Genomic DNA, 46,396 nt, shown 5'->3' with positions numbered 1-46,396 from the left:
AAGAGGGAGTGTTCTTCGCTCGCCCCGACAACGACTAACGGTCTATGAATCGCCCCGGGATGTCCGGAGATTCTGAGCTTTCGGAAGGTTGGAGTCATGGCAGGCAATACGAACGAGCGCTATCCCGCTGAGCTGAGGGCCCGGGCGGTGCGGATTATATTACGAGACCTGCCCGAACTATGACAGAGATTGGCCGCCCGTGTGTCTCGGTGGCGCCGGACCGGTTGTGGGTTGGCTGGCCGGGACCGAGTTGATCAAAACCCGGGGCAGTCCAATGCGTGTGGAGGTGGTTCATTCGTCCCGCCGTTCGATCCCACCCAGGAACGGACTCAATAATGACTGTTGGGGAGTTTTGTACTCCTGCCCGTGGCGCGATCGGATTGAGACTTAGACTGAGCATCAACACAATGTCAGCGTCTGGACGAAGTACCGCTCAGACAAATGTGGGAAAGGATGGATTGTCGTGGCATTCAATTTGAAGAATCGTCATCTGTTGTCGCTGGCGCACCACAGCACCGAAGAGATCGAATTCCTCGTTCGACTCGCTGCCCAGCTCAAGCAGGCCAAATACTCCGGGACTGAGCAGCCCATGCTCAAGGGAAAGAACATCGCCCTCATTTTTGAGAAGGCATCGACGCGTACCCGGTGTGCCTTCGAGGTGGCAGCCCATGATCAGGGTGCCGACGTCACGTACTTGGGTCCGAGCGGATCCCACATCGGTCACAAGGAGTCCATGAAGGACACCGCCCGGGTGCTGGGGCGCATGTACGACGCCATCGAATATCGCGGGTTCCATCAATCCGTCGTCGAGGAGTTGGCCGAGTATGCCGGTGTGCCGGTTTTTAATGGCCTGACCGACGAGTTCCACCCCACTCAGATGCTCGCCGATGCCCTGACCATGCAGGAGGACGCTCACAAGCCCTTCCACCAAATCTCGTTCGCCTACGTCGGCGATGGTCGAAACAACATGGGTCGTTCCCTGCTGTTGCTGGGTGCCAAGCTCGGTATGGATGTCAGGATTGGGGCCCCGGAGGGCCTGCAACCCGAGCCAGAGCTCGTCGAGCAGTGCCACAAGTGGGCCGAGGAGTCCGGTGGCAAGGTGCTTGTCACGGCGTCGGCTGAGGAAGCCGTTCGTGACGTCGACTTCATTCACACGGATGTGTGGGTGTCGATGGGTGAGCCCGTGGAGAGCTGGGGTGAGCGGATCGACACCCTTATGCCGTTCCAGATCAACGATGATCTGGTCAAGGCTGCCAACAATCCGCGTGTCAAGGTCATGCACTGCCTGCCGGCGTTCCACAACAGTGAGACGACTGTGGGCGCCGAAATCGCCGAGGCCTACCCGCAGCTGGCCAATGGCATCGAGGTCACCGAGTCGGTGTTCGAGTCCCCGGCGTGCATTGCTTTCGACCAGGCCGAGAACCGCATGCACACCATCAAAGCGGTCATGGTCGCCTCCCTGGCTTGACGGTGGGACGGGAGGAAGAACCCATGAGAATCTTGGTTGCGTTGGGCGGCAATGCTCTGCTGCGACGTGGTCAACCCATGACGGCAGAGAATCAGCGCGCCAATGTGAGGATTGCGGCTGAGCGGATCAAGGAGGTCGCCGTCGACCATGAGGTCGTCGTGGCTCACGGTAATGGTCCGCAGGTGGGTCTGCTGGCCTTGCAGTCGACGGCGTACGAGGAAGTCGGCATCTATCCGCTGGATGTGTTGGGGGCTGAGTCCCAGGCCATGATCGGCTACATGATCGAGCAGGAGCTGGGTAATGTCATGCCCAAGGAGCAGCAGATCGTCACCATGATCACGATGACGGTCGTTGACGCTGATGATCCTGCCTTCGATAATCCTACCAAGCCGATCGGCCCGGTCTATGACCGGGAGACCGCGGAGAGGTTGGCTGTCGAGAAGGGGTGGTCCATCGCCGCTGATGGTGAGTATTTCCGTCGGGTGGTGGCCTCCCCGCAGCCGCGTAACATTGTTGAGCAGAAGGCGATTCGTCAGCTGGTCGATTCTGGTGTCCTCGTCGTGTGTGCTGGTGGCGGTGGCGTCCCGTGCGTGTTCGACAAGGAGGGCAGCCTTCATGGTGTTGAGGCTGTTATCGACAAGGACTTGGCGTCGGCTGAGTTGGCGGTGCGGGCTGGGGCTGATCTTCTGGTCATCGCCACGGACGTTGATGGTGTCTACCAGGGCTGGGGCACTCCTGGCCAGGCGTTCATTAAGGAGATGCGCGCCGAGGATGCCCTTAACGCGGAGTTCGCGGCAGGGTCCATGGGTCCGAAGGTTCGGGCAGCATGCAACTTCGCCCTGGCGACCGGGAAACGTGCCGTCATTGGTTCCCTTGAGGACATTCGCGGTCTCGTTGACGGCACCTGCGGCACGGCGATCGTTTCCGATTCACCCGGAGGCGTCGAGCTTGACTGAGTAGTTCACGCACGAGTGCCGCAGCCTTGGCTGGCTGCGGCACTCGTGGCAGCTATGGGCGTTCCTCGATGGTTCGGGCATCGACGAGGTTGAGCCCCATGATCTTTCCGACCAGGCCACGCGCAGTGAACAACACCGAGATGAGTTCGACGAGCAGGACGATGGTTCCGATGCTTGCCAAGATGCTGAATCTGGTGTCGGCGAGGTGAGAGCACATGAGGGCCATACCGATGACGAGGCTATGACGTCGGCCTGCGGGTAGTCCACGGGGTGTGGTCCAGGCCAGGTGGGCCGTCCCCATCCCGGGAGAGACGCCGAGGCGTCCAGCCATGGCAATGATGACGTAGACGAGGTTGAGAGCCACGAGAAGCGGTGTCCCGCAGGTTTCCATGGCGTCTACGGCGGCAATCTTGTTCTCGGGGTTGTTGTAGAGCAAGACCATGCCGATCGCGGCTGTGATGCCCATGGCTGCGATGTCGATGAGGACGACCCACCAGACGTCAATGAGGAGTGCGAGGAACCGCCGTCCTTTGGTGACTGCGCGCGACTCGTCGGCTTGCTTCTCCATCTTCTCGGGGGTTTGCGAGAAGTGTGGGGCAAAAGTCGTGGTGAGGACGCCGAAGATACCGCCAAGGGTGTTGGTGATGAGGTCGTTGATGTCAGCGACGCGGTATTGGCAGTTGGATATGAACCAGTTTCCGGTGTACTGGGTGAGCTCGATGACTAGGGAGGTTCCGAAGCCGAACAGCACCGCGATCCAGGGGCGCATCCGGAGCAGTCGGACTGCGTAGAAGCCCAGTGGAACGAAGAGGGCGACGTTGAGCACCATTTGCATCATCGAGGAGCTGGTGAGCACCTCCATGATGGGTGCACCGGCGAAGTGGTGGGCCATGTCACGGAAGTACTCGGTGGGATCGAGGATGAAGTGACGCGGATGGGCTGCGCAGTATTCATCGGACAGTGGCGGCACTGGGAAGATTGTGTAGGCGATGAGCGCGCTGACATACACGAAGTTGGTGAAGATCAGCACCATCCGTCCGAAAGAGGGTGCGCCGAAGCGCCTGAACTGGTGGATGAGCACGGGGACGAACGTGACGACGCTGATGCCTGCGCCAATGAGCACCGAGATGAGTGATTTTTCGAGCATGGGGCCTTCCGATGATGAGCGATGGTCAACATTGCAGGTCGAGGTGTCGTCGCGCATCCTCCTGCGGGACGAAAACCGAGTTCGACATGGGTTATGGCCTAGGGTCCGAGTTGACGAGGCTGATATGGTAATGAGAACCAGTCGCAGAAAGACTCGAGTACAACGAACAGGAAGATTATGAAGGTCAGGAACTCCTTGCGAGCCCTCAAGAACCAGCCCGGCTCCCAGGTGGTGCGCCGCCGTGGCCGCGTTTATGTCATCAACAAGAAGAACCCGCGGTTGAAGGCTCGTCAGGGCTGAAACGGTGCCAGCTGCCTCCGGCGACGGCCGGAAATGAGTGATCGCCCGTCTCAATCTGAGGCGGGCGATCACTGTGTCACGACATCATTGCGCGCGTGTCGTGGTGGCCTTCGTGTCGACGAGATGAAGATGCATGACCTTGGCGATGATGCCCCGCTCGTCCCACAGCACCGAGACGGCCTCAATGAACAGGATGATGATGCCGATCGACGCGAACGTGCCAACCCATGTCTTGCCGAGAACCGAGAGGATGAAGGCCGCACCGATGACGGAGGTGTGAACTCGTCCAGACGGGTGCCCATCCGCGTCAACCCACGCGAGACGCATGGCGTTGGTTCCTGGGGAGGAGCCGAGGCGTCCTGCCACTGAGATGATGACGTAACCGATACTGATGGCCAGGAGGAGTGCGGTGCCGATCGGTTTGGTGGCCGACTCGATGGCTGACTTGTGAGCGATATCGCTGATCTCGTACAGCGCGGTGCCGCCCACGAAGAGGCCCCACCCGATCCCGGTGAGGGCGCTTACGCAAATCACATCGATGAGCAGGGCGCAGAATCGCCGCCCTCTTGTTGTCGGCTTGGGCTCACCCGGAAGCTTGCGCTCCTTGCGAGTTTTGATGACGAGGGTGGGGATGAGGAGGATTACGAGAATGGCGATGGCAATGAGGCCAAGGATGAGCTGTTGGCTGGCCATGAGATGTCCTTCCTCGTCATGGGGCGATGATCGGGATGGAATCCACCGTGCCAGTGGAGCGGGTCATCAGGCATCGTGCTGTGGTACCAAAAGCGAGTGGTACACGGGTTTGACCGTAACGGTAGCAGGAGACAGTACGATCGCCCGTCCTTTCCGGAGGGGCGATCGTGGCTGTGTTTCAGGATTACTGAGACGTCAGTCGTCGTCTCCAGCCTTCTTGGTGGCCTCGACGACAGCCTCTTCGGTGACGTCGAGGTGCTCCAAGCGCCACTGAGCCTGCCAGGCCGCGCCGATGATACCGGCTCGGTTGAACAGCTGGGCCGGGACGATCGGGGTCTCTAGGTTGAGGTACTTGAAGAACTTTTCGTGGTCCTTGGAGACACCGCCGCCGACGACGAAGAGGTCGGGAGAAAACAACATCTCGACGACCTCGTAGTAACGCTGCAGGCGCTTGGTCGCCCAATCCTTGTAGGATATCTTCTTGCGGTCCTTGACCGAGGAGGCGGCGCGCTTCTCGGCGTCATGGCCGTCGATCTCAAGATGGCCGAGCTCGGTGTTCGGCAGCAGGATGCCATTGTTGATGACAGCAGACCCGATGCCAGTGCCCAGGGTGGTGAGGATGACGACGTCCGGGACACCCTTGGCTGCACCGTAGTGGACCTCACCCAGGCCAGCGGCGTCTGCGTCGTTGAGGACGGTCACGGGGCGGCCGAGGGCATCACTGATGTAGTCCTCGGCGTGCAGGCCGGCCCACCCCTGGTCGAGGTTGGCGATGAAGGGGATGACGCCGTGGCGTGCCGGGGCGGGGAAGGAGATGCCAACCGGTCCGTCGCCAATGGTGGGGGCGAAGTTGTCGACGATCTCGCGCAGCACGGCGACGACGTTCTTCGGGGACGACTTCCCAGGGGTGGGGATGCGAAGTCGCGGTTCGGCAAAGTCTCCGATGTCGAGGTCAACCGGGGCTCCCTTGATCCCGGAGCCGCCGACGTCAATTCCCAGCACGTTGCTCATGGTTGACAAGCGTAGTGGTTGCCAGTGGGAGGAGTGGTGGCGCAGAGGGCAGATGGCTATTGACCGTGAGCGGTATTGGCGGTGGAGTCCGTTCTGACGCCGTGGGGTCGAGCCGGGATGTCGGGCGACCTTGCACCGATGGGTTCGTCGGAGGAGACAGCGGGTGCGGTCGCCGGGTGCTCCGTCGGGGACAGCTCTCGAGCGCGTGCGGCACGGGTGCGGTCCATCTGCCCCATGACGAAGGTCCGGGCATCAGAGGCGTCGAGGTGGGAACACGACACCGTCACCGGACCCGACGAGGTGTGCACGTAGACGTCAGCGAGGCCCAGTCGACGCTGCAGCGGCCCCTGTGCCAGCCGTACTGACTGCGATCGGGCATGCGGGACGATGCTCAGGGTGCGGTTGAACAGCCCCTTTCGGGTCACGACGACCTCGTCGTCAAACCCCCATGCGATGACCGTCTGGTCGAACCAGCGGAACCACCGGGCACGTTTCGGGATTCCGTTGAGATGCACCGAGTCCAGTCGGAATCCGGGCCATAACGCGTCGAGGGCGGCGCGGACCTGCTCGTCGTCACCAATGGGCAGCAGAACTGTTGACTGTTCGACATCCGACAGCCCGGCACCGCCGAGCACCGTCATTGTGATACGAGAGACTCCGAGTGGACGCCACAGCAGCGGAGTAGACACCTCCACCGCCTGCACCCTACGGACGGGGACGGTGCGCGTCGTCAGGCTGGTCAGACCGTGGACAGCTTTGAGCGCACCTGCCGACCTCAGCAGACGGAACTTCCACGCGGCGTCGAGCTGCTTCCACACCACACCGACCATGGACAGCAGCAACGCAAGGATGGCGGCAATGCCGAGAGGCTGATGATCGACGACGCTGAAAACGATCGACGCGATGAGAGCCAGTACTTGGAACACGAAGGTCATTGACAAGAACCCGGCGATGAGGGCTCGCTTGGCGGTGACGTTGACGATTTCGTGCTCGTCGCGGCGCTGGTCCCACCATTGAGATCCGACGCCGTCACCTACCGCATCAGTATGAGACTGAGCGATCTCGTGGCGTGCCCGCGAGATGAGCAGGTCGCGCAACTCATAGGCCTCGCCGCGTTTCAGGAACTCGATCTTCTTGGAGTTGGATGCGCCGACGTCGATGTTGAGGCTTGCCAGACCGACGATCCGGGCGGCAAAGGGCTGGACGACGTCGATTCCCTGAATCTTGGACAAGGCCAGCCGGTCGGATTCGTGGGTGATGAAGCGGTGCTCGATGCGCACCTCGTCCTCGTCGATGTGGAACCTCGTGGTCGCCCACACGAAGGCTCCCACAATGACCTGCAGGATCGCCACGACGACGATGATGCTTCCGCCGATTCCCAGTTCGCGGACGGACAATGACCGCAGGTCCTTGCCGTCCTCGAGCAACTGCTTGAACAGGATGAAGGCTGCGGCTGCGATGACCATCCAGCCACGCACCAGCGGGGTTGCCCAATGGGGGGCGTCTCTCCAGCGTTCTCTCGGGTTCGGGCTGGGGTTGCTCGATTACCGGGGCGGGCGGAATGGTGATGTCGCGTCGATCCCCGTCGAGGGGTCGTTCCTGCGGGGTCACAGGGCCGCGTCCTTCTCCTCGGCCATCTCCGTGATTCGGTCGCGCAGGGCCTGGGCTTCCCCGGCTGGCAAACCGTCAAGCGAGGCGTTGGTCGCCATGGCAGCGGTGACCAGTTCCACCGAGGCCACGCCCCAGTGGCGGTCGACGGGGCCAGCCTTGATTTCAACGGCCTGCATTCTGCCGTAGGGAACGATGACCATGTGACGGAACCACGGCCCGGAACGGATGCACAGGTCGCTTCCGCGTTCGCACCAGCCCATGGCTGCGACGACGGCTGGCATCCGCGAGAATCGCCATCCGGTGAAGGCCAGGCCGACGACCGCCGCGATGACACCGGCCCACCAGGTGACGAAGATCCCCAGCACGACGGCGAGGGCGACCGTCAGGATGCCCCAGGTTAGGCAGACCATGAGCCTCTTGACGGTCACGAATTTCGGGGAGACCGGATGCCATTCGCCTCCGGGAGGGCTGAAGAGTTCGTCCACGTCATAGGACCCTAACAAGGGATGATGTCAGCCCCAAAGCATATTTTGGGGCTGACATCGTCCGCGTGCATGCCATGGCGACTTCATGCACGCTCACCATCGGGGTGACGAATACCCCACGAACGAGGACTCGTCGAAGATCGGGGTCCGCTCCCGATCTCACCGACCACCGTTGGCGTGGGCATTGACCTCGTAGGAGGTGTTGGTGGCCTCGAAGAAATTGACCAGCTGGAGGGTGTCATTGGCCGTGGCCATCCATTTCGCCGGGTTGGCGACGCGGTACTCCGGCTCGAACCCGAGCTCCTCCAGACGACGATCTGCCAGGTACTTGACGTAGTCATTGACGTAATCAGCATTCATTCCGAGGATGCCGCGGGGGAGCATGTCGCGGTTGTACTGCTCCTCCATGGACACCCCCTCGACGATCATGTCGTGGATCTCGGTCGCGAACTCCTCGGTGGCGACCTCCGGGTTCTCCTCCAACACCGTCAGGATGAGATTCATGCCGAATTTCAGGTGGAGGGACTCGTCGCGGACCACCCAGTCGATGAGGGAGCCGAAATTGCGCAGCAGGTTTCGCTGCCGGAAGGACAGCGCGACCATGAATCCCGAGTAGAACCAGATGCCCTCAAGGATGATGTTGTAAGCCACCAGGTTGCGCACGAAGTCCTGCTTTCCCTCGATGGTGGTGATGTCGAGGGTCTGCTCGGTCATCCGCTTGATGAAGGCCACCTCGAAGGACTCCTTGCGGGCCATCGACGGGACGTGGACGTGGGAGCGGTAGGCCTCCTCACGGTCGATCGGGAAGGTCTCAAGGACATACTCGAATGCCATGCAGTGGTTGGCCTCCTCCCACATCTGCTTGGCCAGGTACAAGTGGCACTCGGCCGCATTGACGTAGGGGTAGACCCCGAAGGCCAACGCCTTGTTGACCAGCAGCTCGTTGGGGTTGAAGTAGCTCATGAGGTGGGTCAGGGCATGGTGCTCGTCGGGAGTCATCCGGCCGAAGTCGGCGAGGTCCTCGTCGAGCTGGATCTCGTTGGGGAACCACGTGTTCGCCACGGCCTGGTTGTAGAGGTCGTAGGCCCACGGGTAGATGACGGGCTTGAGCAGCAACCCCTCGTGGATTCCGGATCCAAGGATCATGGTGTTCTCGCTTTCAGTGGGTGGAACGGTCGTCGGTCACTGGCAGGACTCGCACTGCAGGCGCTCCTGTGGGTCCACCGGGCAGGAGGTGCCGTCGCCGAGATCGAGGGCCATGACGGGTTCGGCGTCGAGTACCTCGGTCAGGGGCTTTTCGATGGTCGCGGTGCTGGTGTCACGCCGTGCTGCGGTGGCGAACCCACGACGAGGACCGTTGCGATGTCCGGCAGCCTTGTTGACCGCCACCGTTGACTGCTCGGCGGTGTGACGGGGCAGCATGTGGAGGTAGTAGGTCGTCTTGACGCCCATTCGCCATGCCGCGGTGTAGAGGTCCTCCATGTCGCCGACCGACCGGGAGGCCAGGTAGATGTTGCGGCTGATGGCCTGGTCCACCCACTTCTGCGCCCGGGCGGCCACGTTGAGGTAGGCCATCGGATCCAGGGTGAAGGAGGTGCGGTACAGACGCCGTAGGGAGGCCGGGATGGCCTCGATCTCGCTGGGATCCCCCTGGCGGCGCAGCAATTCCTCGCGTACCTTCTCCCACAGCCCGAGGTCCTTGAGGTCGGCCACCAGATTGCGGTTGACCTCGAGGAACTTCCCGGCCGAGGTGGCTCGGGAGAACATCTGGGAGAACTGCGGGTCCAGACCCGGCGTCGTGCCAGCGACCAGGCCGATCGACGCCGTCGGGGCGATGGCCATCAGAGTGGCATTGCGCATCCCGCGACTCACCTTGGTACGCAGCCCGTCCCAGTCCATCCTCGTCGTCCGGTCGACGTCAACGGGAATGCCACGGTCGCGCTCCAGGACGGCCAGAGTGTCGACCGGGACCATCCCCTCCGACCAGCCGGATCCCGCGAACATCGGGTACGAGCCACGCTCGGTGGCCAGATCAGCGGAGGTGTCGATGGCGTGCCAGCTGATGAATTCAATGATCCGGTCGACGATCTCGCAGGCCTCGGAGGAGTCGTAGGGAATCCGCACTTGCTCGAGCATGTCCGTCAGCCCCATGACGCCCAGGCCGATGGCCCGGTTCTCCACGTTGGATCGCTCGGCCTGAGGCACCGCCGAAGCGGTGATGTCGACGAGGTTGTCGAGGTGGCGCACCGCCAGCCGAGTGGTGGCGGCCAGTTGGTTCCAGTCGATGCGACGCTTCCCGCGCGGCCCGACGAGGTGCCCGGCGAGGTTGACCGAAGCCAGGTTGCACACCGAGGTGTGGTCGCGGTCCTGGGGCAGGCAGATCTCGGTGCACAGATTCGAGGAGTGGATCGTCCCGGTGTTGCTGTTCAACGCGCGGGTATTGACGCTGTCCTTCCACGTCAACCACGGGTGGGATGTCGTCTGCAGGCTCACCAGTATGGCTCGGAATTGTTCGCGGGCCGTGGTGCGGTGGAAACGCCTGATGTGGCCGGCCTCGGCCTCGGCGATGTAGTGGGCGTAACGCTTCGAGAAGGCCGACCCGGTGAGCTCGGTGAGATCGGGGGTCTCGGCGGGGTCGAAGAGGTACCAGTCCTCGTCCTTGGCGACGCGCTTCATGAACTCGTCGGAGATCCACACCGCGGTGTCGGCGGTACGGGTGCGTCGGTACGGGTCACCGGAGTTCTGCCGCAGGTCGAGGAACTGGGGGAAGTCCATATGCCAGTTCTCCATGTAGAAGCACAGAGCGCCGAGCTTCTTGCCTCCTCGGGAGACGGCTCGCAGCGTCGAGTCGATGGTGTGCATGAAGGGGATCGGACCGGTCGACGCAGTGTTGTCGGAGCGAATAGGTGACCCCTCGCAGCGCAGGTCAGACATCGACAGCCCGATGCCGCCGGTGCCCTTTGTGATCCACATGACGTCACGGATCGTCCGGGCGATGTGCTCCAAGTCGTCCTCGGTGCGCATGACGAAGCAGTTGGACAGCTGGCCAGCCGGGGTGCCCGCGTTGACAAGGGTGGATCCAGCCGCGAGATGACGCAGGTTGCTCATCGAGTCGTAGAGGGCGAGGGCAGAGGAGGTCGGATCGTCCTCGGTGAGGCTGAGCCCCATAGCCACGCGCATCCAGAAGTACTGCGGTACTTCCAACGCTCGCTGGTCGGGGGTACGCAGCAGATAACGGTTGACCATGGTGCGCACGCCGGTGAAGCCGATGAGGTCGTCACGGGCGGGATCAAGGGCCGTGGCGAGGGCGTCGAGGTCGAAGAGCCGCCCCAGTCGCTCGTCAAGGTGGCCGTCGGCGACGAGCTTGTCGATCGTGCGCGGGAAGTAGGCATGGTGGAGGTCTCGCACCCGCTCGGGGCTGGCGTCACCGAGACCGTCGTGGGTGTCGCCGAACACCTCCTTGTACAGCTTCTTGACGGCGATTCGGCTGGCAATGGTGTCGAAGGCAGGGTCGTCCTTGGCATTGCCCAGAGCCACCTGGATGACGGCCTCGTCCAAGGCGTCGGTGGTGATCCCGTCGAATAGGGTGATCTCCACCTCGGCCTGCAGCAGGGTTGCCCGGGCAACGGCGTCGTCGAGCCCACGGGCTGAGTCAATGATGGATGCGGCGACTTCGTTGCCGTCGTAAGGGGCCAGGGATCCGTCGCGCTTGCGGACGCGGATGGTCGAGATGGGGTCGGCGCTCATTGCAATTCCTCCGTGCGATGCCGTAGGCACGCGACCGGGCGGAATGCGGCGGGGACACTGGTCCCCATGAACGCTGCGACACTTCCCGCGAGATCGCGAACCGGGCCCCGCGGTTGCGGGACCACACCTGGCAGGTCTTCGGACTCACGAGCACTTGTTGCCTACTGGCCGTCGCTTCCCATGCCGAAGCACAGTGCGTGATGACGGCGGTCGTTCTCGTACACCGCTGCGGGGCAGTTCCGGATTCTCACCGGATTCCCTCTTGGCCCGTGCGAACACGGGAACCATGTGCAGTCGCCACTATATGAACGCTGATCAATAAGAGTCAACACAAGATGTAGGGGCATTGAGTGTTTTGGGCGTCTCATGGACGCATACCGCGACGGCCCCCTGACGGCCGGCGGATTCGTGGCACCGAACACGCCGCCGTCACCGGGCTTCGTCGAGCGTCAGAAACGCTGAAACTCCACGTCCTCAGCGCCACGCTCCCCGGAATCTCGCCGGATGCCACGGCGCGTCCTCGTTGGGAACTCCCAACTCGTGGGCGGCGCGCAAGGGCCAGTTGGTGTCCCGCAGAGCTGCCCGTCCGATCATGATGGCGTCGGCACTGCCCTTCTGGAGCAGGTCCTCGGCCAACTCTGCGGTCCAGATCATGCCGACGGCGGCGGTGGGAATCCCGGCCTCGGCGCGCACTCGAGCCGCCAAGTCAGCCTGGTAGGCCGGGGCGACGGGGATGGGCGCCGACGAGTTTCCTCCTGAGGAGGCGTCGAGGAGGTCAACTCCGACTTCCGCAAAACGACGCGACAGTTCGACGGAGTCCTCCACCTGCCAGCCGTCGTCCCGCCAGTCGGTGACCGACAGACGTGCCAACAAGGGCATGGTGTCAGGGATGGCGTCACGCACAGCCTTCGCAACTTCCAGTGGCAGGCGGACACGTCCGTCGAAGTCACCGCCCCAGCCGTCGGCGCGGGTGTTGGACAGCGGCGAGTAGAACTGATGCAGCAGGTAACCGTGGGCGCTGTGAATCTCGACGGCGTCGAACCCAGCTTCCACGGCACGTGCAGCAGCGGAGCGGAAGTTGTCAATGACCTTCGCGATGCCGTCCTCGTCGAGGGCGGTGACGGGCAGGCCGACGTACTGCTTGCCGTCAGCAGGGGCGGTGGTCGGACCGACGGGAGTCCAGCCGCCCTGCTCAGGGGGTACCACGCTGCCATGGAATCCCGGCCACCACTTCTCGGTGGACGCCTTCCGGCCGGCGTGACCGAGCTGCACGGCAATCTTGCCACCAAGCTCGTGGACGGCATCAGTGACGGTGCGCCAGGCAGCAACTTGGTCGTCATTCCACAACCCGGTGTCAGCAGGGCTGATGCGGCCTTCGGGGCTGACCGCAGTGGCCTCGGCGACGATGAGGCCGAAGCCACCAGCGGCACAGGACCCGTAATGGACGAGATGCCAGGTGCCCGGGATCCCGTCGTGAGAATCCACCGCGTACTGGCACATCGGTGGTAGCCAGGCGCGGTTGCGAACTGTCAGGCCACGGAGAGTGAGGGGCTGGAACAGCAGAGGTGACGTCATGATTCCATGACACCACGCGTTTCAACCTTCATCCCGTCAATCTCGACCGTCAGCCAGGTTGGCAGCCTTGTCAGACGTGGTGGTGGTAATTCGGCTTCCACTCGCGCACTGAGGTCACCTGGACAGCCGTCTTGGGGTAGGGGTCAGCCTCCAGCAAATGATCGAGAGCATCGCGGTCGGGCACGGTGTAGATGAGCACCGCTCCGTTGCCGTCAGCCAGCGGGCCGGCATTGACGAGCTGGCCACGCTCGCGCATGACATCAAGGTTCTCCAGATGGGCCGGGCGCGCGGCCATGCGCTCCTCGGAATGGGCGGGATCATAATGGGTTTCGACGATGAAAACTGCCATGACCCAATGCTATTGGGACATGGACCGGAACTGAAGCGTTGAGAAGGTGTCGGACGTTGACGCGTCATCGAGCGGCACAGGATGCCCTGGGATACCGCACGGTGTCGGTGCTTGTCAGATGATGTTTCGGGAGATCAGGGCCGCAAACGTGCTCGGAACCGTCCCGCGACGGGAACATTGGGCGCTCAAGATTTTGACACCAATTCACCCAACGGTGCACCAGCCGGTCGCAGCCGCGGTGGTGTCGTTGGCCCCAGCGCGGATGAACCTGCGAGTCTGGTCGTTCGACAGCGCGTACCCGGTCTGCGGCTGTGCGGTGGACCGGGCGAAGATTGTGCCGGCGACCTTGCCGTCCGTCGTCAGTAGTGGTCCACCCGAGTTGCCCGGACGTACCGTGCCGCGCAGCGAGAGGATCTCGCGGACGACGGTGTCGGTGCCGTAGATGTTCTCACCGCGAGCCATGATCGACCCACGCACGGTGGCGGCCTCGAGGGTGTATGGACCATCAAGCGGGAATCCGGCGACGACCGTTGGATCACCGTCCTTGACAGTCGACGCCATCGTCAAGGCTGGGGAACGAAGGTCGGGAACCGCCAACACCGCCAGGTCCATGTCCGGGTCGTAGGAGACGACGCGGGCTCGCAGTCGAGCCCCAGTTCCGCCCACCTGCACGGTGACCTGGTTGGACCCGGCGACGACGTGGGCGTTCGTCACCACCCGGTGGCGAGAACTCACCCATCCGGTGCCCTCGGAGGCCCGATCGCACCGTGGTGCCCGAGACCGCACCTTGACGATGGATTGAGCTGCGCTCCGCACTCCAGGAGTGGTGACGGCCTCGTCGTCGGGAGCCGGTGCGGGCAGACGGGGAGCTTCGCCGGCGAAGACCTTCGGGAAGGTGTCAGCAGCTCGACCGACCAGTCGGGCAGCGGCCTCGTTGACCTCGTCCGGGATGACGCGATTGGTCTGGGTGATGACGGATGACTCGTCGATGGCCTCGGTCCATGACGGCGGCAGGATGGGGGAGAGGGCTGTTGCCGCCACCGTGACGACAAGGGCGGTTGCGATGACGCTGAGCACCGAGCCGCCGAAACGGTCCACGTTGCCCAACCCCACCGAGTTGAATGCGCGATGGATGCGTTGGGCGATGTGGACGCAGATGCCCTGAATGATCTCGGCAATGACGAGGGTGATGCACACCCGCACCGCGCCTGCGGCCAGCCAGGTCCAATTCTTGTCGAAGAACTGGTCAGCGACGATGCCGGAGGTCCACAGACCGGCCCACACCCCGAGGACCAACCCGATGAGGCTGGCCACTCCGACGACGGCCCCGCGCATCCACCCGGCCATGGCACGCATGGCGAGGCACAGCACGAGGATGACGTCGAGGATGTGCGGCATGGCTCTCCCGTCGGAGGTGGGTGGACGAAGTGACGGATACAGCATCTCAATGGTGCCTTTTGAGGTGGCGATGAGCCAACGTAGGGGACCCGAACGCATTCGACTTCGCGGAATTCGCGGTTATTGGTAGCTTGACGTCATGAGTCATCACGATGGCGAGGACGGGGGCACGCCTGCCCATGACGCGGATTCTGTCCACGACGATCTCGTCATCCTGCTCGACGACGACGGCAACCAGATTGGGACCGCTCCCCGAGCGACCGTTCACAGCCAGCACACCCCACGACATCTGGCCTTTTCCTGCCATGTCCTTGACGTCGGCGGGCGAGTTCTGCTGACCCGACGAGCCCTGACGAAGGTGGCCTGGCCGGGGGTGTGGACGAACACCTGTTGTGGGCATCCGCGGATCGGCGAAACGATCATCGACGCGGCGGTGCGTCGCACTCACCAGGAGCTCGGTCTCGACCTCGATCCGCGTCGGATGGGCGTCGTCCTTCCTGGTTTTTCCTATCGTGCCACCGACGCTGGCGGCATCGTCGAGGACGAGCTGTGCCCGGTCGTCGTTGCTCGGTTGTCCCTTCCCGAGGAACTCGTCGAGCTGAATCCTGACCCGGAGGAGGTCGAAGAGGTCACCTGGGTGGGCTGGCAGGACATGTACGGCCTGGCGCGATCGATGCCGACCCTGCTGAGCCCCTGGGCGGTCGAGCAGATGCTCGAGTTCGGTCCGGAACTGCCCGTCGTGCGCTGAGCCTCACACCGAGGTCAGCACCTCGCCGTGATCAGGCCAGGCGGCCAGCATGGACGCCGACACATGGCAGACGACGAGACGTCCGGACGCGTCGACGGCGATGAGGCCTCCCGTGGCTGGTGCGCCGTCGGTGACTCGTGACGAGACCTCGTCGGTGAGGGCTCCCATGGCTGCGTGGTTGACGGGTTCGCCTGCCAGTCTCATGCGGGCATCCACCTCGTGGGCCACCAGCCCCTGCAAGAAGGCCTCGCCGTCACCGGTGCAGGAGACGGCCACGACCCCATCGCGGGCGAAGGTGCCGGCCCCGACGACCGGGGAATCACCGATGCGACCCACTGCCGACGCGACGATCCCGCCCGTAGACGTCGCGGCAGCAAGATGACCGTGGTAGTCCCGGGCGACCGCTCCGACTGTGCCATGCCTCGGGGCCTGGTGGCGTCCGGCAAGTACCCGTTCCAGCTGTTCCCGTCGAGCGTCAGTCACGAAGTATTCCGGGGGCTCGACCTCCAGACCCCAGTCTCGGCAGACCTGCTCAGGAGGGTCGCACAGCAGGACATGGGGTGACATGGCGAGGATGGCCCGGGCCAGACGAATCGGGTTGCGGGCATGACGTGAACAGCACACCGCCCCGGCACGTCCGTGGCCGGTCATGACGGCGGCGTCAGTCTCAACCGTCCCCTTCGCGGTGAGGACCCCACCTCGTCCGGCATTGAAGAGCGGATCGTCCTCCATCGCCACGACCGAGGCTGTGACGGCGTCAAGGGCTGGCCCACCAGCGTCAAGAACTGCCTGGCCGGCGTCGAAAGCGCGCCGTAAGGACAGCCGGAACCTCTCGGCATCCTCGCCGGTTCGGGGCGGAACGTTGCCTGCGCCACCGTGGATGACGAGAGTGGGGCCGAGCTGATCGACGACGTGACTGGTCATGCACAGAGCGTAGACGTCGAGGTGGCATTCACGGGATGGTTGAGGGTCTGTCCACCGGTCTCGGAACCTGCTGTGGAACGACATCGATGTGTTTTCCCCAGCCATGGGGGTTATCCACAGGATTCCTGTGGATAACCCTCTCGTCGTGGCAGGTGACGTGTGGGTGAACATGCCGCGACCAAGGCTCCAGCCGGATGGAAAAAGGGAGCCAACGAGGGTGACAATAATGTTCACGGCGTGGAGGAGGGCTGTCCATGGTGTCGCGGAGCAAGGCCATCAAGACCGTCATCGCCGGCGGTGTCGGAGTGGCCGTAGTCGGGTTGTCAGTAGATGCCGCATGGCCGTCAGACCCGGGATTGCGAGCCGTCCCTGATCACCAACAGCTCGTCTCCAGGCCGATGTCCACCGCATGGCCGGCTTCCTGGCTTGACACGACCCCACCGACCCCGAACATCACTCAGTCCTCAGCTCCTGTCAGCCCTGGGGTCCTCGCTCCGGTAAAGGCGGCAACCCCGACCCCGAGTCCGGCAGTGTCCAAGGTCGCCATGCCGACCGGGGTTCTGCTGTCGAAACCTCTCAACGGCCCGGTCACGTCGCCATTCGGCATGAGGTTCCACCCCATCCTCCACGTTTGGAAGCTGCACACCGGCGTCGATTTCGGAGCTTCGTGTGGCACCCCGGTAGGTTCGTCAGCACCAGGAAAGGTCCTCTTCGCGGGCCCTGCGGGCGGGTACGGGAATCGGGTCGAGGTCGATCACGGCATGATCGCCGGCAAGCACGTCTCGACGACCTACAACCACCTGTCGGTGATCGGCGTAAGGGTGGGACAAAGGGTTGACGTCCACCAGGCAGTCGCCTTGTCCGGGACGACCGGGTACTCAACGGGATGCCACCTGCACTATGAGGTCGTCGTCAACGGACAGTTCACCGACCCGCTGCCGTGGCTCAATGGCAAGCCTGCTGTCGTGAATCTCGACAAACTCAAGCCCGTCAGGGGAGCGACCATTCCTGCCGGTGAGTTGCACCATCCTGATCCGGTGCCGCCCACCCCGCACCCGTCGGGTACCCCGAGCCGTCCGACCACGTCGAACAGTCCTTCCAAGCCCGGCTCCACGTCGGTCAGGCCCAGTGGAAAGCCGAGTGCTCCCACACCGTCCTCTGTCTCGACGACGACCCCTGGGAAGGCGCTGTCAACCAGCCCTTCACGACCCGGACCGACGACGGAGCCGGCACCAGGGCAGCCGACCTCGTCACAGAAGTCCTTGTCCGTCACCTCGACGAGCAACGATCCAGGTCACTAGCTTCCTGGCTGCTGGCCTGGGCAGTGCGGGATCTGCTGGCCGGTGAAACGAGCCAGGTCGTCAGGATGCCGTTGACTCCTCAGCGGGGGGTTCCTCCCGCGGCAGGTACATGGTGAACATGGCGCCACCGCCGGGAGCTCGCGACGCCTTGATCCAGCCTTGGTGACTGGTGACGGTGTGCGCCACGATTGACAGGCCCAGGCCGGTGCCGGGAGTGTTGCGGGCCTGGTCGGAGCGGTAGAACCGGTCGAAGATGTGTGGCAGATCCGCCTCGTCGATGCCCGGCCCCTCATCGCTGACGACGACGGTGTCACCGTCCATCGTGACCGTCACGGTACCCCCGGTAGGGGAGAACTTCACGGCGTTGTCGAGCAGGTTCGTCACGGCTCTCTCGAGAGTTGCCTCGTCACCAAGCACCGGATGGGACTCCAGGTGAACGTCGAACTCCAGGTTCGGGCCGCGCCGCCGTCCTCTCTCGACGGCCTTCGAAACAGCATCTGACAAGTCGAAATACTGAGGTCGAGGGGGAGGGGCGTCCTCGCGCGACAGCTGGACGAGGTCGCCGATGAGGCTGGAGAACTCGCCGAGTTGAGCGGCGACATCGTCGAGGATCTCGCTGCGCGCCTGGTCGGGGAGCACGTGGCTGTTCTGGTCGGCGATGAGCAGCTCGACGTTGGTACGCATGGACGTCAGCGGGGTACGCAATTCGTGGGAGGCGTCGGCGATGAGCTGCTTCTGGCGTTCCCGTGAGTTCGACAGGGAGGACAGCATGGCATTGAAGGAGACAGTGAGGTCTCCCAGTTCGTCGTGGGAGCGGACCGGGATGGGGCTGAGCTCGTCGGTCGCCGTCACTCGGTGGACGGCCCGGGAGAGGTCACGCAGCGGTCGTGTGGCAGAGTTGCCGGCCACGTATCCGGCAATGGCCGTCAGCACGATGCCGACCAGGCCGGTGCCGACCAGGACGATCCACAGTGATCCCAGGGTGGCCTTGGTGCCGGTGAGGTTCTGCCCTGCGACGAGGGCGTAGTGCACCCCGTCCGAGGTGAACGGGATCGCGACGATGCGTACCGGAACTCCACGGGAGTCCATGACGGTGCGAGCCTTGACACCGGTTCCGGTACGGGCGACGGCAAGCTCCTGGACCCCGGTGGTGACGGTGACCTCGGCTCCCGGAGCGGTGGCAACCTGGCCATCGGCGCGCACCAGGATGAGTGTGGTGTTCGTAGCCGCCAGGGAGCTGGCTTCCAGCCCGCCGAGGTTCTGAGGGTCAGCGGCGACGCTCGGGGAGATGGTGGTGGCCATCCGTGTCAGCTGTTCGTCCAGCTCGTCGTACAGCGAGATGCGCGTCATGAGCCAGGCGGACAGGGAGGTCAATGCCACCGCGACGACGACTGAGATCGACACCAGGAGGCTGACCCGGCGCCCCATCGTCATGCGAAGCGGACGTGGACGCCAATCAAGCAGCCTCCGCCACCACCGACGGATCACGAATTCGCTTCCCGCAGCACGTACCCGACGCCGCGGACGGTGTGGATGAGACGCGGCTCACCATCATGCTCGGTCTTGCGGCGCAGATAGCCGATGTACACCTCGAGGGAGTTGGCGGTCGTCGGGAAGTCGAATCCCCACACCTCGTGCAGCAGCCACGAGCGTTCCAACACCTTCTCCGGGTTCTGGAGGAAGACGGTGAGCAGGGCGAACTCGGTGCGCGTCAGGCTGATGCGACGGCTGCCGCGGGCGACCTCGCGGGTGCCTGGGTCCAGGGTGAGATCGGCGAAGGACAGCTGCTCGGGGGTCTCAGCGGGTTCCGGCTCGGGACGGGAACGACGGGTCAGGGCGCGCAGGCGGGCCAGCAGCTCGTCCAGGGCGAAGGGCTTGACCATGTAGTCGTCGGCTCCGGCATCCAGGCCATCCACGCGGTCGTCGACAGCGTCGCGGGCGGTGAGGACGAGGATCGGGACGTCGTTGCCGTTGCTGCGCAGCATCCGGGTGGCCTCGAGACCGTCGAGGCGAGGCATCATGACGTCCATGATGACGGCGTCAGGATGGCTGCCGGACAGGTGTGCGAGGGCCTCGACACCGTCAGCAGCACTGTCGACCTCGTAGCCGCTGTACTGCAGGGATCGGGCGAGGGATTCTCGCACCGCGCGGTCGTCGTCAACGACGAGAATGTGCATGCTCATGGCTTGACGTCCTCCGTCGGGGGCTGTGCAGTGGGATCGGCATCCGAGCAGGGATCGGGTTCCGGGCCTGCCGTCGGGGTCGGGTCCGCGGCGGCCTGGGGGCCGGCTGCGGAGGCAGGTGCGTCCTCGGAGGACTTGGTCTCGGCATCAGCAGACTTAGACCCCCGCGCGCGACGTCTCTCCTCGGCACGCTCCCGGGCTGCCTTCTCGCGTTCCTCCTTGTCGTGGGCGGCACGGGTCGCCGCTGCCACCTTTGCCAGACCGTCGAAGCGGGGCTTGTGCGGGGCTGGAGCCGGTTCCGGGGTGACGGAGCGCTGGGAGCGGACGAGAACTCCGTTGACCTCGCGGGTGAACCAGCGAACCAGGCCACGCCCCATCACCTCGGTGTGGCCGGTCGAGGCGTCGATGCGCAGACAGGTGGCCTCGTCGACGGCAACGGCGCTGGAAAGCAGGCCGGACTCGACGGCCGAGATGATGAGGCCGTCGCCGGAAAGGGTGTCGTTGTGGGTGGAGATGGTTAGGCTGACCAGGCCAAGGCCTTCGACGAAGGTGACCTCGTCGAAGCCCTCAGCACCTGTCTGCTGGCCGACTTGGCGTCCCTGCAGCTTCCAGCCCCCTGCCAGAGCGGTGACGCACGGGGCCATCGCACCGGCCGAGAAGCCGAGCCACGGAGCACCGCCGCGCACCAGCATCGAGAGCTGCTCGGCGGCCGGTGCAAGACCGTTGATGTAACTGGGGACGGCACCGCCGCCGACGATGATGCCGGCAAGGGCGTCGAGATTGTCGGGGAGCTGGAAGGACTCGTCCTCTGCCCACAGCGGGGTGGCCGGGGCGCCCATCGTCGGAGCGGTACCCGGGCCGTCGAGGTGGATGGTGAGGATGTTCGCGTCAGCCCACCGGGAGGTGACGATGCGCGTCAGTTCGGCGGCGTGGTCGGCGGACTCGGAGGGCGGACCGGCCACGACCACCGCAATCGGAGCGTCAGCATTGTGATGGCGGGCCTGGGAGACGAACTCGTCATAGACCTCCACCAGTGAGTCGTCGTACCCTCCGCCGACCAAGAACAAACTCATGGGGACAGCCTATAGTGCCGCAACGATTGGTCTCGGGGGACCAGCGCCATGGCAGGGAACTGATCAGGCCAGGGAGCGCACCTCGTCAACGATTCCGGGCATTGCGGCCTCGATGGCGTCGAGGGTGTCCTCGAACCCGTCAGCCGGGCCATACCAGGGGTCCGGCAGGGAGGTGCCAGGGGTGCAGTTGGGGTCGTAGTCGCGGATGAGACGGAGGTTGTCGGCGTCGGGGGCCATCCGCTTCATCATCTGGATGTGGCGTGGCTCGGCAGCTATGACGAGGTCGGCGGACATGATCTCGGACCCGTCGATCTGGTGAGCGTTGTGGCCCGAGCAGGGGTATCCATGGGACTTCAGGATGGACCTGGCTCGCGAATCCATCGGGCCGCCGTGTTCCTCATCGCTGACACCGGCGCTGGTGATGCGAGCCTCCAGGCCTTCGTCGGCGAAGACCTTCCTGGCGACGAATTCAGCCATCGGGGAACGACAGATGTTTCCCCAGCACACGAAGATGACGGAGGATGTGTTCTGGTTGCTCACAGGGGTTCCTTCCATGGTCGGTGGGTCCAGTCTGCCTAGTGTGGGGAGGGTCTTTCCGGGGTTCATACTCGCGGCGAACTACACAGAGCTGCCAGGAAATGCCCCGATTCGGCGATGTGAACGTCAACAGCGAGATTTCTGGGCAGCTTTGGATGACGGAGACTTGAATCCCAGACTGAATACTCCCACCTGCAATATCCTCAAACCACGAGATCCTGAGTCATGACCGACCGCGAACGAGGGGCTCAGCTGGCCATGCCCGTTGGGGTCATTTCCCAGGACTGGGCCACGCAACTTGGCTTCGACGCTGCGGCACCCTGGCGCACCGGAGCACTCGACGTCACCCGCCAAGCCACTGCCAGTGGCCACTTCATCAACGCCCGCTGCTACACCTCGGAAACCGAACGACACAGCGTGCTGGACTCTGGCTCCATCGCTACAACCAATACCGCCCGAACCCTTCTGGGCGACGACGCCGAACACCTCTTGACGCTGCACCGACTGGACGCGTTCACAGCCGTGACCGTTCCTGAACGATCACGGCTGTGAACTCTCGTGTGCCACAAATGATCCACCAAGTGGACGGTCCGTGGGGCGAATCCGTCGCTGACCAAGCCCTGAACGACACGCCGACAGGAGAAGGAGACCGGACTCACGGGCAAGGCGAGCCGGTCTCCTTCCACGGAAGTCCCGGGAGGGTGGGGTCAGTTGGTACGCAGCTTCCCGTCAGCCGGCCCCCGGTCCAGAGCGGCCTGGAAAGCGAGGTCCAGAGCCTTCACCTCGTCGTCGACCTGCTGGACGGTGGCAGCGGGATTGAACCACACACCGGTCGCGTGGGTGAGCGCCTTGTTGATCGCCTTGTACCCCTCCGCGTTCTTGCCGAGGAGGTACTTGTCACGGTTGATCCGTGTCTGCCAGATCTTCTTGTTGAGGCGGTCCTTGACGTACACGGTCGCCGTGTCGGTGGGCTTGAGGTCGGGGTAGGCTGCGACCTTCGCGTACGTGGCCAGCACGTCGGCCTTGCTCTCGGCCAACTGCGCCGCGGTGCTGGTTGGGTTGATCGTGCGGATCAGGGCACGGGTGATCGAGAAGCCCAGCTCGACGTGGGCGGCCTCCACCTTGTTGACCAGGTCATGGTTGGCCTGCTGGATGGTCTTCACGCTGGTGGTCAGCAGGTCGACACGAGCCGGGATGGTGGAGAGGTCCACTGGCGGCACCTTGCCGGCAATGATCGACTCGATCGTGGTGCGCAGCTCGAAGGCCGTGTCGAGGAGTTTGCGGATCTCCTCACCGTAGTTGGTCTTCGGGGCGTCGCTCGCGGGAACTTGAGCCTGATGCATCTTCTGCAGCTCGGCGATGCGGGCATTGACCTGCGCGAGCGCCTGCTCGGCGTCGACCTGGGTATGCTGGCGCGCAGCAGACTGGCTCACCGGAGCCGGCGCTGCCACGGCGGCCACGGGCGCCACCGGCGCAAGCACTGCCCCGGCCAAAATTGGGATGATAAGAGCCGAACGCTTCATGGGGGAATCCTCCTCGAGGGATGTGCAATAGTTATTGCGGCTGGCCCGAAGCTATCAAAGCTCCTCTCTCATCAGAACTCGTTATTGGCCTCCCCGCCACGATTGTGAACGAAAGTTATTAAAACTGACCGAAAGTCAGCCCTCGGATTTGTTGTTCGCCAGAGGAATGGGCATTGCCGCAGCAACACCGGCAACTGCCTCGCCGGCGGATACGGCAGCGCCGGTTCACGTCGACGCTTCACGGTGGACCACCCAGGGGCGTTGGGTGACCGACGCCCAGCACCGCGTGGTCATCACGCAGGGGATCAACGTCGAAGGCGTCAAGCTGGCGCTGATCGCCGTTCCCCACCCGGACCGTGTCGCGGGCACCCCGTCCGCGAAACCTCCCACGGCCGCGAACCTGCCGACTACGGGAGTTCTGCTGATTGTGTATCTGCCATGGGGCTATAGCTGCTCACTGCCTCAAACGTGCTGACTCTCGTCGGCGGGGTAGCGGCATCGTGCCTATTCCTCTTTCTGGCAATTTCCCTCGCTGTGGTGGTCGTGCGTTTCAACTCCCTGCCCCCCGTGCCCACGCGCTGCAGGTGACGTTGGGGTGGCTGACCGTACTCGTGGCGCTGATACTGAGTATCACACGCCAGTGGACTCGGATATATCGCATATATGCCAATGGGAAGACCGAGAGATTCCACCACGCCTTGACCGATTAGCTGAGCTTACGTCCGCTTGCCACACCTCTGAGACTGGATGGCGGGGTGAGTTCGGGGGCAGAGCACACCACTACGACTACCATCGGCCTCACATGGGCTACGGCAACCAGTTACCCTGATTGGTCACCGTCTCAGCCGCGTGGCGGCAGTATGGCCCTAAGACGGCAGCGGCAAGCGTGGAACGTCAAATATGCTTTGGCCGTAATACCCTGCGAGGACACCAACTGTTCTCCATGGGGGCCGGAGGTGGTGTTGCCAGGCGCATCCCGCGACACGAAAAGGACCGGCCCACCTCAAGGAGGAGGGCCGGTCGTAAAAGTGTCTGGGAGACTTGTAGGTCGGTGCTGAAGACACTTGAAGGGTTAGCGCAGGGTGATCGTGACCTTCGCCGTGGCACTGCCTTGGTTGAGGTGCAATCGCACCACCCGGTCGCCCGGGTGTGAGGTGACGTGGGCGCCGGACGCCTGCACGTCGTACCCGTGGGGGGCTGAGACGGCGGGGACCACCACGGTCGTCTCGTCCGATTCTCCCGCGCGCGACCCGTTGGGCCGCTGGGCGGTCCAGGTCATGGTGAACACGCGTCGGGACCGGTCGTGGTGGTACGCGGATGGGGTGCCCGCGACACGGTCCGGGTGGGGAACGGCGATCAGCGCCAGCTTGGCGCTTTCGACGTTGGTCCCCTGGGGTGGCCGAGCTGGGTCGTCGACGATGGCTTGCTCGGTGCCAGGGCCGGCTGTGGTGGGATCACCGGCAGTGTAGGCCCACCACTGGACGCCGACCCGGTTGCGAGCTGCCAGGTCCATCTGGGACGTGATCACCGCAGGGGTCGTGATGGCGCCGAACTCGGTGAGCATCAGCCCCGACCCGGTCTGACGTGAATGCTTCTCTGCGTTGTTGAAGACCCGGTTGTCCGGCGCAGTGCACCCGACATAGGAGTGGAGGGTGGCCTGGCTGGTGCAGTAGTCGTGGAAGCTCAACCCCAGGTTGGATCCCGTGAGCCGAACGTTGGTCCCGACACCGATGTTGAAGAACTGCATCGGCTCGTACCAGATGGTGGTGGCCTCGTCTACCGAGCGGATCGCGTCGACAGCCTTCTGCTGGACGGCCGACAGTCGCGCGTCGGCAGTGCGGCAACCGAGTTGCGTGAGGCACCGCGTGTAGTGGTGGCCCGGGAACGGCTCGTTGATCAGGTCATAGCCCTGCACGCCGGGTACGGCTCGGAAATGCTCGGCCACATGTCGCCAGGCGCTGGCGTAGTGGTCGGCGACGCCGACGCCGTCGGAGGCCTTGGCATTGTCGTAGAAGGAGTCGAAGGAGTATTTGACGGCCTCGTTGAGGAAGTAGTTGCCGGGGAAGCCCGCCTTGACGATGTTGGGCATGTTGTGGTCGAGCGCGGCCCAGGCAGGCCACCCCTCCCCCTGGTATTTCTCGTTGACCATGTCTTGGTGGAAGTCGAGGACACTGGCGATGCCGTGGGCGTTGAGGATCCGCACAGTGCGTTCGACCCGGGCTAGGTAGGCGTCGTCGTAGACGCCCGGGCGAGGCTCGACCCCGGCCCACAGCACCCCCAGTCGGACGCTGGTGAACCCCTGCGCCTCGAGGAAGGCGGCGTCGTCCTCACTGAAACCGACGGCATCGGGGGCATAGGGGGCGCTCTTGGCGACCTCGTTGATCCCCTGCGTGATGACCACGCGGTGCTGGGCGTCGGTCACCCAACGCCCCTGGGTGGTCCACCGTGAAGCGTCGACGTGAACCGGCGCTGCCGTATCCGCCGGCGAGGCAGTTGCCGGTGTTGCTGCGGCAATGCCCATCCCTGTGGCGAACAAGGACAAAGCTACAAATCCGAGGGCTGATTTTCGGCGCATGGAAATTCCTTCTTCTAATGTCAACTACCAACAGCCGTCAGGATGAATCGGGCTGGAGATGACTGGCAAGGCGCCAGCATATACGAAGAAGGTTCTTCAACGGGATGACGAGTGTGATACACGGAGCTATAGCGTGCCAAGTAGTCGCGAAATTAGCATGACCGACGGGCTCACGAAAGATAGCGTTCGGCCATATTAGATAACTTTCGTTCACAGTTGGCGGTTATTTGTTGCATGGAGCCTCACTGGGGTCGGATCATGCGGATGGCTTCAGTCGGCCTTAGGCGTGGCGCCTGTCTGGCTAGAAGACCAAAGGTCTGCCGCAGGTCAGATGTGGAACGCCAAAGGTCTGTCGCAGGACACTCCGAGGGGCGTCTACTTGGCGGGGAGCTGCGCCCCCGCTGATCCCTACTATCAAGTTGTATTGAAACTCTCGGAAGTTACCTTTAGGAGGTGAATGACCTCACTGGCTGAGTGAGGAGAATTCTCAATGTGATGTATCGTTCAGGTTACCACTTGAGATGAAATTTTTGTAGTTCACCCTTTTTGAATTGGATAAATTAATTCACGGAATTTCCCCGTGTTCCGCTGAGGAGTCACTGATGAAGATCAAAGCACGATTCGCCGTCATGGCCGCGAGCGTGGCCGTCCTAATGGCTGCCGCGCCGATTGCGCAGGCCGTTACTTCGCCAGGGGATACCCATCCCTTGGTCCCGGCAGTCCACAGCCCCGACGGTATTCCTGGTAACGGCGTCGGGCCGGAATTCCACACGTCGTCGATGGCGCGTTCCTACAGCGAGAAGCACCTGGGCGTGGCGCCGCGGGGTGTGAACGACTTCTCCTGCAAGGTCAAGCCCGGTGACCGACCGGTCATCCTGATCCCCGGCACTGGCGGCAATGCGTTCGCCACGTGGTCCTTCTATGGGCCCCATCTGGCCCATGAGGGGTACTGCGTCTACACCTTCACCACCAATGTCCCCGTGGGGATCCTCGACGAGGGTTGGGGCTTCACTGGTGATGTGCGCGCCTCCGCGCAGGCGCTGGGTGTCTTTGTGGATCGGGTCCGGAAAGCGACGGGCTCCGAGAAGGTCGACCTCGTCGGGCATTCGCAGGGTGGCGGCATCCTGCCGAACACCTACATCAAGATGTACGGCGGAGCGTCCAAGGTCGACAAGCTGATCGGACTGGTGGCCGCCAACCACGGCACCACTGCCGGCGGTCTCGACAAGCTCGTCCACGGCCTGCCCGAGGCCGTGAAGGATTCCCTCAGCACGTGGAGCTACGACCACAACATGGAGGCCTACGGCCAGCAACTCAAGGGATCAGCGTTGATGCAACAGGTCTACCGTGACGGCGACACCGTCCCGGGCATCGCCTACACCGTCATCTCCACCCGACTCGACATGACGATCACGCCCTACACGCAAGCATTCCTCAAGGGTGCCAAGAACATGACCGTGCAGGATGCCTGCCCTCTGGATGCCTATGGCCACGGCCGCCTACCCTATGATCCCGTCGCCTACCAGATGGTGCTCAACGCCCTCGATCCGAACCACCCACGAGAGATTTCCTGCACGTGGAGGCCCCGGGTCCTGCCCGTATCCACCACGGATGCTGCATGAGCCATGGCAGGTCAGGGTTCTCCAGCACCGCGCGGCGTGGCCACCAACCACGACGGTGGTGACAACGAACAGCACGCCGTCCCCGCGTTGTGCCGGGTGGCGCTGCCACGTCGTCCATCAGGGTTAGGTCGTGGTGGTCGCTTCGTCTGTGTGGGGGACTACCTGCACGTTCACCTCTAGGTGTACCGACCGGGGATGTTGGGCAATCGTGATTCTGATGGTGGTTGTTGCTACGACAAGTGGCAGCACCCACCATCATGACCGGCATTTCCACCACGTCGGCAGGCCTCACCCCGTTGCTGCCCAACTCAGACACACAAGAACCCTGGCCCGGGATTCCTCCTCGGGCCAGGGTTTCTTCAGTATGAGGTTGTGTCGGTCCTTGGATCAGACGCCAGTTTTCGGCAGGCCGGGCTTGCCGTTGCTGGAGCTGTTGTCAGATCCGGGGGTTCCTCGCGGGTTGACGTCGTGGCCCGGGGTGCCAGACTGGCCCGGCTTCGGGGCCGGGACCACAGCGCCACCAGGATGATCGCCGGACGGTACCGACAGATTGGCGGCGAAGCGCACCGTGGTGCCGGAATCCGGGAAGGTGAAGACGATGGTGGCCTCACCGCTGACCAGCCCCTTGGCGGTCGGCACCTTGACGGTCACGGAGGATGAGCCGTCCTTGACCGGGGTGGTGGCGACGTCGACGGTCTTGTCACCCTGAACGATCTGGGCCTTCATCGTCTTGTTGACGACGGAGTCCTTCGAGGTGAAGTCGACGGTGTCGGGGGCAACTGCCTTGTCAGCCGGCTTGCCAATGGTGAAGGTGGCGTCCTTGGACATGCCCTCCTTGAGGGAGGTCGTCAGGGAGACGGCACGCTTGGCGAAGTCAGGCTTGAGGGTCTTCTGAGCCTTGATCCAGTCAACCCAGGCGGACAGGTCGATCTTGCCGGTGTCGACCGGCTTGGATCCCTTGGCGAGTTCGGTGAAGTTGTCACCACCGGCGATGAGGAAGGAACCGGAACCCACGGTGTAGGTGCCCCTGGGATCGATCGGCTTGCCGTTGATCCGGATGGAGGTGATGCGGTCACCTTCCTCGCGGGACTCGTCGTAGGTGTAGGTGACGTTCTTGGAGACGCCGAGCTGCAGGTACGGACGTGACGGGACCTCGCCCTTGTCATCACGCTGCCACTGCTGCTCCAGCGTCTTCTTGAACTGAGCGCCGGTGATCCTGGTGGTCATCAGCGTGTTCGCGAAGGGGAGCACCTGGGCGGCCTGCTTGTAGGTGATGTCCTTCTCGAGCAGGGAGGCGCGGGTTCCACCGGGGTTCTGCAGACCGATGAAGTCGGGGTCGTCCTTGCCGAGGGTGTCCTTGAACATGTCGGCGACCATGTTGGTCATCGTCGACTCGCGGTTACGGACGTTGGCGGCGAACTTCTGGTCGGTCTCGTTCGACGGGGTGGTGATCGGAGCGGTCTCGTGCCCGATGACTGTGGAGCCGACCTCATCCGACTTGGCCTTGGCATCCTCGTAGATCGAGGTGATCTTGGCGATCGTCGGGTCGTCGGCCGGGGTGCTGGCCGGATCGGTGATCGAGGCGTCCGTCGAGCAGAGCTTCTTCTGCTCGGAGTCCCAGGCCACCTTCACCTTGGCCAGGTGAGCGCCGTAGGAACCGGCCTGCAGCAGTGGGGCGCCGGCCTTGTCCTTCCACGAGTACACCTGGTGGGTGTGGCCGTTGAAGACCAGGTCGACGTCGGCGGAGGTGTCGGCGTAGATCGGGGCGAAGTTGCCGCCCTGGCTGGCCGGATCGGCGGAACCGTCAGCAGCGCCATCGTGGTACTCGGCGACGACGACGTCAGCCAGGCCCTCGCTCTTGAGACGCTTGGCCTCGGCGTTGACGGCCTTGACCGGGTCACCGATGGTGAGGTTGGAGATGCCGGCGGGGGAGACCAAGGAGGGGAGGTCATGAGTGACGGCTCCGACGATGCCGATACGGACACCATCCTTGACGATGACGGTCGACGCCTTGAGGGGAGAGGCAACCTTCTTGGTGCCCTTCTCGTAGACGTTGGCACCCAGGTAGGGGCTCTCGGTGTGCGGCATGATGCGCTCGGCGAGATCCTTCCAGCCCTTGTCGAACTCGTGGTTGCCGACGGCATTGGCCTCGACGCCCGCGGCGTTCAGCATGGCGATGGTCGGCTCGTCATTGAGGGAGCCGGACTCGAAGGTCGAGCCACCGACGTTGTCGCCGTCACTCAGCAGCAGAACCTTGTCGGCTCCATTCGCCTTGCGGGCCTCGACGACCGGGGTGAAGAGGTTAGCACCCGTGGCGATGCGGCCGTGGAAGTCGTTGAAGTTGAAGATCTCGACGTTCTTGTCGCCGTTGCATGATGTGGTCGGCGCGGACGGGGTGCCGCTTCCGCTTGGTGCGGCAGAGGCCGGGTTGGCAATGAAGCTGCCACCCATCCCGGCCACGCACAGCACCGACAGGCCGGCAATTCGGGCCCTGCATCGGTGATTCATGGGTTCTCCCTGGGGTTCGTCCGAATACTCATGTTGCGCCCAAAAGGCATACACAGCTAGCGTCGCCCATTTCTGGCCGAGCTCGCAAGGGGTCGGAGGAACTTCGCCATGAGGAATTCATGTCTCCGTCACCTCGGCGTGAGGAGTACTGAGGATAGACAAACCTTGTGTTATCGATTTCAAGAATGGCGGTACTGATTGGCGGTGTCGGAGATTACCGACGATGGCGAGACGCCGTGACGATGTCGTCACGGCGTCCGGCCCATGAAACATCCTCGTCACACCCTCGGAAGTCCGTCAGCGGGAACCCGCTCCGGCAGCTCTCCGTGGTAGCCCGGTGGCACGTAGGCGCAGGACGGGTCGGAGGCCAGATAGTCCCCGGTCATGGCGTAGGCCGTCGAACGAGATCCACCACAGAAGTGGTTGAAGTTGCAGGCTCCGCACTTGCCGGAGAACCCGTTCGGGTTGCGAAGTCCCTGGAACACCGGGGAGGTCCGGTAGATCTCGGGGAAAGGTTTCTCCTTGATCGACCCGCAGTGGATCGGCAGGAATCCCGACGGGTAGACGTCGCCGGTGTGGTCGATGAACGCGAATCCGGACCCGGAGTTGATGGCCAGCGGAGTACGCGGGGGGCGCGGGTCCTCGATGACGTCGCCGAGCAGCTCGTTGGTCTCGCGGGTCAGCCACTCATAGAGCTCGCCATGGCGAACCGGTCGCTCCTTGCCCTGACGGACAGCCTCGCGCTGGAAGGCGATGCGCCGATACTGAGGCGCCTCGGTCGTCTTGATGGCGATGCGCGTGGAGTTGTCGTGCAGCCAGTACAGGACGTCCTCACGCTCCAGCGGTGACAGCATGTCGAGCTGGGCACCGCGTCCGGTCGGAACGAGCATGAACGTGTAGAACATGAACGCACCGAGGTCGATGGCGTTCTTGAGCATCTGCGGTGCCTCATGGATGTTCTTGGCGGTGAACACCGTGTTGAGCTGGAAGCGCATGCCGAGGTCGTTGAGCATGTGGCAGGCCTCGACGGTGCGCTCGAAGGTTCCCGGGAAACCGCGGAAGGCGTCGTGGGTGGCAGGGGAGCCGCCGTCGAGGGACATCGACATCATCGAGACGCCGGCATCCTGCACGGTCTTGACCCGGTCACGCGTGAACAGTGGGGTCACCGAGGGCGAGATCGACACGTGCAGACCCTTGCTGACGCCGTACTCGATGAGGTCGACGAGGTCGGGACGCTCGAAGCAGTCACCACCGGTGAGGATGAGCATCGGGTAGGGACGCTCGTAGCTCGTCAGCTGGTCGATGAGTTCGTGGCCCTGGGCGTTCGTCAACTGGCCGGGGGCGGCGTGGTGCTGGGCTTCGGCGCGGCAGTGCTGGCAGACCAGGGCGCAGGCGCGGGTGACCTCCCAGATGACGATGAAGGGCTTGTCGTTGAGGTCGTGCTTGATCTCGCGGACGAGCGGGCCGTGGCCGGGATGGCCGCCCGGATGTCCACCTGGGTGGCCACCGGGATGCCCGGCAGGATGACCCGCGGACGCACCCGGATGTCCGGGCTGCCCTGGCCGCTCGGGATGATCAGTGGTGGTGGTCACTTTTCCTCCTCCTTCGAGGTGATCTGACGGGCAAGACGTCGACCGGCGACGATGGCGGTGCCGACTCCGGCGCCGTCGATCCCGGCCCCGCCGACGTGGAGTCCGGTGTCGTCAAGGACGGTGGCGAGTGTGGCCATGCGCTCCCGGTGGCCGGGGACTGGCTGCGGCATGGCGCCACGGTGGCGCTCGATGACGTGGTCGTGAGGGTGAACACTCAATCCTAGACGCTCCAGTTCAGCCATGGTCATGGTGACGAGGTCGTCGTCGGAGAGGTCGTCGATGGGGGTTCCACCGTGACGACCCATGGCGATTCGGAGAGTGGGCTCGGAGAGATGCCACTTCGTCGAGAGATTCGTCACCTGGCGTACCAACGGGGACCATTCCGAGCCGATGAACCACGTCTGAGCCGTGGTGATCGGGTGATCCACCTGGTCAGTCCGCACCACGAGCGTGGCAACCGTGGTGCTCTCACACCGGGACAGCAACTCCGAGGCATCGGGGTGTGTGGTGGACAGCAGAGCTGCAGCGACCCTGGCGGGCGTGGCGATGATGACGTCATCGGCGGCAACTGATCCGATTCCTCGCGGTCCTGTGACGGTGACGACCCATTCGTGGCCAACCTGCCGGATTCCTGTGGCACGGGTGTTCGTGTGCACGGTGAGGCCTCCAGCCAGCGCTTCCGGCAGCGTCACCAAACCGCGTTCCCACGTCGCGGTGGCAGGGGTGCGGGGTCCGGAGGGCTGAGGACGATGACGAATGCGCGACCATGTCGCGACCGCGTTGCGCTTGAGGGTCCCCGTGACGATGGACTCACCCTTCCTGACGGTCTGCCTCAAGGCCGGAGCCGCGACCGCGAGGGAGAAGCTGTCGACGTCGGCGGCGTGAATGCCACCCAACAGGGGATCGACGACGGCCCGGCCTACCTCGTCGCCAAATCGTTCCGAGATGAACTGGCCGACGCTGACGTCGTCAGGGTGTGGGCGGGAGGTGAAGGGCTCCAGGCCGGCTCGCAGCAGGCCGATGGGAGAGAGGATCCGCGAGGTGATCGTCGGTAGGAGTTTCGTGGGCCCGACCGGCGTCACTCCGGCCGGCATCTCCACGACCCCGCGTCGGCTCGACAGCAAGGTGCGTCCGGGGGCGGGATGACGCATCGAGTCCGTCAGCCCCAGCTCCGACACCAGATCGGAGACGCCTGGGGCACGCAGCGGTACGGCCTCGGCTCCCATCTCGACCATGTCGGCCCCAAACCGACGGGAACTGACCTGTCCGCCGACGCTCGGTCCTGCTTCCAGGACGACGACTCGGCAACCGTGGCTCCGCAGCTGGTGTGCGGCTGCCAGACCTGTCATCCCGGCACCGATGATCGCCACTGTTTTGCTCACCAGTTGAGAGTACGCAAGAGCTTGTGAGAGCCGACGACCGGGGTCGAAACCGTGGATAACCTACGGAACGGTAACCTCATACTTGTTGGCTCCCTACGGAACGGTAAGTTCTGTTTGGAACTGGGCTAGTCGGCGTCCAGAATGAAGCACGGAACACTCGACCAGGAGGAAGATGTGACCGAGACCAGCAGTGCCGACGAGGGCGATCCGGACCCATTCGTCCCGCCGGCAACACGCCATCCCGTCAATCGTCCGGATCCTGCAATGGTGCGGATCCTCGACGACCAGGGACGCCTCACCCCCCATCCTGACTTCCCTGTCGAGTTGAGCGACGAGGACCTCGTCAAGGCCCTCGAGATGATGGTCATGGTTCGGCGTCTCGACGTCGAGGGCACTGCTCTGCAGCGTCACGGAGAGCTCGGCCTCTGGCCTCCACACATGGGCCAGGAGGCCACTCAGGCCGGTGCGTGGCTGGCACTGGGTGACGGGGACCAGGTCTTCCCGACCTACCGCGAGCAGGGGCTTGCCCACGCGATGGGGGTCAGCGTCGCCGACATCCTCGACTCCTGGAGTGGCAAGGCGCACTGCGCCTGGGACACCGTCGCCACACACTTCAGCGCTTACCCGGTGATGATCGGGTCGGGCACCCTGCATGCCGTCGGCTACGCCATGGGTATTCAGCGCGACGTCGAGTCCGGAAGCGCTCGGGCTGCCGTGTTGGACTTCCACGGTGACGGGGCGATGAGTGAAGGGGACACGAACGAGGCTTATGTCTTCGCGGCCTCGATGAACGCTCCTGTGGTCTTCGTGTGTGTCAACAATCAATGGGCCATCTCGGAGCCGACAACGGTGCAGTCCCCGACGTCCCTGTTCCGCCGCGCGATCGGCTTTGGCATTCCGGCGGTGCAGGTGGACGGGAACGACGTCGTCGCCATGACGGCCGTGCTGCGAGCGGCCCTCGACCATGCCCGCAGTGGAAAGGGGCCAGTTTTCGTCGAGGCGTGGACCTACCGCATGGGTGCTCACACCACCACCGACGACCCCACCCGATACCGAACCGCCGATGAGGAGGCGATCTGGGGAAAGACCGACCCCATCCTCAGGCTGCAGACTTACCTGCAGGATCGTGGGGACATCGACCAGGAATGGCTTGACGGTCTGGCTGAGCGCGAGGAGGCCTTCGGGGCCGAGGTTCGCGCCGCTGTCCACGAGAACCCCACGCCCGTCATGGCCGAGCTCATGTCGGACGTCTACGCCGAGCCGACCCCCGACGTCCTGGCCGACGCCGAGGAGATCTCCTCGTGGGGGGAGGACAACTGATGAGCGACAACGGTGCACGCCCACAGGGGGAGACCACCCTGGCCAAGGCCCTCAACGCGGGCCTGGTCGACGCCCTCGCCGCCGATGACCACGTGGTGATCATGGGGGAGGACGTCGGAACCCTGGGCGGCGTCTTCCGCATCACCGACGGCCTCAAGACCCAGTTCGGCGGCCGTCGGGTCATCGACTCCCCGCTGGCGGAGTCGGGCATCGTCGGAACCGCCATCGGCATGGCCATGCGTGGTTACCGTCCCTGCGTCGAGCTGCAGTTCGACGGCTTTAACGCCCCTGCCTTCGACCAGATCGTCTCCCAGCTGGCCAGGTATCGCGCCCGCGTGGGCGGACGGTGGTCCCTGCCGGTGACGATCCGCATCCCGTTCGGCGGTGGTGTCGGCTCTCCGGAACACCATTCGGAGTCCCCGGAGGGGTTCTACGCGAACACCCCGGGCCTCAAGGTGGTCAGCTGCTCGAACCCTGACGACGCCTACTGGATGCTGCGTCAGTCCATCGAGGCCCCCGACCCGGTGATCTTCTTCGAGCCGAAGCGTCGCTATTACACCCGCGGCGAGGTCTCCGAGGCCCCTGAACTCGGCCTTCACGAGGCGCGTATCGTCCGTCCCGGTGCCGACGCCACCCTGCTGTGCTTCGGGCCCCTCGTAGAAACCTGCCTGGACGCTGCCGAGGAAGCTGCCCGGGAGGGACGCCAGCTCGAGGTTGTCGATCTGCGCAGCCTCTCCCCGCTTGACATGCAGACCGTCTATGAGTCGGTACGGCGCACGACGAGGGCGATTGTCGTCCAGGAGGCGCCGCGCACCCAGGGCATTGGCGCGGAGATGGCGGCACGCCTGGGCGAGGAGCTCTACTACGTCATGGAGGCCCCGGTTCTGCGTGTGACCGGGTGGTCGACCCCGTACCCGCCGGCCAAGGCCGAGGGTGAGCACATCCCCGACGTCGACCGGATCCTCGACGCCGTCGACCGTTCCCTGGCCTACTGACCACCGTCCGTCCGACATCGATCACGAGGTATTCACGTGAAGAACTACTGCATGCCCGATCCGGGCGAAGGGCTCACCGAGGGAGAGGTCGTCTCCTGGCGGGTGTCTCCCGGTGACATCGTCAAGATCAACGACGTGCTGTGCGAGGTAGAGACGGCCAAGTCGATCGTCGAACTCCCCAGCCCTTTCGCCGGGACCGTGGCGAAGCTGTGTGCCGAGCCCGGCGAGACGGTGGCTGTGGGAGAGCCACTGGTGACCATTGACGACGGTTCCGACGACCAACCCGAGGACGAGCCGGAGTTCCTCGTCGGTCACCTGACCGCGGAGTCAGGACGTCGACGCCGTCGGCGCAGGGGAGCTGCGGTGTCGGCTGAAAGGGCACCCGAGAAGGCCCCCCAGACGCCGACCCTCAAGACCGGCCCAGAGACTGATGTCGAGCCCGTTCCCGAACCTGCGCAGCCGACACAGCCCAGCCGCCAGGACCCGCCGCGCATGGACCGCGCCGGGCATGTCCTCGCCAAGCCACCGGCCCGACGACTGGCTGCCAACCTAAGCATCGACCTCGCGACGGTGACGGGCACCGGCCCGCAGGGGGCGGTGACGAGGAGCGACGTCAAGGCGGCAGCGGAGGCCGGTCGTCAAGCCGCGCCTGAGCCACCTGTCGTCGGTGCCTCTGCTGGCGACGCTGAGTTCGCGACCCTGTCGGTGATGTCTCGTCGTCTCCTCGGCGGTGCCCCGACCGAGCCTGACGGCCACACTCGCAGGGTCCCGGTGCGCGGCGTCCGCAAGGTGACCGCCAAGGCGATGAAGGATTCCCTGGACACCAAGGCCCTCGTGACGGCCTTCCTCACCTGCGACGTCACCCCGACGATGGACCTCGTCGACCGGCTGCGTGCCGACCGCAGGTTCAAGGGACTGCGCGTCTCCCCGCTGACCATCTGGTGCAAGGCGGTGTGCCTGGCGATGGGACGCACCCCGGTCGTCAACGCCCGCTGGGACGACGCCGCCGACCAGATCGTCTTCCGCGACCAGATCAACCTCGGCATCGCCGCGGCCACCTCGCGCGGCCTCATGGTGCCCGTGGTGCGCAGCGCCCAGGACATGACGATGCTCGAGCTGGCCGAGGAGATCACCCGCATCGTCGCCATCGCCAAGGAGGGCAAGCTCCAGCCCACCGACTACACCGACGGCACCTTCTCGATCACCAACGTCGGAGTCTTCGGGCTCGACGCCGGAACCCCGGTCGTCAACCGCACCGAATCGGCGATCCTCGTTCTCGGGACGATCGCTCGACGTCCGTGGGTCGTGGGGACGGGTGACGACGAAAGGGTCGTGCCCAGGTGGGTGACGACGATGAGCCTCGGCTTCGACCATCGCCTCATTGACGGCGAGGAGGGCTCGACCTTCCTCCATGACGTTGCGGAGATTCTCTCGGACCCGGCCTCGGCAATGCTGTACTGATCGACCTTGGCCGCTGGTCGAGGATGTCAGTGCGGTGTTTTCACCGCGGACGAGGTTGTTTTAGCGTGTGATCGTCACGCGCCATGGCGCTACTGCTGTGCCCTCGTGTCTTCACTGGTACGACAGGTCGCAGCGGGTTAACTGGCCACAGGGGTGGATACGTGATAGTATGACCGCTGCCTTGAAGGTATGGATTATGGCTATGTAGCCGCGTGGCATCTTTAGTTGAGAAAATGGTGATGGAGGTGAGATCTCGCAAGGAGCTGGTTTCTACTATCGTATTAGGTGTTATGACGGTGAGCGCTGGGATGACGATGATCGCCGGGCAGGCTAACGCAAGCCATTGTTCTTTGTTTGCAAATAAGCCTGTCCAGCATGGCACGACGATGTCCGGGACTGGTGGGCGTCAGAGCTGCGCCGACACCGTAGGATCCGTGGCAGTCGCTGAGTATCACCAGATCTCGCATTGGCCGGATAGTCGTATGGCATCCGCACGCAGGACTAATGTAAAGAATGCATCCCTGACCGTTACTGGTCATGGTAAGCACGGCTGGGATGTCTATACCAGGGTTGATAGTTCGACTGGAGCCCAGACGAAATCGGGTTACACTCGGGTCGGATGAATGATCGAACTCGAGCACATATCGCACCGGTATCGTCGTCGGCGTAGCCTCGTCGATATTTCCTGTGAGTTTGACTCTGGGTTGTGGGGGTTGCTCGGCCCGAATGGGGCTGGAAAGTCGACACTTCTCAGTATTCTCGCAACACTACGGGAACCGGAGTCCGGTCATTTTCGGGTGAATGGTGTCGATGTCAGCGATGACGTCAATACCATTCGTAGTATGGTCGGATTCTTGCCCCAGCGGTTTTCCCTCCCGTTGCATTTTCGCATCCGGAGGGCCGTGGAATATGCGGCATGGGCGCGAGGAGTTGAACCGAGGGAGTGCTGTGTACGGGCAGGTGCGGCCCTTGATCGTGTGGGGCTTGTCGACCGCGCCGATGATCGCGTCCAGTCTCTTTCGGGTGGAATGCGCCAGCGGCTTGGAATCGCGTGTGCAATTGTCGGAGATCCGGCTGTGCTGCTGCTCGATGAGCCGACAGTCGGCCTCGACCCGGCATCCAGGATCGGGGTGCGATCCCTCCTCGGTGAACTTGCCGAGGATCGGACGGTCATCGTTTCGACGCACCTGCTTGAGGACCTCCAGGAATTCGTGTCGCAGCTTGCCGTCCTTTCCGAGGGAGAGTTGATCTTCGAGGGCTCGTACTCTGACCTGGAATCTGTTGGTCAAAAGCATCCAGTCCGTAACGCCAACGATGCTGAGGCTGGGTACCTCACCCTCCTCGGGGAGGCAGCCTGATGTCCGTGTCGCCCCGGGATATACGCCCGTTGCGTGGTCTCCACCGCGTGGCATTCCCCTTCGCATCATGGTATGCGATTCTCGTAACGGCCAGCGGTGCCGTCTGCAGTCTCATTGCGCTGCGAGGATCATGGTCCTGGGGAGTGTGGCAGGTGCAGGACGTCACCGTCACCATCCGGGAGTCCAGTATGTTGTGGGCCATCGTGGCCGGCCTCATCGGGGCAGGATCGGCGGCCCGCATGGCACCGTCGGACATGATTGTCGGGGTTGCTCCGGCAAGGTCCATTCTCAGCATCCACTGGCACTGGTTCTGGCGTCAGGCGGCGGCCCTGCTCATCGGGACCGTTGTCGTTGCGGCGCCCCTGGTCGTCAAGGCCTGGATCAACGCATCCCCGACTGCCCCCGAGGTCGCAGACCTTATCGTCGTTCTGCTGTCCTTCCCGGCTCTGGTGGCCGTTGCTCACCTGGTAGCCGCGATGGTGTCCCACCCCATCGTGTGGGTGGTGGCGCCGGTTGTGTGCATCGCTGTGGTCGGAATACCGGTCCTTGTCAACGAGAATCTCTTTGCCAACACCGGGTATGGCTCGGTGGCCTTCGCGTGGTCCATGGACATGGCAGAGCCGAGTGGCAACCACACCGCCACGGCCTCGGCCGTGACCATGCGCACCATCTTCTTTTGCATCGTCTCCGTCTCGTGCATCCTGGCTGCCAGCCGTTGGTCCACGGTTCGCTCCGGCGGTTTTACGTGGCGTCGGGTGGTGCCATGTGTGGCCCTGGTCGCCCCACCGCTCATCATCGCTGCCCTGGGGGTCGTCATGCCAGTGCCGTTGTTCCGCGATGCGCCACTGGCCTTCGGGTGTTCGTCACACGAAGACGTACGGGTGTGCGTCATGCCGGCACATCGCAGTCTCGCCTTGTCCTACGCGCAACCCGCTCAGCGCGTCGTGTCCGTCATGCCGCCTACGGCGGTACCTCACGACGTCCTACTTGCTGAGCCTGGATACCACGCACGCAGCAAGCAGTTCGTCATGGATCTCGGACATGCGACCGTATATGATTCTGCGCAACAATTATCGGATATGACGGCTCAGGGTCTGGCTCAGTCTTTTTCCGGTCAAGACGCATGTACTTTCTCTACAGAGATGACACCCCAGCAGATCGAGGCCTTCGACGGCGTTAATTCCGTGGAACGCACCATTCTTCGGCTGGCTGGATTCCAGTATGATGATGCGCCAAGTTCGGAACGAAATGACCTTGACGGCATGGATGTCACCGCATTTCGCCAGTGGTACACGCACCATCGTCAGGCGATCGAGGGGTGCTCGTTGACCTCCAGCGATCTGCACCGATGATGAGCATCGTGACTTTCTTGAAAGGGCGCCATGCCGTAGCCCTTGTTGCCGTGCCGGTTGCGGCCGTTGTCGTGGCCTTTTTCCTGTGGAAGACGCGTCTGTCGGTGGCATCGGGGAACGTGTGGGATCGCCCTGTGACAGGTCTCGAGCTGACCAGTCTGGTCGGTTGCGCCACCATCATGTGGTGCGTCTCGTCGGGCATGGGGTGGGTCGAGAGAGCTTCGATTCGCTCCCTGGAAATTGGGTATGGGTCAATGGGGCTGTGGATATGCCTGTGCGCCGCTGCCCTTCCACTGCTCACGGGGTGGATACTGCGGTCGCTTCCCGTCGAATTAATACCCGATGGTGATTCCGTGTTAGTACCGGAAATGCCCGCGCGGTTTCAGCTGCCGTGGTCTCCATTCATCGGGTTCTCGGTCACCTGCCTGCTGTGCACCGGTGTCGCATTGTTTGCCACGGGGGTGCTGTCGCGCAAAAGTGGGCCATTGTGCGGCCCCCTTGCCTACCTGATCATGGTCGTCGCGCAGTCAAACACCTTCCTGCGATTTCTCCCCGGCGGCTATCTAGGACAAACAGCTGCCGTCGAGGGAAGTATGCGGGGGGTGTCTGTTGTGGCTGTGGTGTGTGCTGCCGTCTGTGCCCTCCTCGGGGTTGTCGGGTATGCACGAGGGCTGGGCGGAGTGAAATCCCTACGTCCCTGACCCGTATATTGATTTCGGCCACTGGCGTGCCGAAGGGCCCAAGGTGCGCGACGATTGATCCTGGCGACGGTATCGACGATGGGGCCTGGAGTGGACGAGCTCGACGAAAATGGCGTCCGCCGACTGCTGGCTTACGTTGCCGCAGCCGGTATCGCCGGTGGTCAGCCGGTGCACGAGGTGGAGGCCGACACCCGCAGCGTCGGTCGGTACCTGGGATGCCCCGACGTCCAGGTACAGGGTTGGCCCACCGGGGTCGTGGTGAGCCTGGGAGGTGGCACCCCCGCAACCTTCGAATCGGTGGAAGGAACCATCCGTCTGGACCAGAGCGCCACCACAGCTCGTATCCGTCAGCAGCTCCTCGACGGCACCATCGGCCCGGTCGAGGCCCTCGAGCAACTGCGGGACTTGCGTTCCATCCCGCCACGTTACCCGCGCCTGGGTCTGCATGGTGGCATGGTGTGCGTCGCCTCGGGCATCGCCCTGGTACTGCAGCCGTTGTGGCCCAGCGTGCTGTTCTCCGTGCTGGCCGGTCAGGTCACCGCCGGATTCATGTGGTTGTCCGGCAAGAGGCAGGCCCTGGCCGTCCTCACCCCGTTCCTCGCCGCGTTCGTCGTCGCACTGTGTGCCTTCTGGGCCGCGCGACTCGGACTCATCGAGGGGACGCTGCGAAGCCTGCTGCCACCCATCGCGGTGCTGCTTCCCGGTGCCCTCATCGTCACCGGGGTGGCTGAACTGGCGGCAGGGGCGATGATGTCGGGTGCGTCGCGCCTGGGGTTCGGGACCGCCCAGTTGGCCATGTTCACAGCGGGTGTTCTCGGCGCGGCGTGGCTGACAAAGGTCCCCGTCGACCAGCTCAACAACCAGATCATCCCCTGGCGAGGGTTGTGGGTGCCATTCCTCGGCGTCCTGCTCCTGACCGCTGGGATGAGTCTCATGGAGTCGATACCCAGATACCTCGTCCCGTGGGTGGCTCTCATGTTGGCCACCACCCTGGCCTTCCAGATCATCGGCCAGACGGTTGCCGGGGTAACCTGGGGCGGCGGCCTGCTGGGAGCGACCGTGGCGAGTTTCGGATCATCGGTGATCGAGATGCATCGCCCGCGACTACCGCGTCTGGTGCTCTTCCTGCCGAGCTTCTGGTTGTTGGTGCCGGGATCCCTGGGTCTGGTGTCCCTGACTCAGCTGGGCGCGGGCACCTCGGTGGCCGGCGCGACGGTGTTGGAGTCCACGGGAATCATTGGCTCGATCGCGCTGGGTCTGCTCATCGGCACGACGGCTGCGCGGGCTGTCGGGCTGCTTCGTCGCAGCCGCACACGTCGGCCCGGGGCACGTCGTCGGCAAACCTTCTGACGCGTCCCGGACCGAACACAGATCCTGGCCTCAGCCGCGCGGGCGGCGGGTCGGGAACTGCTTGCGGGCGTAACGAGCGACGCTCCAGGTAGTGAACCCGTCGGTGGTGGCTCCGACTCCACCACCCAATACAGGCACGCGCTTGGAGACGAAGACCGGCAGTTTCTTGCCCGCAACCTGGCCCATGAGGACGTTGACGAGGTTACGGGCGACGACCTTCTCCAGATCGGCGTCACCCACCGGGGCGGTGGCGATGCCCATTGGGGTCGTCGGAAGCTTCTCCTCGTGAATGAGGCTGTCGACCTCACGCTGCCCCATGAGGGTGGCGAGGATGGCGGTCCGGACGCGCTGGTCGTCAAGGTCATAGCCGCGCAGGTGGGCGATGGCAGCCACCATGCGGGCCTGGACGATCGCGACGCCCGAGATGTTGGCGGGGATGGTCACGGCCAAGGTGACGACGCCACCGAGGTTGGAGACGAAGCCCTGTGCACCTGCCATGGCGATGTGCTGGTTGACGAGGGAGTTGATGGCCTGTTCGACGTCACCGTCGTGCTTGGTGAGGGTCTTGCCAGCGGCCTGACGCGCTCCCCGCAGCGACGAGGCACCGTCGATGGCGAATCCCAGGATGCTGCGCAGCATCGAGACGGCCGCGCCGGGTGCCATGTCGGGTGCCTGAGCCAGCAGGGCCTTGCCGATGTTGCTTCCGATTCCCACGAGGGTCTCCTCTCGATCAACTCACCTCAAGGGTAGCCGTGGGGGCAGGGCGAGTCCTGTGGTTGTTCGCGTTGAGGTGGTGTCGGGCAATACCCGTGGTGATCGTGCCTGCGTGAGGCCGCGATTCCTCCGAACGTGGCGTGCCCTCCAGCGTCACCAGTAGGACCGCCCGTTTGGCCTATGGGTGTCCCTCCGTGTCAGATTATGAACTAACCCCTATTTGTTAACGAGGATAACTAATGAGTTAGGGTTACCTTATGAATTGTGACGAGGTGACCGTGGCCCGACAAGGTGACATCCACCCGCTCCCGATGGCCCGCGCCATGGCCGGAAGCGCGGTGACCACCACCCATCGGCCCCGCACTCGGGGGCTCCACGGCGCTGTGGACCCACGCACCCTGTTCCTCTACGTCATCGTCCTCAACATCCTTCTCATGGGAGCGGGGTCGACGCCTCTGGTGCTGGCCTGCCTCGGCGTCGTCGTGGTGTCACTCGTGTTCACGACCCGCCCCACGACGTGGATCGGGTGGCTGGTCTTCGTCCTGGTGTGGGTCTTCTGCTGTTTCGCCCTTCCAGCCCTGTGGCACTCGGCTGTCTCCGCATTTCTGGTCTTCATCGCTTTCTGGATGTTCCGCTTCGCAGGAGTCTTCGGCTCGGCAGTGGCTGCGATCAAGGTTCTCGACGTCACCCGGGTTGGTTCAGTCCTCACCCAGATGCGTGCGCCGCGAGTCGTGCAGGTCCCGGTGATGGTCGTGGTGAGGTTCTTCCCGATGGCAGTGCGCGAGCTGCGGGCGATCGTCCAGGCCATGACCCTGCGAGGCCTGAGACCCGGCGCCCGTTCAACCATGCGCCACCCGCTGCGTACGGGAGAATACGTCGTCATCCCCTTCCTGGCCTCGGCTGCCCGGATCGCCGACGAGCTCTCCGCCGCAGCCATCATCAAGGGGCTGGGTGCACAAAAATCCCGGTCCACCCTGGACCCGAGTCGTTTCCGTGTCGGTGACGCCGTCGTGCTGATGGTTTTGGGCGCGTTGATTGCCTGGCGCGTGACCGAGGTGATCGCATGAGCGTCAGCCTGACCGACGTCTCCTACTCCTACCCGGTCCCTGACCTCGACGGGTCCCCGTTCGACGACGGCCCCACGCCCGACCGAGAGGTCGTGGACCAGCTCCGGGACATCACCATGACGATCCGGTCCGGGACCCTGACCCTGCTCGTCGGGGGATCAGGATCAGGGAAGTCCACCCTGCTGCGGACGATGAATGGCCTCGTCCCGAAGTTTTTCGAGGGCACCATGCGTGGCAGGGCGGAGGTGGACGGCACTGATCTGGCCGGGGTTGAACTCCACGACGTCGGGCGCACCTCGGCGATGATCTTTCAGAATCCTCGCACCCAGTTCTTCACCTCCATCGTGCGAACCGAGCTGGCTTTCGGGCTGGAGAACTACGGGGTCGACCCGTCCGAGATCCGCGACGCCATGACTCGGGCAGTCGGCCAGACCGGCATCGCACACCTGCTTGACAGGCGGCTCGACACCCTCTCGGGAGGGGAGTTGCAGCGCGTCGCGTGTGCCTGTGCCCTGGTCACTGACGTCGATCTGCTCCTCTTCGACGAGCCGACCTCGAATCTCTCTGCCGAGGGAATCGACGATTTTCGCCACCTCGTTGCCCAGCTGAAGGCCTCCGGGAAGACGCTGGTCATCGCCGAGCATCGGTTGCACCTCTTCCGTGGGATGGTCGACGTCGTTCATCGCATTTCTGACGGCAGAGTCGCCGAAACCATGACCGGCGATGATCTTTTCAGCCTGACGGACATGGAACGGACCGAGCGTGGCCTCCGCGCCCTCGATGTCCTCCCGGTGGACATACCCGAGCCGCCGACCGCCGCAGCCTCCTCCAACACCGATGGCCCAAAACTCCCGACTGGGCTGATGGTCGAGCACCTGTCCTTCTCCTACAGGCCTGGCCCGATGATTCTCGACGTCGACTCCCTCTTCCTGCCGGCCGGAGCGGTGACGATCCTCACCGGCCCCAATGGCGCGGGCAAGTCGACCTTGGCCCGACTGATCTGCGGGCTCGAAAAATCCCCGCCCAGCGCCCGTATCGGCATGGGAGAGCCGTGGAGCACCGGCAGGAGGCAGAAATCGTGCGGGATGGTCATGCAGGACGTCCGCCGCCAGCTGTTCAGCGAGTCGGTGGAGCGGGAAGTCACCCTCGGTCTGGACCCGCGCCAACGCGATGCCGCCAACGTCCCGGCGCTCCTGGAGCGTCTCGATCTGATCGGCCAACGTGACCGTCACCCCTTGTCACTGTCCGGTGGGCAGGCCCAGCGCCTCGTCGTGGCGGCCACCATCGCCCAGGACAAGGAGGTCGTCATCTTCGACGAGCCCACATCGGGTGTCGATTTTCGTCACCTCACCTCGATCGCCGACCTCGTCAGTGACCTCGCGACCGCTGGGAAGGTCGTCATCGTCATCACCCACGACCCGGAGCTCATGGCCCGATGCGGGGACTACCTCATCAACATCACCACTCTGAAAGGACAATCATGAAACCCCGTCTGACAACGCGTGACCTGGTGAGTATCGCCATCTTCGCGGTGATCTTCTTCGTCGTCTTCTACGCCTGCGGCATGATCGGTCTCGCCGGTCCGGCCTTCATGTTCGTCGGTTGGATCCTGGGCATCCTGCTGGGCGGCATCGTCCTCATGTTGTCAGTTGCACGGGTGCCGAAAATTGGCACCATGACGATCACTGGTCTGCTCGTCGGGCTCGGTATGAGCCCGGGGCACACCATCTGGATGATCCCGGCCGGAATAGTGCTCGGATTTCTCTCCGATCTCATCATCACCAAGGCCGGCCGCAGCACCCGTCTCACGACGAGCCGCGCAATGCTCGGGTATGCCGTGTTCGTGCTGTGGATGATCGTGCCGCTCATCCCGATGCTCGTGAATGCCGACGAGTACTACGCCATGATCACCGAACAGATGGGCGCCGACTACTCCAACAAGATGCGGGAACTCTTCACACCTGGCCTGGTGGCGGGATGGGCCGTCATCGTCTTCCTGCTGGGGCTGGCCGGTGGCTGGTTGGGCATCAAGGTGGGTCGCAAGCATTTCCAGCGGGCAGGACTGACGAAGTGAGCGAGACCTCCACGTCCCCGCAGGTGTGCCCCGGCGCTGCCGCACCGGAAGATATTCGCGACTACCAGGCCAAGCACCGTGCCGGTGGCAAGGCCCTGTCGTCGATCATGAAACCTATCCGCGAGTACGTCCTGATCGCGCGGATCCTCGTCATTGCGTCCTGCATCGTCGCCCTTGCCCCGTACGTCGCCCTGACGAAACTCGGCGCGATCCTGCTGGGTGATCACGTCGACCACGAGGCGCTCACCCGCACCGCCAATGTGCTGTGGATGGCCTTCTGCCTCCAGGCCCTGCTCTACGTGTTGGCCCTCGTCATCACTCACATCGCCGACATCAAGCTGCGCAACATACTCCAGGACCGCATCATCGACCGCATTTCGGAGGCCCCACTGGCCTGGTTCAGCTCGTCGTCAACCGGTCGGGTGCGCAAGGCCATCCAGGACGACACCGTCCAGATCCACATGCTCGTCGCCCATGCGCCCGTTGAGCAGACCGCAGCCGTGGGAGTTCCGGTCGTACTGCTCGTCTATGCCTTCGTGGTGGACTGGCGGCTGGGACTTCTCTCCATCGCCACCTTCCCGATCTACGCCCTGCTGCAGTGGGTGACGATGCGAGACATGGCCACCAAGACCGCCGAGATGGACGACAAGCTCGCCGACATCTCGTCCTCGGCGATCGAGCTGACGGAGGGGATCCACGTCGTCAAGAATTTCGGACAGACCGGCAAGGCCCATCGTCGCTTCACCGAGGCCTGCGAGGAGTTCGCCCGGTTCTACTGGGACTGGTGTGGCCCGCTCATCAAGGCGTCGGCCCTGTCTCTGTCGGTGATCTCGGTGGCAGCTCTCATGGCGATCAACCTGGGATTCGGTCTGCTCATGGCCAAGGCCGGCTGGGTGGGCGTCACCGACGTCCTCACCTGTTCACTCATCGCCCTGGTCCTGCCGCGCACCATCGAGGTACTGGGCAACATGGCATGGGGTTACCAACAGGCCGGCAACGCGGCTCTGCGTCTGCAGGACGTGCTGTCCATCGAGCAGATCAGCCATCCACAGGTCAGCGTGCGGATTCCTGACGACATGACGGTCACCTTCGACGACGTCAGCTCCTCCTACCTCACCCCTGACGGCGTCATTCCGGCGCTGAGTCATGTCAACCTGACACTGCGTCCAGGAACTGTCACGGCTCTGGTCGGGCCGTCGGGGTCCGGCAAGTCGACCTTGGCGACGATGCTCGCCCGCTTCCGCGACCCGGATTCCGGAGTGGTGCGCATCGGTGGGGTCGACCTCAAGGACCTTG

38 protein-coding genes, 6 pseudogenes and 1 riboswitch (1 of these 45 cut by a window edge) are annotated in these 46,396 nt (G+C 63.8%); of the genes and pseudogenes, 21 read left to right on the top strand and 23 right to left on the bottom strand.

Going from position 1 to position 46,396, the window contains the following annotated elements; translation table 11 throughout:
• Nucleotides 1-463 precede the first annotated feature (463 nt).
• Both HMPREF9153_RS03525 and arcC read left to right on the top strand, forming a co-directional pair.
• Nucleotides 464-1,468 carry an ornithine carbamoyltransferase gene (locus HMPREF9153_RS03525; RefSeq protein ID WP_004809490.1) on the top strand — a complete coding sequence of 335 codons (1,005 nt, stop codon included), beginning with the start codon at nt 464-466 and terminating at the stop codon, nt 1,466-1,468.
• A 23-nt stretch (nt 1,469-1,491) separates the two neighbouring features.
• Nucleotides 1,492-2,424, top strand: a complete 933-nt coding sequence (arcC, locus tag HMPREF9153_RS03520; protein WP_004809487.1) for a carbamate kinase — start codon at nt 1,492-1,494, stop codon at nt 2,422-2,424.
• A gap of 52 nt (nt 2,425-2,476) precedes the next feature.
• On the opposite strand, the gene HMPREF9153_RS03515 is transcribed toward arcC, so the two are convergent.
• Nucleotides 2,477-3,571 (bottom strand): VanZ family protein, encoded by a 1,095-nt coding sequence (locus HMPREF9153_RS03515; RefSeq protein WP_004809485.1) that lies wholly within the window; start codon nt 3,569-3,571, stop codon nt 2,477-2,479.
• A 177-nt stretch (nt 3,572-3,748) separates the two neighbouring features.
• Between HMPREF9153_RS03515 and ykgO the strand changes: the two genes are divergently transcribed.
• Complete coding sequence (gene ykgO, locus HMPREF9153_RS03510) at nt 3,749-3,871, top strand: type B 50S ribosomal protein L36 (protein WP_023032003.1); 123 nt, start codon at nt 3,749-3,751, stop codon at nt 3,869-3,871.
• An 84-nt stretch (nt 3,872-3,955) separates the two neighbouring features.
• Here the strand turns inward: ykgO and HMPREF9153_RS03505 are convergent, their stop codons facing one another.
• The 11 genes and pseudogenes from HMPREF9153_RS03505 to HMPREF9153_RS03465 all read right to left on the bottom strand — a co-directional run bounded on the left by HMPREF9153_RS03505 (nt 3,956) and on the right by HMPREF9153_RS03465 (nt 14,740).
• Complete coding sequence (locus tag HMPREF9153_RS03505) at nt 3,956-4,564, bottom strand: RDD family protein (protein WP_004809483.1); 609 nt, start codon at nt 4,562-4,564, stop codon at nt 3,956-3,958.
• Nucleotides 4,565-4,759: 195 nt separating this feature from the next.
• Nucleotides 4,760-5,635, bottom strand: a complete 876-nt coding sequence (gene ppgK, locus HMPREF9153_RS03500) for a polyphosphate--glucose phosphotransferase (RefSeq protein WP_370882834.1) — start codon at nt 5,633-5,635, stop codon at nt 4,760-4,762.
• Nucleotides 5,632-6,000 (bottom strand): annotated as a pseudogene (locus tag HMPREF9153_RS12605) (PH domain-containing protein); the annotation flags it as partial. The pseudogene HMPREF9153_RS12605 and the gene ppgK, both read right to left, overlap by 4 nt.
• A 39-nt stretch (nt 6,001-6,039) precedes the next feature.
• A pseudogene (locus HMPREF9153_RS12980) lies at nt 6,040-6,216 on the bottom strand (PH domain-containing protein); the annotation flags it as partial.
• A 198-nt stretch (nt 6,217-6,414) separates the two neighbouring features.
• Nucleotides 6,415-7,041: pseudogene (locus tag HMPREF9153_RS12925) on the bottom strand (PH domain-containing protein); the annotation flags it as partial.
• A 141-nt stretch (nt 7,042-7,182) separates the two neighbouring features.
• The gene (locus HMPREF9153_RS12590; protein ID WP_489687021.1) at nt 7,183-7,551 is read right to left on the bottom strand and encodes a PH domain-containing protein; all 369 of its coding nucleotides are present in this window, start codon (nt 7,549-7,551) and stop codon (nt 7,183-7,185) included.
• 279 nt (nt 7,552-7,830) lie between these two features.
• The gene (locus HMPREF9153_RS03485) at nt 7,831-8,817 is read right to left on the bottom strand and encodes a ribonucleotide-diphosphate reductase subunit beta (RefSeq protein WP_004809475.1); all 987 of its coding nucleotides are present in this window, start codon (nt 8,815-8,817) and stop codon (nt 7,831-7,833) included.
• Between the two features lie 36 nt (nt 8,818-8,853).
• Complete coding sequence (locus HMPREF9153_RS03480) at nt 8,854-11,418, bottom strand: ribonucleoside-diphosphate reductase subunit alpha (protein WP_004809473.1); 2,565 nt, start codon at nt 11,416-11,418, stop codon at nt 8,854-8,856.
• Between the two features lie 112 nt (nt 11,419-11,530).
• Nucleotides 11,531-11,722: riboswitch (cobalamin riboswitch) on the bottom strand.
• A gap of 170 nt (nt 11,723-11,892) precedes the next feature.
• Nucleotides 11,893-12,993 (bottom strand): NADH:flavin oxidoreductase/NADH oxidase, encoded by a 1,101-nt coding sequence (locus HMPREF9153_RS03475; RefSeq protein WP_004809470.1) that lies wholly within the window; start codon nt 12,991-12,993, stop codon nt 11,893-11,895.
• 70 nt (nt 12,994-13,063) lie between these two features.
• Nucleotides 13,064-13,342 (bottom strand): YciI family protein, encoded by a 279-nt coding sequence (locus HMPREF9153_RS03470; RefSeq protein WP_004809468.1) that lies wholly within the window; start codon nt 13,340-13,342, stop codon nt 13,064-13,066.
• A gap of 204 nt (nt 13,343-13,546) precedes the next feature.
• Complete coding sequence (locus HMPREF9153_RS03465) at nt 13,547-14,740, bottom strand: MarP family serine protease (RefSeq protein ID WP_004809466.1); 1,194 nt, start codon at nt 14,738-14,740, stop codon at nt 13,547-13,549.
• A gap of 139 nt (nt 14,741-14,879) precedes the next feature.
• Between HMPREF9153_RS03465 and idi the strand changes: the two genes are divergently transcribed.
• On the top strand, nt 14,880-15,488 hold the full coding sequence (gene idi / locus HMPREF9153_RS03460) for an isopentenyl-diphosphate Delta-isomerase (RefSeq protein ID WP_004809463.1): 609 nt from the start codon (nt 14,880-14,882) through the stop codon (nt 15,486-15,488).
• Between the two features lie 3 nt (nt 15,489-15,491).
• On the opposite strand, the gene HMPREF9153_RS03455 is transcribed toward idi, so the two are convergent.
• Nucleotides 15,492-16,412, bottom strand: coding sequence for an isoaspartyl peptidase/L-asparaginase family protein (locus tag HMPREF9153_RS03455; RefSeq protein ID WP_023031995.1), 921 nt, complete (start codon nt 16,410-16,412; stop codon nt 15,492-15,494).
• A gap of 254 nt (nt 16,413-16,666) precedes the next feature.
• Between HMPREF9153_RS03455 and HMPREF9153_RS03450 the strand changes: the two genes are divergently transcribed.
• A complete protein-coding gene (locus HMPREF9153_RS03450; RefSeq protein ID WP_004809459.1) occupies nt 16,667-17,713 on the top strand; it encodes a M23 family metallopeptidase in 1,047 nt (348 codons plus the stop codon).
• 60 nt (nt 17,714-17,773) lie between these two features.
• On the opposite strand, the gene HMPREF9153_RS03445 is transcribed toward HMPREF9153_RS03450, so the two are convergent.
• The 4 genes from HMPREF9153_RS03445 to HMPREF9153_RS03430 form a co-directional block, all read right to left on the bottom strand.
• Nucleotides 17,774-19,147, bottom strand: a complete 1,374-nt coding sequence (locus HMPREF9153_RS03445) for a sensor histidine kinase (protein ID WP_004809457.1) — start codon at nt 19,145-19,147, stop codon at nt 17,774-17,776.
• A 50-nt stretch (nt 19,148-19,197) separates the two neighbouring features.
• The gene (locus HMPREF9153_RS03440; protein ID WP_272946555.1) at nt 19,198-19,890 is read right to left on the bottom strand and encodes a response regulator transcription factor; all 693 of its coding nucleotides are present in this window, start codon (nt 19,888-19,890) and stop codon (nt 19,198-19,200) included.
• A 2-nt stretch (nt 19,891-19,892) separates the two neighbouring features.
• Nucleotides 19,893-20,969, bottom strand: coding sequence for a cyanophycinase (locus tag HMPREF9153_RS03435; RefSeq protein ID WP_004809453.1), 1,077 nt, complete (start codon nt 20,967-20,969; stop codon nt 19,893-19,895).
• Between the two features lie 63 nt (nt 20,970-21,032).
• The gene (locus tag HMPREF9153_RS03430; protein ID WP_004809451.1) at nt 21,033-21,509 is read right to left on the bottom strand and encodes a low molecular weight protein-tyrosine-phosphatase; all 477 of its coding nucleotides are present in this window, start codon (nt 21,507-21,509) and stop codon (nt 21,033-21,035) included.
• 13 nt (nt 21,510-21,522) lie between these two features.
• Between HMPREF9153_RS03430 and HMPREF9153_RS11780 the strand changes: the two are divergent.
• Nucleotides 21,523-21,728 (top strand): annotated as a pseudogene (locus tag HMPREF9153_RS11780) (hypothetical protein).
• Between the two features lie 36 nt (nt 21,729-21,764).
• Complete coding sequence (locus tag HMPREF9153_RS03425) at nt 21,765-22,058, top strand: hypothetical protein (RefSeq protein WP_080564889.1); 294 nt, start codon at nt 21,765-21,767, stop codon at nt 22,056-22,058.
• 155 nt (nt 22,059-22,213) lie between these two features.
• On the opposite strand, the gene HMPREF9153_RS03420 is transcribed toward HMPREF9153_RS03425, so the two are convergent.
• On the bottom strand, nt 22,214-23,029 hold the full coding sequence (locus tag HMPREF9153_RS03420; protein WP_004809447.1) for a CAMP factor family pore-forming toxin: 816 nt from the start codon (nt 23,027-23,029) through the stop codon (nt 22,214-22,216).
• Nucleotides 23,030-23,315: 286 nt separating this feature from the next.
• Here HMPREF9153_RS03420 and HMPREF9153_RS11775 point away from each other — a divergent pair.
• Nucleotides 23,316-23,739: pseudogene (locus HMPREF9153_RS11775) on the top strand (hypothetical protein).
• A 362-nt stretch (nt 23,740-24,101) separates the two neighbouring features.
• Here HMPREF9153_RS11775 and HMPREF9153_RS03415 read toward each other — a convergent pair.
• Nucleotides 24,102-25,604, bottom strand: coding sequence for a cellulase family glycosylhydrolase (locus tag HMPREF9153_RS03415; protein ID WP_004809442.1), 1,503 nt, complete (start codon nt 25,602-25,604; stop codon nt 24,102-24,104).
• Between the two features lie 602 nt (nt 25,605-26,206).
• Here HMPREF9153_RS03415 and HMPREF9153_RS03410 point away from each other — a divergent pair.
• On the top strand, nt 26,207-27,226 hold the full coding sequence (locus HMPREF9153_RS03410) for an esterase/lipase family protein (protein WP_004809439.1): 1,020 nt from the start codon (nt 26,207-26,209) through the stop codon (nt 27,224-27,226).
• A gap of 387 nt (nt 27,227-27,613) precedes the next feature.
• Here HMPREF9153_RS03410 and HMPREF9153_RS12875 read toward each other — a convergent pair whose 3' ends face one another.
• The 3 genes from HMPREF9153_RS12875 to hemG form a co-directional block, all read right to left on the bottom strand.
• On the bottom strand, nt 27,614-29,734 hold the full coding sequence (locus tag HMPREF9153_RS12875; RefSeq protein WP_004809436.1) for a bifunctional metallophosphatase/5'-nucleotidase: 2,121 nt from the start codon (nt 29,732-29,734) through the stop codon (nt 27,614-27,616).
• A gap of 278 nt (nt 29,735-30,012) precedes the next feature.
• Nucleotides 30,013-31,326 (bottom strand): TIGR04053 family radical SAM/SPASM domain-containing protein, encoded by a 1,314-nt coding sequence (locus tag HMPREF9153_RS03395; RefSeq protein WP_004809434.1) that lies wholly within the window; start codon nt 31,324-31,326, stop codon nt 30,013-30,015.
• The gene (hemG, locus tag HMPREF9153_RS03390; RefSeq protein ID WP_036910119.1) at nt 31,323-32,675 is read right to left on the bottom strand and encodes a protoporphyrinogen oxidase; all 1,353 of its coding nucleotides are present in this window, start codon (nt 32,673-32,675) and stop codon (nt 31,323-31,325) included. The genes HMPREF9153_RS03395 and hemG overlap by 4 nt, the downstream gene beginning before the upstream one ends.
• Nucleotides 32,676-32,972: 297 nt before the next feature.
• Between hemG and HMPREF9153_RS03385 the strand changes: the two genes are divergently transcribed.
• The 8 genes from HMPREF9153_RS03385 (at nt 32,973) to HMPREF9153_RS03355 (ending at nt 41,245) form a co-directional block, all read left to right on the top strand.
• On the top strand, nt 32,973-34,028 hold the full coding sequence (locus HMPREF9153_RS03385; protein WP_171023426.1) for a thiamine pyrophosphate-dependent dehydrogenase E1 component subunit alpha: 1,056 nt from the start codon (nt 32,973-32,975) through the stop codon (nt 34,026-34,028).
• Nucleotides 34,028-35,023 (top strand): alpha-ketoacid dehydrogenase subunit beta, encoded by a 996-nt coding sequence (locus HMPREF9153_RS03380; RefSeq protein ID WP_004809430.1) that lies wholly within the window; start codon nt 34,028-34,030, stop codon nt 35,021-35,023. The genes HMPREF9153_RS03385 and HMPREF9153_RS03380 overlap by 1 nt, the downstream gene beginning before the upstream one ends.
• Nucleotides 35,024-35,074: 51 nt before the next feature.
• A complete protein-coding gene (locus HMPREF9153_RS03375; RefSeq protein WP_080564887.1) occupies nt 35,075-36,484 on the top strand; it encodes a dihydrolipoamide acetyltransferase family protein in 1,410 nt (469 codons plus the stop codon).
• 233 nt (nt 36,485-36,717) lie between these two features.
• Complete coding sequence (locus HMPREF9153_RS11760; protein ID WP_080564853.1) at nt 36,718-37,107, top strand: hypothetical protein; 390 nt, start codon at nt 36,718-36,720, stop codon at nt 37,105-37,107.
• Nucleotides 37,108-37,842, top strand: coding sequence for an ABC transporter ATP-binding protein (locus HMPREF9153_RS03370; protein ID WP_002514516.1), 735 nt, complete (start codon nt 37,108-37,110; stop codon nt 37,840-37,842).
• Complete coding sequence (locus tag HMPREF9153_RS03365; protein ID WP_004809383.1) at nt 37,842-39,194, top strand: hypothetical protein; 1,353 nt, start codon at nt 37,842-37,844, stop codon at nt 39,192-39,194. The genes HMPREF9153_RS03370 and HMPREF9153_RS03365 overlap by 1 nt, the downstream gene beginning before the upstream one ends.
• On the top strand, nt 39,191-39,895 hold the full coding sequence (locus tag HMPREF9153_RS03360; RefSeq protein ID WP_004809381.1) for a hypothetical protein: 705 nt from the start codon (nt 39,191-39,193) through the stop codon (nt 39,893-39,895). The genes HMPREF9153_RS03365 and HMPREF9153_RS03360 overlap by 4 nt, the downstream gene beginning before the upstream one ends.
• A 78-nt stretch (nt 39,896-39,973) precedes the next feature.
• Nucleotides 39,974-41,245: a threonine/serine exporter family protein gene (locus tag HMPREF9153_RS03355; protein ID WP_004809380.1), complete on the top strand. Its 1,272-nt coding sequence runs from the start codon at nt 39,974-39,976 to the stop codon at nt 41,243-41,245.
• A 30-nt stretch (nt 41,246-41,275) separates the two neighbouring features.
• Here HMPREF9153_RS03355 and HMPREF9153_RS03350 read toward each other — a convergent pair whose 3' ends face one another.
• Nucleotides 41,276-41,959: an EcsC family protein gene (locus HMPREF9153_RS03350; RefSeq protein ID WP_004809377.1), complete on the bottom strand. Its 684-nt coding sequence runs from the start codon at nt 41,957-41,959 to the stop codon at nt 41,276-41,278.
• A 311-nt stretch (nt 41,960-42,270) separates the two neighbouring features.
• Between HMPREF9153_RS03350 and HMPREF9153_RS12870 the strand changes: the two are divergent.
• The 4 genes and pseudogenes from HMPREF9153_RS12870 to HMPREF9153_RS03330 all read left to right on the top strand — a co-directional run.
• Nucleotides 42,271-42,399: pseudogene (locus tag HMPREF9153_RS12870) on the top strand (energy-coupling factor transporter transmembrane component T); the annotation flags it as partial.
• A gap of 623 nt (nt 42,400-43,022) precedes the next feature.
• Nucleotides 43,023-44,510: an ABC transporter ATP-binding protein gene (locus tag HMPREF9153_RS03340; RefSeq protein ID WP_004809372.1), complete on the top strand. Its 1,488-nt coding sequence runs from the start codon at nt 43,023-43,025 to the stop codon at nt 44,508-44,510.
• Nucleotides 44,462-45,100: an MptD family putative ECF transporter S component gene (locus HMPREF9153_RS03335; RefSeq protein WP_306425472.1), complete on the top strand. Its 639-nt coding sequence runs from the start codon at nt 44,462-44,464 to the stop codon at nt 45,098-45,100. The genes HMPREF9153_RS03340 and HMPREF9153_RS03335 overlap by 49 nt, the downstream gene beginning before the upstream one ends.
• Nucleotides 45,097-46,396, top strand: the 5' portion of a protein-coding gene (locus HMPREF9153_RS03330) for an ABC transporter ATP-binding protein (protein WP_004809368.1). 521 nt of this gene lie beyond the right edge of the window; the window shows 1,300 of its 1,821 coding nt (coding positions 1-1,300); its start codon is at nt 45,097-45,099; its stop codon lies off the right edge, out of view. Before HMPREF9153_RS03335 ends, HMPREF9153_RS03330 begins: the two co-directional genes overlap by 4 nt.

This window comes from Cutibacterium avidum ATCC 25577 (assembly GCF_000227295.1).
Taxonomy (GTDB): Bacteria; Actinomycetota; Actinomycetes; order Propionibacteriales; family Propionibacteriaceae; genus Cutibacterium; species Cutibacterium avidum.
Note: the sequence above shows the minus strand (reverse complement) of the source record. Positions and strands in the feature narration are given on the sequence as shown.

What these genes read in the sequence shown, in the direction of transcription:
- HMPREF9153_RS03410 (WP_004809439.1), top strand. Translation starts at nt 26,207, where the DNA reads ATGAAGATCAAAGCACGATTCGCCGTCATGGCCGCGAGCGTGGCCGTC.
- HMPREF9153_RS03440 (WP_272946555.1), bottom strand. Translation starts at nt 19,890, where the DNA reads ATGCACATTCTCGTCGTTGACGACGACCGCGCGGTGCGAGAATCCCTC.
- HMPREF9153_RS03485 (WP_004809475.1), bottom strand. Translation starts at nt 8,817, where the DNA reads ATGATCCTTGGATCCGGAATCCACGAGGGGTTGCTGCTCAAGCCCGTC.
- HMPREF9153_RS03515 (WP_004809485.1), bottom strand. Translation starts at nt 3,571, where the DNA reads ATGCTCGAAAAATCACTCATCTCGGTGCTCATTGGCGCAGGCATCAGC.
- HMPREF9153_RS03505 (WP_004809483.1), bottom strand. Translation starts at nt 4,564, where the DNA reads ATGGCCAGCCAACAGCTCATCCTTGGCCTCATTGCCATCGCCATTCTC.
- HMPREF9153_RS11760 (WP_080564853.1), top strand. Translation starts at nt 36,718, where the DNA reads ATGGTGATGGAGGTGAGATCTCGCAAGGAGCTGGTTTCTACTATCGTA.
- ykgO (WP_023032003.1), top strand. Translation starts at nt 3,749, where the DNA reads ATGAAGGTCAGGAACTCCTTGCGAGCCCTCAAGAACCAGCCCGGCTCC.
- HMPREF9153_RS03450 (WP_004809459.1), top strand. Translation starts at nt 16,667, where the DNA reads ATGGTGTCGCGGAGCAAGGCCATCAAGACCGTCATCGCCGGCGGTGTC.
- HMPREF9153_RS03455 (WP_023031995.1), bottom strand. Translation starts at nt 16,412, where the DNA reads ATGACCAGTCACGTCGTCGATCAGCTCGGCCCCACTCTCGTCATCCAC.
- HMPREF9153_RS03380 (WP_004809430.1), top strand. Translation starts at nt 34,028, where the DNA reads ATGAGCGACAACGGTGCACGCCCACAGGGGGAGACCACCCTGGCCAAG.
- HMPREF9153_RS03435 (WP_004809453.1), bottom strand. Translation starts at nt 20,969, where the DNA reads ATGAGTTTGTTCTTGGTCGGCGGAGGGTACGACGACTCACTGGTGGAG.
- hemG (WP_036910119.1), bottom strand. Translation starts at nt 32,675, where the DNA reads ATGACAGGTCTGGCAGCCGCACACCAGCTGCGGAGCCACGGTTGCCGA.
- HMPREF9153_RS03480 (WP_004809473.1), bottom strand. Translation starts at nt 11,418, where the DNA reads ATGAGCGCCGACCCCATCTCGACCATCCGCGTCCGCAAGCGCGACGGA.
- HMPREF9153_RS03335 (WP_306425472.1), top strand. Translation starts at nt 44,462, where the DNA reads ATGCGGGGACTACCTCATCAACATCACCACTCTGAAAGGACAATCATG.
- HMPREF9153_RS03360 (WP_004809381.1), top strand. Translation starts at nt 39,191, where the DNA reads ATGATGAGCATCGTGACTTTCTTGAAAGGGCGCCATGCCGTAGCCCTT.
- HMPREF9153_RS03340 (WP_004809372.1), top strand. Translation starts at nt 43,023, where the DNA reads ATGAGCGTCAGCCTGACCGACGTCTCCTACTCCTACCCGGTCCCTGAC.
- HMPREF9153_RS03475 (WP_004809470.1), bottom strand. Translation starts at nt 12,993, where the DNA reads ATGACGTCACCTCTGCTGTTCCAGCCCCTCACTCTCCGTGGCCTGACA.
- HMPREF9153_RS03470 (WP_004809468.1), bottom strand. Translation starts at nt 13,342, where the DNA reads ATGGCAGTTTTCATCGTCGAAACCCATTATGATCCCGCCCATTCCGAG.
- HMPREF9153_RS03385 (WP_171023426.1), top strand. Translation starts at nt 32,973, where the DNA reads ATGGTGCGGATCCTCGACGACCAGGGACGCCTCACCCCCCATCCTGAC.
- HMPREF9153_RS03465 (WP_004809466.1), bottom strand. Translation starts at nt 14,740, where the DNA reads ATGCCGCACATCCTCGACGTCATCCTCGTGCTGTGCCTCGCCATGCGT.
- HMPREF9153_RS03375 (WP_080564887.1), top strand. Translation starts at nt 35,075, where the DNA reads ATGCCCGATCCGGGCGAAGGGCTCACCGAGGGAGAGGTCGTCTCCTGG.
- HMPREF9153_RS03355 (WP_004809380.1), top strand. Translation starts at nt 39,974, where the DNA reads ATGGGGCCTGGAGTGGACGAGCTCGACGAAAATGGCGTCCGCCGACTG.
- HMPREF9153_RS03425 (WP_080564889.1), top strand. Translation starts at nt 21,765, where the DNA reads ATGCCCGTTGGGGTCATTTCCCAGGACTGGGCCACGCAACTTGGCTTC.
- HMPREF9153_RS03415 (WP_004809442.1), bottom strand. Translation starts at nt 25,604, where the DNA reads ATGCGCCGAAAATCAGCCCTCGGATTTGTAGCTTTGTCCTTGTTCGCC.
- idi (WP_004809463.1), top strand. Translation starts at nt 14,880, where the DNA reads ATGAGTCATCACGATGGCGAGGACGGGGGCACGCCTGCCCATGACGCG.
- HMPREF9153_RS03445 (WP_004809457.1), bottom strand. Translation starts at nt 19,147, where the DNA reads ATGACGATGGGGCGCCGGGTCAGCCTCCTGGTGTCGATCTCAGTCGTC.
- HMPREF9153_RS03365 (WP_004809383.1), top strand. Translation starts at nt 37,842, where the DNA reads ATGTCCGTGTCGCCCCGGGATATACGCCCGTTGCGTGGTCTCCACCGC.
- HMPREF9153_RS12875 (WP_004809436.1), bottom strand. Translation starts at nt 29,734, where the DNA reads ATGAATCACCGATGCAGGGCCCGAATTGCCGGCCTGTCGGTGCTGTGC.
- arcC (WP_004809487.1), top strand. Translation starts at nt 1,492, where the DNA reads ATGAGAATCTTGGTTGCGTTGGGCGGCAATGCTCTGCTGCGACGTGGT.
- HMPREF9153_RS03420 (WP_004809447.1), bottom strand. Translation starts at nt 23,029, where the DNA reads ATGAAGCGTTCGGCTCTTATCATCCCAATTTTGGCCGGGGCAGTGCTT.
- HMPREF9153_RS03370 (WP_002514516.1), top strand. Translation starts at nt 37,108, where the DNA reads ATGATCGAACTCGAGCACATATCGCACCGGTATCGTCGTCGGCGTAGC.